General features: G+C 41.9%; 38 protein-coding genes (1 of these 38 cut by a window edge). 10 read left to right on the plus strand and 28 right to left on the minus strand.

What is annotated here, in order from left to right:
* The 8 genes from DW103_RS06470 to DW103_RS06515 all read right to left on the minus strand — a co-directional run.
* Window positions 1-196: the beginning of a hypothetical protein gene (locus DW103_RS06470; protein ID WP_147381184.1), read on the minus strand. Its footprint begins 416 nt before the window's first position; only the first 196 of its 612 coding nucleotides appear in the window; the start codon lies at window positions 194-196; its stop codon lies beyond the left edge, outside the window.
* Window positions 197-224: 28 nt separating this feature from the next.
* Window positions 225-572, minus strand: coding sequence for a hypothetical protein (locus tag DW103_RS18410; protein ID WP_147381185.1), 348 nt, complete (start codon window positions 570-572; stop codon window positions 225-227).
* Window positions 573-1,181: 609 nt separating this feature from the next.
* The gene (locus DW103_RS06485) at window positions 1,182-1,433 is read right to left on the minus strand and encodes a hypothetical protein (RefSeq protein ID WP_147381186.1); all 252 of its coding nucleotides are present in this window, start codon (window positions 1,431-1,433) and stop codon (window positions 1,182-1,184) included.
* Between the two features lie 2 nt (window positions 1,434-1,435).
* A complete protein-coding gene (locus tag DW103_RS06490) occupies window positions 1,436-2,578 on the minus strand; it encodes an RHS repeat-associated core domain-containing protein (RefSeq protein ID WP_122274854.1) in 1,143 nt (380 codons plus the stop codon).
* 380 nt (window positions 2,579-2,958) lie between these two features.
* Window positions 2,959-6,285: an RHS repeat domain-containing protein gene (locus DW103_RS06500; RefSeq protein WP_122274856.1), complete on the minus strand. Its 3,327-nt coding sequence runs from the start codon at window positions 6,283-6,285 to the stop codon at window positions 2,959-2,961.
* A gap of 24 nt (window positions 6,286-6,309) precedes the next feature.
* A complete protein-coding gene (locus DW103_RS06505) occupies window positions 6,310-7,467 on the minus strand; it encodes a T9SS type A sorting domain-containing protein (RefSeq protein ID WP_122274857.1) in 1,158 nt (385 codons plus the stop codon).
* A 21-nt stretch (window positions 7,468-7,488) separates the two neighbouring features.
* Complete coding sequence (locus DW103_RS06510) at window positions 7,489-10,695, minus strand: hypothetical protein (protein WP_122274858.1); 3,207 nt, start codon at window positions 10,693-10,695, stop codon at window positions 7,489-7,491.
* A gap of 149 nt (window positions 10,696-10,844) precedes the next feature.
* Complete coding sequence (locus DW103_RS06515) at window positions 10,845-11,444, minus strand: hypothetical protein (protein WP_122274859.1); 600 nt, start codon at window positions 11,442-11,444, stop codon at window positions 10,845-10,847.
* 273 nt (window positions 11,445-11,717) lie between these two features.
* On the opposite strand from DW103_RS06515, the gene metF reads away from it, so the two are divergent.
* The 6 genes from metF (at window position 11,718) to DW103_RS06550 (ending at window position 22,128) form a co-directional block, all read left to right on the plus strand.
* Window positions 11,718-12,668 carry a methylenetetrahydrofolate reductase [NAD(P)H] gene (metF, locus tag DW103_RS06520; protein WP_122274860.1) on the plus strand — a complete coding sequence of 317 codons (951 nt, stop codon included), beginning with the start codon at window positions 11,718-11,720 and terminating at the stop codon, window positions 12,666-12,668.
* 276 nt (window positions 12,669-12,944) lie between these two features.
* Window positions 12,945-14,069, plus strand: coding sequence for a DNA polymerase III subunit delta (locus DW103_RS06530; protein WP_122274862.1), 1,125 nt, complete (start codon window positions 12,945-12,947; stop codon window positions 14,067-14,069).
* 93 nt (window positions 14,070-14,162) lie between these two features.
* Window positions 14,163-15,161 carry a gliding motility protein GldB gene (locus tag DW103_RS06535; RefSeq protein ID WP_122274863.1) on the plus strand — a complete coding sequence of 333 codons (999 nt, stop codon included), beginning with the start codon at window positions 14,163-14,165 and terminating at the stop codon, window positions 15,159-15,161.
* 447 nt (window positions 15,162-15,608) lie between these two features.
* Entirely contained in the window at window positions 15,609-18,764 is a 3,156-nt protein-coding gene (locus DW103_RS06540; RefSeq protein WP_122274864.1) for a TonB-dependent receptor, read from the plus strand.
* Between the two features lie 31 nt (window positions 18,765-18,795).
* Window positions 18,796-20,772, plus strand: coding sequence for a RagB/SusD family nutrient uptake outer membrane protein (locus DW103_RS06545; protein WP_122274865.1), 1,977 nt, complete (start codon window positions 18,796-18,798; stop codon window positions 20,770-20,772).
* A gap of 18 nt (window positions 20,773-20,790) precedes the next feature.
* Complete coding sequence (locus DW103_RS06550; RefSeq protein ID WP_122274866.1) at window positions 20,791-22,128, plus strand: BT_3987 domain-containing protein; 1,338 nt, start codon at window positions 20,791-20,793, stop codon at window positions 22,126-22,128.
* A gap of 116 nt (window positions 22,129-22,244) precedes the next feature.
* Here the strand turns inward: DW103_RS06550 and DW103_RS06555 are convergent, their stop codons facing one another.
* The 6 genes from DW103_RS06555 to DW103_RS06580 all read right to left on the minus strand — a co-directional run bounded on the left by DW103_RS06555 (window position 22,245) and on the right by DW103_RS06580 (window position 31,888).
* Window positions 22,245-22,823, minus strand: coding sequence for an LUD domain-containing protein (locus tag DW103_RS06555; RefSeq protein ID WP_122274867.1), 579 nt, complete (start codon window positions 22,821-22,823; stop codon window positions 22,245-22,247).
* A 37-nt stretch (window positions 22,824-22,860) separates the two neighbouring features.
* Complete coding sequence (locus DW103_RS06560; RefSeq protein WP_122274868.1) at window positions 22,861-24,228, minus strand: lactate utilization protein B; 1,368 nt, start codon at window positions 24,226-24,228, stop codon at window positions 22,861-22,863.
* Entirely contained in the window at window positions 24,225-24,965 is a 741-nt protein-coding gene (locus tag DW103_RS06565; protein WP_122274869.1) for a (Fe-S)-binding protein, read from the minus strand. Before DW103_RS06565 ends, DW103_RS06560 begins: the two co-directional genes overlap by 4 nt.
* A 537-nt stretch (window positions 24,966-25,502) precedes the next feature.
* On the minus strand, window positions 25,503-28,733 hold the full coding sequence (gene carB, locus DW103_RS06570) for a carbamoyl-phosphate synthase (glutamine-hydrolyzing) large subunit (RefSeq protein ID WP_122274870.1): 3,231 nt from the start codon (window positions 28,731-28,733) through the stop codon (window positions 25,503-25,505).
* A gap of 79 nt (window positions 28,734-28,812) precedes the next feature.
* The gene (gene carA / locus DW103_RS06575) at window positions 28,813-29,898 is read right to left on the minus strand and encodes a glutamine-hydrolyzing carbamoyl-phosphate synthase small subunit (RefSeq protein ID WP_122274871.1); all 1,086 of its coding nucleotides are present in this window, start codon (window positions 29,896-29,898) and stop codon (window positions 28,813-28,815) included.
* Window positions 29,899-30,001: 103 nt separating this feature from the next.
* A complete protein-coding gene (locus tag DW103_RS06580; RefSeq protein WP_122274872.1) occupies window positions 30,002-31,888 on the minus strand; it encodes an amidophosphoribosyltransferase in 1,887 nt (628 codons plus the stop codon).
* 408 nt (window positions 31,889-32,296) lie between these two features.
* On the opposite strand from DW103_RS06580, the gene DW103_RS06585 reads away from it, so the two are divergent.
* Complete coding sequence (locus DW103_RS06585) at window positions 32,297-34,273, plus strand: sensor histidine kinase KdpD (RefSeq protein ID WP_122274873.1); 1,977 nt, start codon at window positions 32,297-32,299, stop codon at window positions 34,271-34,273.
* Window positions 34,274-34,454: 181 nt separating this feature from the next.
* On the opposite strand, the gene DW103_RS06590 is transcribed toward DW103_RS06585, so the two are convergent.
* The 10 genes from DW103_RS06590 to DW103_RS06635 form a co-directional block, all read right to left on the minus strand.
* Window positions 34,455-36,410, minus strand: coding sequence for a RagB/SusD family nutrient uptake outer membrane protein (locus DW103_RS06590; protein WP_122274874.1), 1,956 nt, complete (start codon window positions 36,408-36,410; stop codon window positions 34,455-34,457).
* A gap of 12 nt (window positions 36,411-36,422) precedes the next feature.
* Window positions 36,423-39,728, minus strand: coding sequence for a TonB-dependent receptor (locus DW103_RS06595; protein ID WP_233545627.1), 3,306 nt, complete (start codon window positions 39,726-39,728; stop codon window positions 36,423-36,425).
* A gap of 242 nt (window positions 39,729-39,970) precedes the next feature.
* On the minus strand, window positions 39,971-40,948 hold the full coding sequence (locus DW103_RS06600; protein ID WP_122274875.1) for a FecR family protein: 978 nt from the start codon (window positions 40,946-40,948) through the stop codon (window positions 39,971-39,973).
* Between the two features lie 70 nt (window positions 40,949-41,018).
* Window positions 41,019-41,582 (minus strand): RNA polymerase sigma-70 factor, encoded by a 564-nt coding sequence (locus tag DW103_RS06605; protein WP_122274876.1) that lies wholly within the window; start codon window positions 41,580-41,582, stop codon window positions 41,019-41,021.
* Between the two features lie 148 nt (window positions 41,583-41,730).
* Window positions 41,731-42,987 (minus strand): ABC transporter permease, encoded by a 1,257-nt coding sequence (locus DW103_RS06610; RefSeq protein WP_122274877.1) that lies wholly within the window; start codon window positions 42,985-42,987, stop codon window positions 41,731-41,733.
* An 11-nt stretch (window positions 42,988-42,998) separates the two neighbouring features.
* The gene (locus DW103_RS06615) at window positions 42,999-44,177 is read right to left on the minus strand and encodes an ABC transporter permease (RefSeq protein ID WP_122274878.1); all 1,179 of its coding nucleotides are present in this window, start codon (window positions 44,175-44,177) and stop codon (window positions 42,999-43,001) included.
* Window positions 44,174-45,187, minus strand: coding sequence for an HlyD family secretion protein (locus tag DW103_RS06620; protein ID WP_122274903.1), 1,014 nt, complete (start codon window positions 45,185-45,187; stop codon window positions 44,174-44,176). Before DW103_RS06620 ends, DW103_RS06615 begins: the two co-directional genes overlap by 4 nt.
* A 22-nt stretch (window positions 45,188-45,209) precedes the next feature.
* A complete protein-coding gene (locus DW103_RS06625) occupies window positions 45,210-46,601 on the minus strand; it encodes a TolC family protein (protein ID WP_122274879.1) in 1,392 nt (463 codons plus the stop codon).
* A 128-nt stretch (window positions 46,602-46,729) separates the two neighbouring features.
* Window positions 46,730-47,323 carry a Crp/Fnr family transcriptional regulator gene (locus tag DW103_RS06630; protein WP_122274880.1) on the minus strand — a complete coding sequence of 198 codons (594 nt, stop codon included), beginning with the start codon at window positions 47,321-47,323 and terminating at the stop codon, window positions 46,730-46,732.
* A gap of 1 nt (window position 47,324) precedes the next feature.
* On the minus strand, window positions 47,325-48,230 hold the full coding sequence (locus tag DW103_RS06635; protein ID WP_122274881.1) for a hypothetical protein: 906 nt from the start codon (window positions 48,228-48,230) through the stop codon (window positions 47,325-47,327).
* A 97-nt stretch (window positions 48,231-48,327) separates the two neighbouring features.
* Between DW103_RS06635 and guaA (DW103_RS06640) the strand changes: the two genes are divergently transcribed.
* Window positions 48,328-49,848: a glutamine-hydrolyzing GMP synthase gene (guaA, locus tag DW103_RS06640; protein ID WP_122274882.1), complete on the plus strand. Its 1,521-nt coding sequence runs from the start codon at window positions 48,328-48,330 to the stop codon at window positions 49,846-49,848.
* Window positions 49,849-49,897: 49 nt separating this feature from the next.
* Entirely contained in the window at window positions 49,898-51,205 is a 1,308-nt protein-coding gene (gene guaA / locus DW103_RS06645) for a glutamine-hydrolyzing GMP synthase (protein WP_122274883.1), read from the plus strand.
* A gap of 87 nt (window positions 51,206-51,292) precedes the next feature.
* Here guaA (DW103_RS06645) and DW103_RS06650 read toward each other — a convergent pair whose 3' ends face one another.
* The 4 genes from DW103_RS06650 to DW103_RS06665 all read right to left on the minus strand — a co-directional run bounded on the left by DW103_RS06650 (window position 51,293) and on the right by DW103_RS06665 (window position 55,178).
* The gene (locus tag DW103_RS06650) at window positions 51,293-51,991 is read right to left on the minus strand and encodes a 16S rRNA (uracil(1498)-N(3))-methyltransferase (RefSeq protein ID WP_122274884.1); all 699 of its coding nucleotides are present in this window, start codon (window positions 51,989-51,991) and stop codon (window positions 51,293-51,295) included.
* A 34-nt stretch (window positions 51,992-52,025) separates the two neighbouring features.
* Complete coding sequence (locus DW103_RS06655; RefSeq protein WP_122274885.1) at window positions 52,026-53,342, minus strand: NupC/NupG family nucleoside CNT transporter; 1,317 nt, start codon at window positions 53,340-53,342, stop codon at window positions 52,026-52,028.
* Window positions 53,339-53,971 (minus strand): bifunctional nuclease family protein, encoded by a 633-nt coding sequence (locus tag DW103_RS06660; RefSeq protein WP_122274886.1) that lies wholly within the window; start codon window positions 53,969-53,971, stop codon window positions 53,339-53,341. The genes DW103_RS06655 and DW103_RS06660 overlap by 4 nt, the downstream gene beginning before the upstream one ends.
* A gap of 268 nt (window positions 53,972-54,239) precedes the next feature.
* On the minus strand, window positions 54,240-55,178 hold the full coding sequence (locus DW103_RS06665) for a DUF5106 domain-containing protein (RefSeq protein ID WP_122274887.1): 939 nt from the start codon (window positions 55,176-55,178) through the stop codon (window positions 54,240-54,242).
* A gap of 417 nt (window positions 55,179-55,595) precedes the next feature.
* On the opposite strand from DW103_RS06665, the gene DW103_RS06670 reads away from it, so the two are divergent.
* A partial coding sequence (locus DW103_RS06670) for a hypothetical protein (protein WP_199652983.1) occupies window positions 55,596-56,215 on the plus strand: 620 nt, incomplete at its 3' end.

A 56,215-nucleotide genomic window follows, 5' to 3' on the forward strand; every position in this document is an offset into this window, starting at 1 on the left:
ACACACTATCCTCAAAATTAACACTAAAAACAGAGTCATTTTTAAATAAATTGCAATTTGTTGAAAAATTTTCGACAGCATTATTTATCGCTACTTCTTGCAAATTTGTTCCTATTTCTGTTGTAGATATCTTTATGGAAGAACAACCTAACAACAAAAAAAAGGTTGACAAGGATATTATTATTTTAGTTTTCATATTGAAACCTATCAAACTGTTTTCCAAATTACAAATGTTTTATATTTTTCAAAAACAACTTCGGACCGGACTCTTTCGTTTCATGCGATATAAATGCCCTGAGATAAAAATGGTCCAAACGCACGGGGTCATACGCAAATGCCTCTTTCACATGGAATTGTAAATTCCGTACACTGTCCTGAATGAATAGTGTATCGCATAAGGGTTTATAGACCCACACACTCCGACCCGAAGACAAGGCCTCTCCTATTGAATCACAATGTATATCAAAAGGAGGTGCAACCATGACCGGTACTGTTATCTCACAGGTCCCTAAAAGTATTACTGAAGAGATAAAAAGTATAGACCTTTTCAAATAACGTTTTTTATACTTCATACTTATTTCCGTTTTTTAGTCGCCATGGGAAGAGACCGTAATGCCACTTCATGAAATTCCATAAATAAATATCAGAAAGGCTACAATCCACCAGCTATTTATTCACAAAACAATTATTTTTAATCCGTTCAATATCCGAATTATGATAAATCACAAGGCTAAAACATGACTATAATTGCCTAATATAATAATAATAACACACAGAAAAAATCACCAAAAATATATCAATAGCCCTTAAAAACCAAACAAGAATTACATTTCCTTTCAATCGCGTCAGATGCAAGAATTCCAACACAAGATAAATAATAGACATAAGACACTCAAAGCAAGAGAACAATTGCAAGTTTAACAAACTATCAAATCTCCATTCTCCTAAAAACTCACCAGTATATACTTTTTCATACACCATTGAATATTTTGCCATATTAAACAATTCATAAACACATATAAATAAGAATAATACAGCAATAATAATTCTTATAGCATTATATAAGAAATAGATTATTCGCCTTATTTCTTTCGTCATATTATTAATTATTTATTATAATATATACAACATTAATCTTACTAATGAAGACTTATATTAAGACAAACAAAGAAAGCAGGTTTTCATGTTCTCTTATTAAACATTGAATATCCAAAAAGGACAATACTAACAATTACATAATATAGAAAATATTCTAACCACTTAATTTTGCTTATTAAATAACCAGAAGCAAATTTAATATCAATACAATCCACCTTAGGAGGTCCCTCTATTTCATATTTGTAACTAACTTGTGCATCAATAATTCCTATTATAATAAAGAACAGGAGTATCAATGATGAAAGTATCGCTATTACAAGAATAATCTTTCTCATATTCATTTTGTTTTATATATTAGTCTATTAGTAGTAATAGAAGAAGTATTTAAATAGTTTCTCAAAAAGACTGGAACGACAGGCCTTTCTCTGACTTTAACTTGAAATACATCCCCTGTAGTTCGATTGATAATTTGTCTAGTTGTATTAAAAAGAGTTGTTCCTGCTTCAGTTAATGCATCAACAACTACTGTGGTACAATTATTATTCAAAAGATTATATTCATCAATTACATGTGCTGAAAAATTTCCTTTGTATTTTCTTTCAGTAGGAATGATTGTTGATGAATTAAATTTTTTATCAAATATATCTCCTACATTTTTGTCTGTAACATCCGTGATAACACCATTAGAATCTATAAACCGTACTGGATTATTCATACAATACCCATACGTACTCCAACTATAATACTTCTCCGACAGCGGGTCCATCGTCATAAAACGACCCAATGCAGGGTCATACAGTCGGGCCTGGGAATCATACAGATTCAAACCATGCATGCCGTCGTATTCCTTCCCTACATATTTGTAAGGCTGAATATCACTGCCGGAGGCATCACCGAACTGCATGCCAAAAGGATAATAATTTAGCGATTGCCGGCTCACTCCTGAACTATTCGCCGTTACACGCACACTGCCCAAATGGTCTTTTACATAATAATAATAAGCATTATCCTCGATATAACCGTTCTCGGTCAAAACCCGTTTCAGGCTATTATCCACATATACATAATTTCCGGTATAATCTGTTGTCTCGGAACGACTCAACGAAGAGGACGTGACACCGCTCCCTATCACAGGAGAACTGGAATACGAAGGATTCCAATTGTGAACCACGCGCAGCTTCGCCCCGTCAGTACCATAAACATAGTCGTTACGCGCTTCACCTACAGGGCTTTTTATCTCTAACTGACTCGGTAAATTTAGCAAATTATATGTAACCGATGATATTCCACGGTTCAAATCTTTAGTCATATTTCCGTTTCCATCATAAGTATATTCCGTACTCTGGTTCGTATAATTCTTAAAATCATGAGAAAAGGCATAAGAGACATTCGACGCCGCATCGCTGACGGATATTATCCGGTTTCCATCATAACCGACTGTCAGATTGTCGATTTGACCGTATCCGCTGCTGCTGGTCATCCCGCTGCGCTGGATGACGGTAGGATTGCCATGCTTGTCATAAATCCCCGCAACTATGAAGATTTTACTGATTTGATTTTCATCAATGCATTATCGAAAAAATATGAATCGCAAAAACAATTAACCAAATTACCAATGTAGTAATCAAAAATAATCGAAATCCAATTTTACATTTATATAAAAGCATTGATATGCAAATTCCAATAAATCCAAGCAAAGCTTTTACCAACAGAACCCATTCCGGATACATAAAACAGAACAATATATTTGTAAAATTATAGCAATAAAAGAGATCAAGAGAGTCGAATAACAAGAACATATTCGCACACAAAGCTATAACAATAAAAAAAATATTAAGTTTAGTATTCTTCATAATTTATTTACCAATTATAAGTTTCTTTTCTAAATGCATCTTCATTGTTAAATGTCTTAAAAAAGACATTTCTATTTTCATCCATAGATACTATCATATAACAAGTAGATGTTTCTATTCTAGTCTTATCTGGAGTTTTTATACCAAATAAAGTCTTATAGTTTTCAACTATTTTCGTATTTTTTATATAGCTAAAACCATAACTTGTTTTATCTGAATTATGTCCAATTGTTTTAAAATTTGATATTTTTTCATTTCCAAAAAACTGATGAAAATTCCCCTTTATATTACCATATCGTTCCCTTAATGGTGATAATGAATAAGCTTGTCTCAAATAATTTTCAAAACTCACAGCCCGAGGTTCTACAATATCTGTACTATATTCTGCATTTGCAGAATTAAACATGTAACTACTATGGTCAAAAGCATGAAATGTTTCATGTCCTAATATAATCATAGAGTTTAAAATCCCTCCGTCAACAGGAAATTCTTTATACCAAGGATTTCCGACATAGTTAATATCTAAACTTTTAGGATTGTAAGAACTTCTTATAGTCCAAAATATTGAATTTAAAGTATAAACGTCTTTTTGTTCTATCAAGCGGCTCATAACACGACTACCTAAACTTGTAGCAGCTATTCTTGCTATGTTTTCTATTCCACCAATATAGTTATTGGCTAAACGAATGACTTTCCCATCCGGATCAACAAATTTCATCGGATTATTCATACAATACCCATACGTACTCCAACTATAATACTTCTCCGACAGCGGGTCCATCGTCATAAAACGACCCAATGCAGGGTCATACAACCGAGACTGGGAATCATACAAATTCAAACCATGCATATCATCATATTCTTTTCCGCTATATTTATAAGGTTGAGCATTACTGCCGGTGATATTCCCTAATTGCATGCCATACGGATAATATTGAACAGACTGAATACTTGCACCGGAGTTATTGGCTACAATTCTATTATTTCCTAAATGATCTGTTACATAGAAACAATACACATCCCGTTCACCTAAATATCCACCTTCTAACAGTACACGCTTTAAGGTTCCATCTATATAAATGTAATTACCCACATAATCCGTTGTTTCCATTTGTGTCAAAGCAGAGATATTTACACCACTCCCTATTATTGGCGTATTCGAATATGCCGGATTCCATTTATGAACTACTTGATACTTTGTCCCATCACTGCCATAAACATATTCGTTGCAAGCTTCAGCTACCGGACTTTTTATATTTATTTGGAGAGGTTGATTCATATAATTATATGAAATTAAGGAAATCCCTTTATTCAAATCTTTTGTTATATTTCCATTTTGATCATAGACATATTCTTCCGATTGATTTGCATAGTTCTTAAAATCATGAGAAAAACTATAAGAAACATTTTCTCCTAGATCATTTACCGATGTTATGCGATTCCCATCATAAGTGAAACTTAATTTGTCTATTTGGCCATATCCGCCACTATTCGTCATACCATTACGCTGTATACCTGTTGGATTTCCATGTTTGTCATAGGTATAGGAAGTTGTAAAATTATAACTAAGACCAGAGTAGACAGCATTGTTCAATCTGGATAAACCATCATAAGTATAACTGTATGTATGCCCCATTCCACTCTGCCTCCATTCTTGCTTGCTTATATCTCCTCCATAGGTATAAGTCAGAGTTTGACTAAACAAGTTTCCCGTTTGAGTCACTAAACGACTACGAACATCATATCCGTATGTAGCTTCCAAACTTGATAATCCCCCTTTTTTATCCGTCGAAATCCGGCCGAGCGCATCATAACTCTTCTCGGACAACGTCTTTGCCGTTCCGCCGTTCCAGCTGTGTGTCGTTTTGGTCAGACGGCGAGCCGCATCATACGTATAGACATATTCTTCCGTCTTGGTGCTACCGAAGGCTGTATGCTGGTGGTAACGCTTTTCTGCCAAACCGTCGAACGCATAGGCCACATATTCATGGTCGGTTCCGCCGACATGGTTCGTACGGCGGGTCTGGATCAGGCGGCTGCGGGCATCGTAATAATAGACAGTATAGGTATATTGGCTGTTGCTATCGGTACGGCCCGTGATGCTTCCAGTCGGAAGTCCCTTGGGCGTTGACAGGTTGGAAGAGGCATATCCGCTGCGGCTCTCGAACGTCATCCCGGAAGGAAACAGATTCTCACTCGTGAAACTGTAATCGTCATAATAGGTAACGGACAGAAGGGTCGCCGAAGACAAACTGGTTCCACTCAGGTTATAGCCCTTATAACTACCGCCCGAAGCGCGAACGGCATTCACCAACGTGTTCTTCAAAGGCTCACTGCCATAGCTCAGGCTGTTGGTACAGGTGCCCGTCAGGACCACACGGTCGAACGCATCGGGGATGGTAAAGGTCCACTGGTTCTTACTGCGCTGGACGCCGTCCTGCGTGAAAATCACACGACCGGCCTTGTCGTATATTATATAAATCCATTCGGCACCGGGTAGTTTCTTGGCTATCGGACGAAAATGCTTGTCGTATTTATAAAGGTAAGCATATTTCTTTATTGCATCCGTACTTTCCGTATAAGTACCGTTCGGGGAAAGGGCGTCGGAGGCTAGCGGAGGAAGGACTACGCGCAGGTTGTCGTAGCAGTCGTAGACATAATAGGTATCAAAGGAGGTACTGCCATCCATCTGCCGGGTCAGGACGGTACGGCCGGATTTGTCCTTGAATTCATAACTTATGTGGCCGTCCTCGTCCGTTGTTTTCCTTACTGACAGTTCCCCGGTTGCGTAAGTGCCCGAACGGACCAGGCTGATTGTCTGCAAGTCATTGGATACGGTGTATTTCCCACAGGACAGGCTGCTGCTGTTTACCAGCAGCACGCTTTCCACTGAACGAGAGGCGGAACGCCAGCTGCTACCAGGACCGTAATCCTGACGGACACGTTCAAGAGGGGATGCTTCATAAATCAACTGGCGGTAAGGGTAGCTATCGCCGGCATGCGCCGTTGAGGCGTTGCTGCGAAGCGTGGAAGGGCTGACATACGCCCCGTTATTCCCCGAGACGGGGACAGGCAACCAGAGTTTTTCTTCTCGACCGGCATTATCGTAATCTATCAGGGAGACCAAATCCTGACCGCTTCCTCCCTGCTTGGTTTCCACCGTTTCCGACAGCCGGCCGAGACCGTCCAGATACTCTATATGGTCCAAATAACTACTCGTACTCGTGGTCATCGTACGGGTACGTACAAAATTCTGGCTCGTGGTCTGTCCCGATAGGCCGCTACACGGTAGGACAAACAAGACGACTGACAATATGTGGTAATATGTTTTCATTTTCTAGGCTGTTTAGAGGTTCTGTTATTTCTTTTGGATAATCCGGCTTTCTGTTTCAGTTCCGAAAACAAATTTGCAAACGTAGTTACCGGCCGGAAGCGTGCTGCAATCGATTTCCTCCGTATAATAACCGGAGGATGTTTCAGGCAAGGATATGTTTTTCAATAATTTACCGCTCATATCATGCAAGGATATCCGTACGGGCATGGATGTTTCTGTCTGATAGAGAACGTTCAACATTCGTTCCACCGGATTGGGATAAAAATCACAAGCCCATCCTTCCCCTTGCATGTCCCAACGGGAATACGGCTCTCCTGATATATCCGTACCGGGTAGCCCGTCCTGTTTGTCCAATGTCGCCATGTTGACGACATCTTCTTCCAGATAGGTATGTTCTTGGGGAGGATAGAAAAATGCCGTTTTAAAAACTTCCTCTTGACCCGTTTCATTCAGGTTCAGGTGGTGGAGCGTTTCAAAAACAGGATAACGGTAACCGGCCGCATACCAGCGATAGGACTCCATTCTCATATTCATGGATGATGCCGGTATTGTATCCGGTTGGATAAATGTTTGTACTGTCTTTACACGTGTCACATGGTTCAAGGTATCCCCGTCAGGCAATATCATTAGTCCCGTAGCGTCCGCCCGGACAGCGACACTTCCTCTGGTGGTAAAAGGGATTTTTCCGGAATAGATGCCTTTCATTTCAAAGGTATCCGCATATTCGCAGCCATATTCAAATGGATAGCGCATGGATAATACCGGATGTTGGCAATGTACTTGCGTAACCGGATTCTCGAAACCCGTGATGCACAGGGTGCTATCCGTCGAACGGTAATAATATAAGGTATAGTGTTCCAGGCCGACAATCAGGTCCTGCCTGTTGTATTGTTCCTTTAGAAAGGTATCACGGCCCAATACGTATATACTATCGCCCAGCAGTTCCGGTTCCAGATATTCCAACTCATATTTTTCATTTACCGGCGTCAACGAGCTGAAATCCCATATCATATCCTGACCCGCTTCACCGGGGGAGACATAATTTACCTGCTGTTTGACTATCTTATCTCCCGCACGGACAAGATTATGGAGTTTTGTGACCTGCGCATGCAAAATTGCAGGCCAGAGGCCCACCGACAGCAGGAGGAAAATCCTTATGTTATGTAATGCTATCTTTTTCATATCATTGAGGTATTAGATTCTTTATTTTACTTTATAATTATACAGATATTCTTTTATCGTTTTGTCCGTTCCTCCTTCTTTAATGTATATTTTGGAAAGACGGCCTTGCGAATCGTAGCTGTAATAGGTGGTCAGGCCCGTAGGGTCTGTGGAAGAGGTCATTCCTTTAAGCAACTCGTACGTATAAGTCGTGACTTGTGCATTCTTCAGCTGGCTGTTGGTTCGTAGCGCATTGACAGCCGTCATATTGGGGGACGATTGGGAAGAATAGCTTTCCGGTGTCGTTCCCAAAGCGGACTTTACGGCATCATAGGTTGCATTGCGGATTTCTACTATCGGGTATAGTCCGGTATAACTCCAAATGTAACAAACCGTTTGTCCGCTCTCCGTGTCGGTTATACAAAGAGGATTCCCGTAACTGTCGTACCGGCTGACCGTTGTCTTTGAGCTGTAAAGCGAACTTTTGGAAAAGGCCGTATTGGTCGTCGCATCGGACACATAATTGCCCTGAGGACGGTTGCTCAGCTTGAAACCGGCGTCGGCGGATGTCGCTCCGGCAAGCGTATAAACGGACGCGAGGGTTCCATTGCTGTTGAACAAATTGACTGTTCCCGCTTTGACTTGACCGTTTCTGCGGAAAACATGTTCGATGGGATAATCCACGATGTTCTTGGATACCAATGAAGAAAGAAAACTGCCTTCGCCGCTGCTCGAGGCATAAGCCGTAGGGTAAATCAAATGTTCGACTTCCTGCGTCCCGTCGCTCTGGCTGCGTTCCACCCGGGATGGTTTTACATCTTTTTGACTATCATAATAATAACGGGTCACTTTCTTTATTATATTCCCGTTATCATCCTGTTCGGATTCATCCACTCCGGTCAGTTGCACGATACCCGTACGGATTCCCCGCTTATTCAAATAATAAACGGCATTGTTTTCCACCAATTCTTCACGCGACATACTACCCTGGCTTCCACCCACTATCAAGACTTCCGTAGCGGTCCAGCAACGTGCCCTGAATATCTGGACGGGATCGAAATATTTATTATATTGGTTTTCCGTTTTCTTCGTCCATACATATTGCCCGTTCTTGTATTTATAGTATGTAACGGACTCAGGCATACCTAAATACCATTCATCCTCCCGAAGCGGATAAGGGCTGGTGGGAGAAGCTGTTTCCATAGAATAAGTATGCGTATCGGATGTATAAACAGTTTTTCCGCATAAAGCACCATTCTCTGCCTCATATTCCGCGACCTGGCTGTAATTAACAGCACAACCATTATCAAAAGTCAGGGCCTCGACTGTTTCTCCGCCAAATGTACGCTTGCGGAAAGAATGGATAACACGGGTATCGTAGATGACTTTCGCCGTTTGTTCCGTATAGGTATTCGCCCCATAACCATCTAATACCGGAATAGTATGAGGAATACCTGTTCCATCCTCATCCGGACCGTATTTATATATTCTTTCTTTCACCGGGCTGGTCCCGCCGCTATCGTAATAACGTATTTTTTCTATGCGAAAACCTCCGGAACCTTTAATCGTTTGGTTATCCCGGAAACGGTTTTGCCCGACAATAAATTCCGCACGTCCTCCTGTAGGATAATTAATTGTGAGCAGCGTTCGGTCTGCGGCTATGGAAAAAATATCCTCTCCGCCGATTGTCACTTTATAACTTTGCTTATCGGGGACTTGGCAACCGGGAAAGAAACGAGTTGTCGTCCCGACATTTATATCGATATCCTGTACAGGCAGCGGAACATAAGAACCGGATAAAGCTTGTCCTTTGTACCCCCATATATCGGCCATTACACCACCAAGACGGTTTATTCCATAGGAGAAAGTATATTTTTCATCCCCGACGGTCAACGCATTCAATGTCCGTTGGTATTTATCCGAAGTGGTCGACTGGACCAGTGTTATCGTTTTCACCACATCTCCACTGCTTTTCTTTACCTGAATACTGCTTAAGGCATTATTAGCAGTATAAGCGAATGTTATTTTCCCGCCACGGAATGATATTTCCGTCAAATTGTTGGTATATAAAGTCGATAAATTCCTGGCAGGTACTCCTCCTCCTATATTATACCCGCTGGCAGTCAGAGTTACAAATCCCGGGCCGGTATTTCCATTGGTAAAAAATTGGATTGTGCTACTTGTGCCGTATATTTTCTTTTTCGGTCCGGCAGCTTTCCACCAAGGGCAATAACTTTCCTGAACCGGATTTTGATTCTGGTCGTTACATATCGTATGACAATCATCATAGACACTAAGCGTCTCATTATAATTATCTATTATTTCAATCCGTCCGTTATCCTGCACAACCGAACTATAAGTAAACGGATTTCCGTACGTGAACGTCACTTCGGTCTGTGCCAATTTATTTACTATTTTATCACATTTCCAACTCATCGTCACGGGAGTGACACCCCCTCCCTGAAACTGCGTATAATCCCTGTTGGTTGCCGAAAACACATAACTGGTCCCATCCGTATCCACCAGCGTAAAGACTTGCCCCGTAGGATTAAATGATATTTTCACGCCATTATAAGGGACCGATACCGGCTGGAATTTACCATCCGTCTGCCGCTGAAAATAAAAAGCGCCGCTTTTAGTAGGCAAACGATAGTAAAACTTATCCGGTTCCATATCGATATACCCTTCGGCTATCCGGCGAAGATCCGATTTTGAATAGCTGCTACTCGAACCTTGTGCGGGATAGTTTGCCTCTACCTTTCCGGTATTATAATAGTATCCTATTTTACCTTCCGTATTCTTAAAATCATCGAATCCGTTAACAGAACGCGTAATTTGCAAATCCGAAGTCAACGACCAACCCGCTCCGGCCACACCGGGAAGCTGATTTACACGCAAATAATTATCCGTATGGAAACTCAGTTCCATCGGAATTTCCACATCGCCGGATTTGAGCGTATATAAAGGTATACGAATATCGGGAATACCGGTCAGCTGACTAACCGGATAATTCACATATCGCATCAGCGATGCCGCCTCAGGCGGATAAAAATTCACTTTCGTAAAATCGACCCCGTCCGCACCGGTTGCATTAACCGAATTTGTATTGAAATCAAATTCTTTGTCAATCGTGTCTTTTAATATAGTCAAACTGTCTTCCGCTATAATATTATGAGTTTTCACCTGCCCATATAAAGGGGAAATAGACAAACCGGCTACAAATAGCATAAATAAAAGGTTCTGTTTCATGGTTCAATAGATTTATCATTTAGTATAACAAGCAGGCATTTCCTGTACCCACAAAATTATTAAAATTCTAATACTTATCAAATTATTTCCCATAAAAAAATGAAAAAAATGAAACACTCCCCTTTTCTTATAAAAAACAGACAAACCGTTTACCGATAAGCTCGTATATACATGAGCATTCTTCCACGTCCTATCTGCAATAAATCACCGGCATTCATCATTTCTTTTAAATCACTGAGGGCAACCCGTTTTGTACAATTATTTATCAACATACAATCGGAAGAGTTGATGCTATTGTTTTTAATCAAATAATCGATAATCCGTTTTTTCCGTTCTTCCGAAGTAAACATTTCTTTTTGCACGCGCTTGATACGTTTCAATTCGAACTTTTTAGCAGCCCCTTTTAAATCGGGAGACGGGAGAAAATTAAAACCGTCAATGCACGTGGTTAATCCGTAACCCTGCCCGTCCTCCACATTCTCACTTTTCAAGGCGAGGGATAAGATGCCGATGCCTTCCAGATTGACATTATACCCTTCACTCATCCAGATTGTTATCCACTGGTTTAATGCATCCATAACACCCTTCACCTCGCCCGGATTAAATGTCGTACAAGAGGATACCATTTTACAAATGTCTTTCAGGTTTTTAGTACCGGAAGGCTTCACACGGGCAGACCAATACTGACGTTTTTCACTTTCTTTGCCGCGAGGGGTAGGTACTGGATAAAGAGAATAATTAATGCTCATCACAATTTGTTTTAATGGATAATTAATATTGCAGACTTGCTCCCTTTCGTTCAGCGTTCGTTGAACGGAAAAAATCCGAACGTACTTTTTGCGTTTCACGTTCGTATTTTTTGCGTTTCACGTTCGTAAAACGAAAGCGTCATACTGTACAAACATACAACAGGCGGATACCCTTTTCCAAATTTTTAGGAAGAAATCTTTTTTTACAAAGAATGTTCCGAATTGCAAAAGCTGGTAAGATTTATTACTTTTGCCTCCAAATTAAGAAACAACATGAAAGTCATCGATTTGATACGCGGCAGCAAAAGCACTGCTTTTTCATTTGAAATACTTCCTCCTCTGAAAGGGAACAGCATACAGAAAGTTTATAATGTTATCGATAAACTGAAAGAGTTCGACCCTAAATACATTAATATAACATCGCATCACAGCGAATATATCTATAAAACATTGCCTGACGGCAGTTTTCAGAAAATCAATATCCGCAAACGTCCGGGTTCGGTCGCAATTGCTTCCGCTATCCAGAACAAATATGGCATCACCGCTGTCCCTCATATTATATGTAAGGGATTCACGAAAGACGAAACAGAATATGCGTTGATTGACCTGAACTTTCTCGGTGTGTACGATTTATTATTGTTGCGCGGTGATGTAAAAACGTTGGAGGCAGGACAAAACACGAATTTATATCACGAACACGCCACGGACTTGCAACAGCAGGTAAACAATTTTAATAATGGGATTGCAGTCGACGGTTCCGTTTTCGACGCGAACGAAACATCTTTCTCTTACGGGATGGCCTGCTACCCGGAAAAGCACGAAGAAGCCCCCAACATGGAATCGGATATTTACTACCTGAAAGAGAAAGTCAAGAATGGTGCCGACTACCTGGTGACACAAATGTTTTTCGATAATGAAAAATACTACTCATTCGTGGACCGCTGCCGGGCGGAAGGAATCACAGTCCCCATCATTCCGGGTATCAAACCGATAGTTTTCAAAAATCAACTGACAGTCTTGCCGAAAATTTTCCGTTCGGATATTCCCGAACCGTTTGCCACGGAACTCCGTAAATGTAAAACGGACGAAGAAGCAAAAGCAGTCGGCGTAGAATGGTGTATTCAACAATGCAAGGATTTGATTGCGCACAACGTACCAAGCCTGCATTTCTATACGATGATGGCATCGGACAGTGTCTACAAGGTAGCAAAAGAGATATATTAATAATGTATATATCCGGGACACGCAAAAAAAATAAAAAAAAGTTTGTTGCCGGATAGGGGTTTTTCAACACAACCGAGTCTTATTGATAAAATTATAATTTTCAGTAAGATGAAATACATATTATTTATCACGATGGATTTGGTTCTGTATCCTTTCCTGCTTTTGCTTTTTATCGGAAATTGCATTAAAGAGAAAATACAGATGACACGATAGAACACGGTTTCTTATTTCCCCGATTATTCGTACCTTTGCTCTATCAATTCAAGAAGGAGCAACATGTACTTTAAAGACATTATCGGTCAGGCGGATATAAAGCAACGGTTCATACAATCGGCACAAACGGGTGCTGTTCCTCATGCCCAGCTCCTTACGGAGCAAGGAGGAGCCGGTGCTTTTTCGCTGGCATTGGCCTATGCGCGTTATCTGAACTGCACAAACCGGACGGATACGGATTCGTGCGGTCATTGTCCGTCGTGTATGAAGTACAACGAGCTGGCCCATCCGGACCTTCATTTCGTATTCCCGATTGTTTCCAAGAAAGAAAAGAAAAAAGAAGTCTGCGACGATTACCTTACGGAATGGCGAGGCTTCCTGAAAGACCGCCCCTACTTCGATATGGACGGTTGGTTGGATTATATGGATGCCGGTAATTCACAGGCATTGATTTATTCGAAAGAGAGCGATGAAATCATCCGCAAACTCAGCTTGAAAATATATGAGGCGACTTACCGGATACTTATGGTCTGGTTGCCGGAAAAACTACATCCGACCTGTGCCAACAAACTTCTGAAAATCATTGAAGAACCACCCCGGAACACAGTCATATTGATGGTATCCGAACATCCGGACCTGGTGCTGGGCACTATCTTGTCGCGCGCGCAGCGCATCAATGTACAAGGTATCCGTTCCGAAGATATTACCGCAGCCATGATTTCCCAATTCGGATTGGCCCCTGAAGACGCCAAACATGTAGCCCACCTGGCAAACGGGAACTTCCTGAAAGCCGTAGAAGCAATCAGCCTGGGAGAAGAAAACAAATTTTATCTGGAACAGTTTAAAGGGATGATGCGTAATTCCTGGGCGCGAAATGTCAAAGGCATGAAAGAAATGGCAGACGTACTGGCCGGTATCGGACGCGAACGGCAAAAAAACTTCCTGGCTTATTGCCAACATCTGATACGCGAAAATTTCATGTATCGTTTCCAGTCGCCTGAATTGAATTACATGAATTTGGACGAAGCCGGCTTCGCCGTCAAATTCGCTCCTTTTATCAACGAGCGGAATGTGTTTGATATTATGGAAGAATTAGCGAAAGCAGAACGGCACATCGCGCAGAATGTAAATGCGAAGATGGTTTTTTTCGACCTCTCATTGCGGCTGACCGTCCTGATAAAAAGATAAGGACCGGGTGCGGTAAGACAATATTACACGCCGACATTCGTTTCTTTATCAGAAGCTAATCAATCAAATAGAGATATTCAAAAAAAAGAATAGATGAAATCAAAGTTGTTCTTCATACTTATTTTCTCATGCAGCCTGTTCAGTTGTAACGGGCAAAATTCTCATATTCCGGCAGCTGTCACCACGGCATCACCCATACATATCAACCGTTTCGACAAAGAACTTTTCAAACTAATCGATACGAACGACACGACTCTGCAAACGGAAATCGCCGGCCGGTATCCTCAAATGCTCGATGTAATCGGAAAAGGCATTCTGAACATGCAATCGCCGGAAACACCCGGATTTTTCGACAAGCTGGTCAATTACTATTCCGAACCGACATTGAAAGGACTGTATGCCGATGCCATCCGTATTTATGATGATATTTCACAAATCGAACAAATGCTCGGTAACGGTTTTGCCTGGTTAACGGCTTGTTTTCCGGCCATGCAAATTCCGGATGTTTATATGCACATATCCGGCTTCAACCAAAACGTACTGGTTGGCGATAACCTGCTATCCATCTCCATCGATAAATATTTAGGAAACGAATACCCGTTGTACCAGGAATTCTTTTATGACTTCCAACGGCGGAAAATGTCTACGGAATATATTGTACCCGATTATCTGGCCGGTTGGCTGATGTCCGAATACCCGTTTGCCGGCAAGGAAAATGTTTTGCTGGACCGCATGATTTATGAAGGGAAAATAAAGTATCTCATCCATCAGGCTTTCCCGGAACTGACTCCCGAAATGTTAATGGGTTACACGGAAGGCTCTTACAATTGGTGTAAGGAAAATGAAAGTAATCTATGGAAAGCTATCATTGAACGTAAACACTTGTATACTCCCGACCAAATGACAACAAGCAAATATTTTGAAGATATTCCCTGTACATTCCTGGCAAGTGACGCACCGGGGAACATAGGGACCTGGGTAGGATGGCAAATTATCGACAAATATATGAAGGAGACAAATTCGACACCTGAGGCTCTGATGCAAAACAACGATAGCCAAGGAATCCTGACAGCTTCGAAATATAAACCATAAAAAAACCGCCCTATTCTCACGAACAAGACGGATAACCTAATCTAACTTAATTCTAATACCATGAAAAACACTATATCTTTATAACAGCGCTTGAATAAAAAAGTTCTACGGAACGATTTATTTCTGTCTGTTTTACAGTAATTAACAAAACCAAACATTCTTATTCAATTGAAACCAAAAAGGAGAGAGATTCTTAATTGTTAAATTTAAGCGTGTTTTTGTACGCAGTCCTTGGAGAACTATGGCGATAGGGAAGTTGTATTGAATGTTTATTAAGAAAAATTCACCATTATACGCCCCTTAAATACGCAAAATTTGTTAAATTGATGGTTAAATTTTATATTAGATAGCATTTGGTTGAAAATTATTTCACAAATTTGCACCTGTCTTAACTTAGTTCTCCAAGAACTTAATAAAACACATTATTTAACTTTAAATTATCCGAATATGGATTTAATATCATTGAAAAAAAGACGGAAATTGATCATGATCCTACCGCTTTGCGTAGGTTTCATTGGCAGCTACCCGCTTGACGTCATTGCTAGTCCGGATGACACTCCAGTACTGGAGGTTACTCAAGCAAAACGAACAGTGCAGGGTAGTGTGGTTGATGCCTCTACAGGCGAGGAATTAATTGGTGTAAATATCCGTATCAAAGGGACCGACCAAGGGACTGTTACGGATGCCGACGGTAAGTTCACCCTCGATGTTTCCAAAAACGCGGAATTGCAATTTACCTATATCGGGTATAAAGAGCAAACCATAGAAGTGGGAGACTTGGGTGTTATCCATGTAAAAATGCAAGCCGACAATGAAATGTTGGACGAAGTAGTAGTTGTCGGTGCCGGTACACAGAAAAAGGTATCCATTACAGGAGCTATCGCGACTGTAGAAGGTGTCACCTTGAAAACCCCGACTTCTTCACTAACCAATTCACTGGCCGGTAAGCTGGCCGGTATCATCTCGACTACCAGCAGTGGTGAGCCGGGTTCTACTTCAAGTTTCTACATCCGCGGTATCAATACCTTCGGTGGTGTAGCGACTCCTTTGATTTTGCTTGACGGAGTGGAAATTTCCAGCGGTGACTTGAACCGTATTCCGGCAGAATCTATCGAAAGTTTCTCCTTATTGAAGGATGCTTCGGCAACAGCTATCTATGGTAACCGTGGTGCAAACGGTGTAATGTTGGTTACAACCAAGAGTGGAGCCGAAAATACAAGAACGACGGTTAACGTCTCATTGGAAACTTCCTATTTCCAACCGATGAACAAAATTGAATTTGCCGACGGTGCCACGTTCATGCGGACATTCAATGAAGCAGAACAAGCCCGTAGCCGTACGCCGATTACCACTCCGAGATACTCGGAAGAGCAGATTCTGAATACGATGAACGGTGTCAATCCTTATGTTTACCCGGATGTAGACTGGTATGACCTGCTTTTCAAAAGCGGTAACATGAACCAGCGTGCCAATGTCAACGTACAGGGTGGTGGTTCCCGCGTAACCTACTACATGAGTTTACAGGCCAACCACGATACCGGTTTGCTGGATGCGCCGAAAGATTATTATTATAATCCCAATATCAACAACTGGGAATACAATTTCCAGAACAACCTGTCTTATAAGCTGACCAGTACTACTACCATCGACATGAGAATGATAGCACAGATTGGTAATAAGAAAGGGCCGAACTACTCCACTGCCGATTTATATAAAAGCGTGATGACTGCCAACCCGGTAAGTTTCCCCGCTTTCTTCCCGGCAGAAGATGATGACAGACACATCCGCTTCGGTAACAAACAAATAAAAGCCGGTATGTTTGGAGTGAACCCGTATGAATATATGATGAGTTCGTTTAAGGAAAACAATTACAACACCTTGAACACTTCAATCTCCATCAATCAGGATTTCGGTTTCATTACAAAAGGATTGACAGCAAAAGTCTTGGTTAACTTCAAGAACTGGTCATCTTCGGAATATAACCGTACTCTGACTTCTTATTTCTACGAAGTACAGCCGGATTCATACAATCCGGAAACAGGTGAATACGCACTGAATACATTACGTACCGGTACGGATTTTATTAACCAGTCCGATATCAGTAAAGCTGCAGACCAGACATTCTATCTGGATGCGCGTGCAGACTGGAAACGCAGTTTCGGTCCTCATAATATGACAGCGATGTTCATGTACATGATGCGTGAATATCGTAACGGCGCACTTCCCAACCGTAACCAAGGATATTCCGGCCGTCTTACTTATGATTATTCCAACAAGTATTTGGCAGAATTCAACTTCGGTTACAATGGTTCCGAACGTTTGGCTGCAGAAGACCGTTTTGAATTTTTCCCTGCAGCTTCTATCGGTTGGGTAGTCAGCAGTGAAAGTTTCTGGGAACCCATTTCCAAATATGTCAGCCACTTTAAAGTCAGAGGTTCTTACGGTTTGGTTGGTAGCGATGCTTTCGACAGCGGTGCTCAACACTTCCTGTATCAAAACCAGGTAGGTATCGGTGGCGGAGCCGGTTATACCACAGGTATTCCGGGAGGCTCGTCAATAAGCCGTAACGGTCATGCTTTCAATATCCTTGCCGTACAAGGTGCCGGTTGGGAACATGTAAAGAAATTAGATATCGGTGCTGACGTTTCGCTCTTCAACCAGGTTAACATTACATTCGATTACTTCCGCGACCATCGTGACCGGATTTTGATGAGACGTGCCTCTTTCCCTAAAATATTAGGATATTGGGGATCAACACCTTGGAGTAATATCGGAGAAGTAATGAACCGAGGTGTCGAACTGAGTGTAAACTGGAGCAAACAAATCGGCAAAGACTGGATTGTGGATTTCCGTGGAAACTTCACATACAACCAGAATGAATACAAATATGTGGACGAACCGGACTATCCTTACGTATGGCAGACCAATACAGGAAAGCCTCTAAACACCTTGAAAGGTTATATAGCTGAAGGTTTGTTTAGCAGCCAGGAAGAAATTGACAACTGGGCAGACCAGTCGCAATTAGGAGCCAACATCATGCCGGGTGATATCAAATATCGCGACGTCAACGGTGACGGACAAATCACTTCGGAAGACCAAGTTATGCTCTCTACCTATAATAATGTTCCCCGTATTCAATACGGTTTAGGATTGAACCTTCGATACAAGAAATTTGATTTCGGTGTATTCTTCAACGGTTCGGCAAAACGTAAAATCATGATTAACTCAGGTTATGCTCCCTTCCTTTCCAGTGGTGGTGACGGCAATAACTCAGAAACTTTGCCTCGTAACTTGATGCAGTGGATTGTTGATGAACATTGGTCGGTTGACAATCCGAATCCGAATGCTTCATATCCTCGCTTGGGAGCTACCGATGCCGATATATCCAATAATACACAAGCCAGTTCTTATTGGGTACGCAACGGAAACTTCTTACGCTTCAAAACATTGGAATTCGGCTACTCTTTCCCGCATTGCCGCCTTTATTTCAGTGGAGACAACTTGGCTGTATTCAGCCCGTTCAAATTGTGGGATCCGGAACTTGCTTGGAACGCTTATCCGTTGCAACGCACCTTTAACTTAGGAGTTCAGGTTACTTTCTAAATTTGTAATACATAAATAAAGATATAAATATATGAAAATCATAAAGAAAACAAATCGCTTCATAAAGACTGTGCTACCCGCATGCCTATTGGGTTTATCTGCGTGCGGTTATCTGGATGTCATTCCGCCTGCCCAGGCAGACTACGAGGACACGATGAAAGATGAGGCTACCACGTTGGGCTTCTTATTCACAGCCTACTCTTATATTCCCGGAGTAAATCCTTTCATCTACCAGCACATGGAAAACTCAGCAGATGAGATGGTTCATCCTAAAGACTGGGGTGTAGAGGAACAACAAATGCTGTTCGGAACCATATCCGCTTCAGGTGACCCCGGCAAATGGGAAAATGTTTACAATTATATCGGCTATGTTCATTACTTCATGGAACAATTAGACCGGTTGAATCCCGTCGGTGTAACAGAAGAGGGGAAAGAACAACTCAGGGCTGAAGCTTATTTCTTGGAAGCCTACTATCATTTCCGTGCATTGGAAATGTTCGGACCTTGCCCGATTATTCCGGGAAAAATGGATCAAAACATCTCGAAAGCCGATATTCCGGGACGTTCGCACTTCGACTATTGTGTGGATTATATCGTAGATAAATTAGACCAAGCGGCAGCCATACTTCCTCCTAAACGTGAAACAGCGGATTTGGGACGTGCCGATGCCACAATCTGTAAATGTCTGAAAGCACGCGTATTACTGTATGCTGCTTCTCCATTATGGAACGGTTCATTCTATACTCGCAACTGGCGCAATACAAATTACGAGACTCCGGGATACGGAACGGAATTGGTTAGCTCTACTTACGATGCCGGTAAATGGGAACGTGCTTTGACAGCAAACCAGGAAGCTTTGGCAGCAGCAAAAGCTGCAGGTTACGAACTATTCGACATCGAAACAGCTAATACCATAGCCGCAAGTGACAGAGTACCACTACCTTTCATCCCCGGAAGAGAGACAGATACGGATGAAAACAAAGCATTCAAAGAACGTGTCCGCATGTTCCAATATTTGTCTACTGCCCATGAAGCCGATAACAATAAAGAAATTATCTGGGGACAGATAGTATCGAGCAGTGAAGTGGGTGGTGTAAACCCCAATATCAGCCGTCTGCCTAACAACCTGATTAAAAAGACTGATAATTCTTGGTGGGGAGGTTATGCCGGTTGGGCTCCTACCTTAAATGCGGTAAAACGCTTTTATACGGAAAATGGAGAGTTGCCGGAAAACGACAAAGAGTTCTATCCGGAAAGCGAATGGTACACCCGTCACGACATGAATGCATCCAGCCCCGCATATACAGAAAATGATGGAGAAGATACCAAAAACGATATCATTAAGTTCAATGCTAAACGTGAAGCTCGCTATTACGCATGGATTGCATTCGATGGTTGTCAATATTCTCCAATCATTAAAAATAACGCACCGCTTTGGCTGAACTTGAAGAATTCCCTGACACACGGATATACAGCAGGATTACGTAATGCGGCAGGTACGGGTTTCTTAACAAAGAAATTCATTACTCCGGATCTCGTTGTCAGTTCTACCGGTAATGTTACGGGAAGCAGAATCAGAGCACCATTCTTCCGCTTGGCTGAATTGTATTTGAACTTGGCAGAATGTTATGCTGCTTTGGACAGAACTCCGGAAGCTCTTGAACAATTGAATGTCATCCGTAAACGTGCCGGCATCAAAGATGTGACAAGTGCAGATTTGTCTACCATGAGCCTGACAGAATGGATTCGCAACGAACGCTTCGTTGAATTGTATCAGGAAGGTCATCGTTACTACGATATACGCCGTTGGGGTATTGCTCCCGAAGTGCTGAGTGCCGGTGTTCGTTATGGATTGAACGGTATGGTAGAAAAGCCTACTTTTGAAGAGTTTAACACTCCGACTTTGATAAACCAGCCGATTAAATGGGATAACAGACAATATCTCGCTCCTATTCTGAACAGCGAAATATACAGTAATCCACAATTAGTACAGGCACCTGGTTATTAATCTATAAAAACAATTTGTATGAAAACAAAACTTATATTGGCAGCAGGTGCTTTGATTATGTTGGGGGCCTGTGATGAATCAGAATATGAATTGGAAAACTTGGTCCCGGAAGGTTACCACAAAGTAATGTATATAAACAATTCCGGAGAACAGGATTTGACCCTATATAATACAGGAGAAGATAATATATACAAACTCTCCGTATTTAAGGGCGGAAGCGAACCCGGATTGACCGCAAATGCAAAAATGGGCGTGTTGTCGCAGGAAACTGTCGACATCGACTACAGCGGACCGGAAGGGATAAACTATAAGGTATTAGGTCCGGAATGTTACTCTTTGGACATGACAGACTTAAACTTTGACTCCAATGAACGTTACAAGATTGTGAACGTATCTATCAAAGTACCAAATGTTGAAAAGGCAATGGAGAATAATCCTGATGCAACATGCGTATTGCCTTTGTATCTCTATAGTGAAACAGACTCTGTTAACGCGTATAAAAACACGACGTTCATCAAGATTGCAGAGGTACTTACACCAACTGTAGGCTTTACGACGACTGATGCTGTATACCTTCCGTTTACATATGGTTTTACTGACGGAAGTGCATCCATCAATTTCGGACTTGACACAGACAACAATTGGGATATAGATTGCCAGTTTGAAGTTGACCCGGATTATCTGGCTGACTTCAATGCGAAAAATGGAACATCCATTTTAGCTCTGCCCGCAGCAAATTATTCATTCGAGCCGACAATGGTACTTCCAACCGGGACAACATCTATAGATTTGCCCGTCACACTCAATAGTGAAGGATTGCAACCGGGTGACTATATGCTACCTATTCGCTTGAAAGATATTTCTCTCTTCGAGGTTTCCAGTAAGGCTGTGTATCCGTTAATCATCCGCGTTACAGGTATCCAAATGGAACGTTCAAGCTGGACAGTTAAAGCCAACACGGAAGAAAAAACAGGTGAAGGTGCCGGAAACGGTGTAGCTACTTGTCTTTTGGATGGTGATATAACCTCGTTCTGGCATTCACAATGGAGTGGTGGTTCACTTGCTTTGCCTCACGAAATAGTAGTCGATACCAAGAAAGAAACGACCTTTACCAACTTCGGGTTGATGCAGAGACAGCATAGCGACTATAGAGATGTGCGTGCCGGTGAATTCTACGTTAGCTCTGACAATTCCACATGGACTAAAGTCGGTGAGTTTACAATGGAAAAAATACTTCCGGTTCAGATATTCCCTGTAACTCCGACTAAAGGACGTTACTTCAAGGTTGTCATTACGGCAAGTAATCGAAGCGGTAATTCATCTTTGGCAGAACTATATGCTTACAGCATAAATTAGTTATAATAGTCTGAGAAAATGACAAAACCAAAAAGGCTGTCTAACCATAAAAAGTTAGCCAGCCTTTTTCTTTATTCATAAACTCGTCCAAACAAAAATGAAACGAGCTGATTATTCTATTTCAGTATGACCAGTACACCCACCGGTCCGTGAGCTCCGAACACAAGAGCCTGCTCTATATCGGCTGTTTTGGAAGGTCCGGAGATAAAAGCACCGAAATCATAAACCATATTTTCCGTCTGTTTATAGGCTTCGTGCATATTGTTTACCAGGGCTTCTTTGTCAACCAACAAGACCAAGCTGTCGGAAATAAAATACAGCGCCTTATGTCTTACCTGGCGGGTAATCCAGACTGCTCCATTTTCGGCTACCCCGAAATGACCTTCAACAATGGAAAGGTCCGTATTGTCCAGCTCACGGGAATCGGCAAGTTCATCCGGATTGAAAGTGGCACAAGTGATGCCGGATAAGTTGGATGCAATACGAGTAGCATCCGGAAAATGCCGGCGGATAACATCATTCACATCCTCCCCTGCTTGCAGGACTACTGCTTTTCCCCCTGCCGCTTCCAAAGCTTCGGAGAATTGGGCTATTTTATCGTCATACGTAATAGCATCCAATGTCAGTTCGGGCATATTATACCGTTTGCCGGTATGACTGCGGATAGCGGATAATATATCATTCTTAGTACTCATCATTGTATTGTTTTGTAGGTGAAAGCTTAACCTTACGTTATTTTATCTTGTTGTTTTTCCACATTTCATTGAATGACTCTTTGGCAAATACGGGCAATTCACGTCCTTTTCCCCAAGCATTCAGGCCATTATAGACCATAAAACGAGGCATCTTATTGACCAGCGGGGCAAACTTCAAAGCAGTATTGAACAGTTTCGGACGCTCCATCAGGAACTTCATGCCACCGGACATCAATTTCTTTTCCGAACTTGCCCTCCCTATCTTATCCAAATCCTGACGCCAACGGTAAATCTGTTCGCCAAGATCCACCTTTACCGGACAAACATTGGAGCAAGAGAGACACAATGAGCAAGCTGACACATTATCCGAATATTTCACAGGGTCTTTCAACATTCCCAGATTGATACCAATCGGGCCGGGAATAAAATAAGTATAAGAATATCCCCCCGTCCGGCGATAAACCGGACAAGTATTCATACATTCGCCACAACGGATACAGTTTAGCGTACGAATATGGTCAGGACGTGCCAGAATATCACTACGTCCATTATCCACAATGATGATATGAAATTCTCCCCCTTCTTTCGGATTACAGTAATGAGAGGTGTAGGAAGTAATAGGCTGCCCCGTACCGGAACGTGCCAGCAAACGGGTAAATACACCCAATGACTCCCGGTTCGGAACAATCTTTTCCATCCCGAATGTAGCAATATGTACAGGAGGAAAAGAGGTTCCCATATCGGCATTTCCTTCATTGGTACAAACCACAATCTCACCGGTCGAGGCCACAGCAAAATTAGCACCTGTCATCGCCACATCGGCAGTCAGGAACTTTTCACGCATATCCTTACGTACGGCATGTGTCAGATAAGTAGGGTCAGCATTCCCCTTTTCCGTTCCCAGCACCCGTTCCATCATCTCACCTACTTCCTGTCGTTTAATGTGGATGGCAGGCATTACGATATGGCTGGGATGAAGGTCCATCCACTGAAGAATACGTTCGCCGAGGTCGCTTTCAATGATATCATACCCCTTTTCCTGCAAAAATTCGTTCATTCCACATTCTTCGGTCAGCATAGACTTACTCTTTATCAAGGTATGTGCCTTATGTTGCTGAAGAATATTCAATACGATTGCATTATGTTCGGCTGCATCTTTTGCCCAATGGACAATTGCTCCGTTGGCAAGGGCATTCTTTTCGAATTCTTCCAACAAAGTATCCAGATGACTGTTGGTATACAGTTTAATATCGCAGGCCAATTCGCGCAAACGTTCCCATTCTGGGAGTGAATGACTCATTTTATCCCGTTTGGCACGTACCATCCATAAGGTTTCATCATGCCAGGCTTCCTGTTTGCGGTTCGCGATGAAGCGAGCGGCTGCTTTCGAATGTTTTGTACTCATAATCCGGAGGCTAATATTTCAACAATATGGATAGTTTTTATAGGAAGGTTATCACGTTTGATTACCCCTTCCATGTGCATCAGGCAAGAGCTGTCGGCGCCGGTAATATATTCGGCTCCCGTGCTTATATGGTCTTTCACTTTATCCTGTCCCATACAAACGGAAACTTCAGGTTCTTCGACGGCAAACATGCCTCCGAAACCACAGCATTCGTCTATACGCTTAGGCTCGAATATCTCAATACCCTTTACCAATGAAAGCAGGTCGCGCAGCTTGGAATAATAAGGGATATTCATCTCACTGGGAGAAGAAAGATGAAGTTCACGTACCCCGTGACAACTGTTGTGGATACTTACTTTATGAGGAAATTCGGCTTTCAGTTCTTTCACCTTCACAATATCGTGCAGAAACTCGCAAATATCATAAATCTTCTTGCTGTTCATACAGACATGTCCGGCTTTCTCCAGTATGCCGGGATGATTTTCCTTGACAAAAGCGACACAACTGGCCGAAGGACCTACAACATAATCATATTGTTGGAACTGCTCTTCCATGCGAAATGCCAGTTTCTGCGCTTCTTGCTCAAAACCGGCATTTGCCATCGGCTGCCCACAACAAGTCTGGTCCAACGGATAATCTACATCCAGCCCGATACTTTTCAGAAGTTTATAAGAAGCAACACCAACTTCCGGGTACACCGCATTGATATAACAGGGGATAAATAATCCTATCTTCATATTGGTTTATTTTATGATAGTACAAATATAGTGATGTTACTTTTCTCTTGAAAGAAAAGTAACCAAAAGTTCAAGGCTTAAACTGCTTCGCTACTCCGTTCCCTCCGTTCGCTGTCGCGTCTGAAACTCGCTTCGCTCAAACAGCAGACGCTCCGGGCGCTCACTGCGGTCTCTGCGCTTAACGCTCACCAGTTTAGGCCGGAAAAAGGGAGCTCCGCTCCCTCTTGGGATTGCCAACACTGCCTGCTTCTTTGCAATCCCGCATCGAGTGCGGGAACGGGGGAACCATGCTTGTCCCCGTGCTTGACACGGGGCCGCAAAGGGACAGGTGGTGTCGGCAATCCCAAAAGAAAGCGGAGCTTTCTCGGAAAGGCCTAAGCGGGCGGGCGTTAAGCGGAGGGTAAAGGCGAAGCGACAGGAGCCTGCGCTGTCTGAGCGAAGCGAGTTTCGCAGGCGACAGCGTAGCCTTTGCCCGGAGTAGCCCGAACGGTTAAGCCTTGATCTTTTGGTTACTTTTGGATCAAGCCAAAAGTAACGTTATTTATATTCCTGCCAGCTCTTTATTTGAATATCATCCAAGCTCAGTGTGCAGAACGCTTCGATAAAGGCGCTTGCCAGACGGGCATTGGTGATAAGCGGGATATTCAGGTCGATGGCTGCACGGCGTATCTTGTAGCCATTATTCAGTTCTCCGGCCGAAAGGTCACGCGGAATGTTCACCACCATGTCAATCTTCTTTTCATGAAGCATGGTGAGTGCCTGAGGCTCTTTACCCGTTTCGCTCGGCCAGTAGACCAATGTGCTGGGAATACCGTTTTCTTCAAGGAAGCGGTGCGTTCCGCCTGTGGCAAAGAGGCTGTAGCCTTTCTCATCCAACATCCGGGCGGCATCGAGGATGGCTACTTTCTGTTTCGGTGAACCGGTAGAGAGCAGGACACTCTTTTCCGGAATACGGAGGCCGACAGAAAGCATGCTTTTCAAGACCGCTTCGGAAAGGTCGTCACCGATACAGCCCACCTCACCTGTCGAAGCCATGTCGACACCCAAGACAGGGTCGGCTTTCTGCAAACGGTTGAAGGAGAACTGGGAGGCTTTGATGCCTACATAATCCAGGTCGAATTCATTCTTATTCGGCTTTTCGACGGGTAAGCCCAGCATGATACGGGTAGCCAGTTCGATAAAGTTAATCTTCAGCACTTTACTGACAAAGGGGAACGAACGGCTGGCACGGAGATTACATTCTATCACCTTTATTTCGTTGCCCTTAGCCAGATATTGGATATTGAAAGGACCGGAAATATTCAGTTCCTTGGCAATCTGCTTGCTGATGCGTTTGATGCGGCGAACTGTTTCGACATATAGCTTCTGTGCAGGGAACTGGATAGTCGCGTCACCGGAATGTACTCCAGCGAACTCGATATGTTCGGAGATGGCATACATCACAATTTCCCCCTTATCGGCAACGGCATCCATTTCCACTTCCTTGGCATGTTCGATAAACTGGCTGACTACCACCGGATGCTTCTGTGACACATTGGCAGCCAGTTGCAGGAAGCGTTCCAGTTCTTCCTGGTTGGAGCAGACATTCATCGCTGCACCACTCAATACGTAGCTGGGGCGAACCAGTACGGGGAAACCCACTTCGGCGACAAAATCGTTGATATCATCCATCGAAGAAAGCTCTTTCCAACGTGGCTGGTCTACACCGATACGGTCCAGCATGGCAGAGAATTTCTCGCGGTCCTCGGCATTATCGATGCTCTTGGCCGATGTCCCGAGGATATTGACATGCTGTTCGTCCAGACGCATCGCCAAGTTGTTCGGGATTTGCCCACCGGTGGAGACAATCACACCGTGCGGATTCTCAAGTTCGAGGATATCCATGACACGTTCGAAGGTTAGTTCGTCAAAATAAAGACGGTCGCACATATCGTAGTCGGTCGAAACCGTTTCGGGATTATAGTTAATCATCACCGAGCGCCAACCTTCCTTGCGAATTGTATTCAGCGCCTGTACACCGCACCAGTCGAACTCTACCGAGCTACCGATACGATAAGCCCCCGACCCCAGCACAACAATAGAGCGATGGTCGCCTACATATTCCACATCATTTTCCGTGCCGCTATAAGTCAGATACAGATAATTGGTCTGTGCCGGATATTCGGCAGCCAAGGTATCAATTTGTTTTACTACCGGAACAATATCATGTTCTTTACGGAACTGGCGAACTTGCATCATTCCTTTTTCAATGTCTCCCTCAAGACCAAGGGCACGGGCTATCTGGAAGTCGGAAAAACCTTGCTTTTTCGCTTTACGGACAAGTTCCGGATTCAGGCGCCAATGCCGGACACCTTTCATATCGAAAGCACGCAACTCCTTATCGGTCTGCATGATACCGTACAATTTTTGCAGGAACCAGCGGTCTATCTTGGTCAATTCGTGTATTTGGTCGACTGTATATCCAGCCCGGAATGCTTTGGAGATAACGAAGATACGTCGGTCGGTCGGTTCGTGTAGTGCCTTGTCGATGTCAGAAATCACCAGTTCCTTGTTTTCCACGAAACCGTGCATCCCCTGTCCTATCATACGAAGTCCTTTCTGGATAGCCTCCTCGAAAGTACGTCCGATGGCCATTACTTCGCCAACCGATTTCATGCTTGAACCCAGCTCGCGGGCTACCCCGTGGAATTTACCTAAATCCCAACGCGGTATCTTACAAACCACATAATCGAGAGCCGGTTCAAAGAAAGCACTCGTAGTCTTCGTCACCGAGTTTTTCAAGTCGAAAAGACCATAACCCAGTCCCAACTTGGCAGCCACAAAGGCCAGCGGATAGCCGGTTGCTTTCGAAGCCAGCGCAGACGAACGGCTCAGACGGGCATTCACCTCAATCACCCGGTAATCCTCACTTTCCGGGTCGAAAGCATATTGTACATTACATTCGCCCACGATACCGATATGGCGGATAATGCGGATGGCCAGTTCGCGCAGTTTATGATATTCACTGTTTGTCAAGGTTTGCGACGGAGCTATAACAATACTTTCGCCGGTGTGGATACCCAGCGGGTCGAAGTTTTCCATGTTACAAACCGTGATACAGTTATCGAAACGGTCGCGCACCACTTCGTATTCCACCTCTTTCCATCCTTTCAGGCTCTTTTCCACCAATACCTGGGGAGAGAAAGAGAAGGCTTTTTCGACCAACACATCCAGTTCCGCCTCATTATCGCAGAAACCGGAGCCCAGTCCCCCCAGCGCGTATGCAGCGCGGACAATCACCGGATAGCCTAATTCGGCTGCAGCGCGACGGGCATCGGCAGCTGTTTCCACAGCTTCGCTCTTGATGGTTTTCACCCCGATTTCATCGAGCTTACGGACAAATAATTCCCGGTCTTCCGTATCCATAATAGCCTGTACCGGAGTACCCAGTACGCGGACGTTATATTTTTCGAGTATACCGCTTTGGAAAAGGGCTACGCCGCAGTTCAGCGCCGTCTGTCCGCCAAAGGCCAGCAAGATGCCTTCGGGACGTTCTTTGGCAATCACCTTCTCTACAAAGAAAGGAGTGACAGGCAGGAAGTAAACCGTATCGGCAACACCTTCCGAAGTCTGCACCGTAGCGATATTCGGATTGATAAGCACTGTTTCGATACCTTCTTCCTTGATGGCTTTCAAAGCTTGGCTGCCTGAATAATCGAATTCTCCGGCCTCCCCTATCTTAAGAGCGCCGCTTCCGAGTATCAGGACTTTCTTTATATCTTCTTTCATTATTATTCGTAATTAATTTGACTCTACTTTTTTCTGTTGCTTTGCCACACCCTACTGCAGCACATCACCTATCCCCATGTCACAACAATTCCACGAATTTGTCGAAGATAAACTCCGTATCCGTAGGACCGCTACAGGCTTCGGGATGGAACTGGGAAGAAAAGAATGGTTTCGTTTTATGCTTGATACCTTCATTCGTCCCGTCATTCATATTGATAAAGAGTGGCTCCCAGTCTGTACCCAATGTATCATTATCCACTGCGTAACCGTGATTCTGAGAAGTAACAAAACACTTCTCCGTCCCCACCATACGCACCGGTTGGTTGTGGCTGCGATGGCCATATTTCAGTTTAAAGATAGATGCGCCTCCGGCTTTGGCAAGCAACTGATTTCCCATGCAAATACCGCAGATAGGTTTGTCTCCGGCAAGTGCCTTACGAATATTCTGTACGGCAGCATCGCAAGTATCCGGGTCGCCGGGACCGTTACTGATGAAAAGACCATCGTAGTCCAATTGATTGAAATCATAGTTCCAAGGGACGCGGACAACCGTGACTTCCCTTTTCAGCAGACAGCGGATAATGTTATGCTTCACACCACAGTCCACCAATACGACCCGCTTCCTGCCTGCACCTTCGCCATATGTGATAACCTCCTTGCAAGATACTTTGTCAACATAATTCACGTCTCCATACTGACCGAAATCCATCACATCCGTATCACCTTCGCCGATAATGATTTTCCCCATCATTACTCCGTGCTCACGCAGCTTTTTCGTCAACGCACGAGTATCGATACCGTAGATACCGGGGATACCTTCGTTTTTCAGCCAGTCGCCAAGGCTTTCCGTCGCGTTCCAATGGCTATACTCATGGCTATAGTCGCTCACGATAATCGCATCCGCATGTATCTTTTCGCTTTCCATGAAGGTAGCTATTCCCTCGGCATCGAATGTGCGGGGAGGCACGCCGTAGTTGCCTACCAACGGATAGGTCAGAACCATCAACTGGCCGGCATAGGAAGGGTCGGTCAGGCTTTCCGGATAGCCGGTCATGGCTGTATTGAACACTACTTCACCGGTTACATCCCTCTCGCAGCCGAAAGAAAGGCCGCGGAAGACTGTTCCGTCATCTAAGACTAATGTTGCTGTCTTTTCTGTTTGCATATTTATTTTAGTAGTTGGTAGTTGGTAGTTGGTAGCCAGTAGCCGGAGGTGACAATCGGATATATCGCTTGCCGCCAACTAACTACTTGCTACTAATTTCCAACTACTTATTCATAAATTCTTCTTCTACATAATGGATGAATGCCTCGTTTACCATCCGTGCCCCACCCGGTGTCGGATAATCGCCGGAGAAGTACCAGTCGCCCGGATGATTCGGACAAGAGGCATGCAAGCCCTCAAGCGTCTGATAAACAATTTCCACCTTGGCACGTGTACCAACCGGCGTAAGCAATTCCGCCATTTTGTCTGAGATTTCCTCATCCGTGAAGGGAGCATAAATCTCCTTTACGTAATTGACTATTTCCTCGCTTTTCTTGGCTTGTTGTTTCTTTGCTTTGCGATAAGCATCCAGCAGGATATCTTCTCTCCCCCTGTCTTTCAGTAAAGCGACAGCAGCCTTAAAGGCAATAAATTCATTCATTCGCGACATATCGATACCGTAATAATCCGGATAACGTACTTGCGGAGAAGATGAAACGATTACTATCTTCTTCGGATGCAGGCGGTCCAGAATACCGATGATACTTTGCCGGAGCGTCGTACCCCTCACAATACTGTCGTCTATCACCACCAGATTGTCCGCATCAGGCACGATACTGCCATAAGTAATATCGTACACGTGGGCGGCCAAGTCGTTACGGCTATTTCCTTCGGCGATAAAGGTACGCAATTTTATATCTTTTATGGCAACTTTCTCACAACGAACACGCATGGAAAGTATTTGTTCCAACTCGTCTTCCTGAAGCAGATGATTGCGGTCGGCAATCCACTCCTTTTTAAGCTTATTCAAATATTCGTTCAATCCCTCCTGCATACCGAAATAAGCAACCTCCGCTGTGTTGGGAATGAAAGAGAAAACGGTGTGATTCAAATCGTTTTCCACAGCTTTCAGTATGGCTGGAACCAAATTTTTGCCGAGACGCTTCCGTTCCTTATAAATATCGATATCGCTACCTCGGGAAAAATAAATACGTTCGAACGAGCAGGCTTTATTCTCTTTCGGCTCTATAATTTGCGAAGCACGGAATTCGCCTGCCTTACTGATGAAAATGGCCTGCCCGGGGTCCAGTTCCCGGATGTCTTCGGCCTGCACATTCATAGCTGTCTGGATGACAGGACGCTCGGAAGCCAAGATAAGGATTTCATCGTCGACATAATAGAATGCCGGCCGAATTCCCCATGGGTCACGAACGCTGAACGACTCTCCGCTTCCGGTCAATCCGCAAATCACATACCCCCCATCCCATGAGGGAGCACAACGTTTCAGGACATTCGATAAATCCACGTTCGCTTCGATTGCGTGCGTGATGTCCATCCCCCTCAGTCCTTCTCCTTCGAATTTCTGATAGAGGCGTTCCACTTCACGGTCCAGGCGATGTCCCATCTGTTCGAGCATGATATACGTATCGGCATACTTACGCGGATGTTGACCGATTGTCGTTATTTCTTCGAAAATATCATTTACATTAGTGAGGTTGAAATTACCGCAAAGAGCGAGGTTCTTTGCTCTCCAGTTGTTGCGGCGTAAAAAAGGATGGATATAGGAAATACCGGATTTTCCGGTCGTACTGTAACGCAGGTGGCCCATATAAAGCTCTCCGGCAAAAGGAAGATTTGTTTTAGCAAATAACGGATTGTTTAATTTTCCGGGTGGCAAATCTTTGTAATGTTGATGAACGGCATCGAATATTTCGGTAATAGCTCCTGTTCCCATGGCTCGCTCCCGAAACATGTATTCTTCGCCGGGGTTGGCTTCTAACTTTACGCAGGCTAAACCAGCTCCTTCCTGTCCACGGTTATGCTGCTTTTCCATCAACAAATAGAGCTTATTGAGGCCATACATCCAGGTACCATACTTCTGATGATAATATTCCAAAGGTTTTAGTAACCGGACCATGGCGACTCCACACTCGTGTTTAAGTACTTCCATTTGGTTCTATCTTGTTTATTTCGCCTGCAAAGATACTTAGATTATATTACATATTGTTCAAACAAACGCAATATATTTGACATATTAATAGAAATAATGATTTTATCTGGCATTTAGTTAAAATAATTTATAAAACCATATTGTTTCGACAACCTTGTCAATTAAGAGGAAAACTCCTCCAATTACATAAAAATCATAAGCTAAAGACACCTCAAAGTACGAATATTTAAAGATTATTATTAACTTGCACCGCAAAACACATAAAAATTTGACACGTTGAGCTTTGGATGAAAAAGAGTGAACTTGGACTGGTTGGTTGCCATAGACAGGATGAACAAATTGGGGGTAAATCCGTGTCATTTTAAAGTAGGAGGCCATACTACTCTCCTACTAAAATAAGTTTAAATTATGAAACGCTCTATTTTTATATTTTGCTGGTCATTTATATTGGCCCTTTTTCCCTTCAAAAAGGGAGAATCTGCATCTTTTGTGGATAGTTTACGGATGGAAATCAAAAACTTACCGGATAGCAGCAAATTAATCCGACTGAATGAACTACTCCATAATAATGTCAGCAACAACACATACAAAATATATGCGGATTTATTATTGGAAGAAGCGGAAAAGCAAAAAAACGACCACTACAAAGGAAATGCTTACTTTTCCCTTATGCGTTATTATTATGCTAAGAATCCAGATAGCTTACGGTTTTATCTGAAACTAGCCGAACCGATATATCTCGCAGAAAAGCGTATAGAAGAGCTATGTAGAGTTAAAGGATGGAATATTTATTCTTTGGTAAACGAAGGAACCCATGACCAAGTTATTGCAGAAATAGAAAGTTTGAAAGAATTAGCTATGCGTTTTAATTACCCAGAAGGTGTCGACATGGCTAACCAGACTTTAGCCAACTTTTATTTTAATATAGGTTTAAAAAATGAAGGCATAAATATATGCCGCGAAATTTTACAAGGGATGGAAGAACGGGGAGCATCCCGTATACGTAGGGTTTACCTGCTAAAATTACTGTTGAACAAAGATTTAAAACCGGAATACCTAACCAAGCTAGACACTTGCATAAACAACTGCGAAAAAGAAGGTATCACTCATTTAGGTGCAGAAAATCCTCTGTTTATGCTAAAATATTATCTTCATCACTACTCCGCACAATATTATATTGATAAAAGAGATCTCTCACTTGCATATTCCCATTTACAAAAACTTGACGAATTGAAGAAATTATATCATATAAACCTAGAACAAGACATAACGGCATTCCTCTGGATGAATTATTATGTTTTGGATGGGAAATATGAAAAAGCGCTTAATATCGCGAATGACCTGGAACAAAAGCTACTGGACAAAAAACGTTATAAAGATTGGATTTCCGTAAAGGACATCAAAGCCGACATCTACTACAAAATAGGGAAAGGAATGGATGCCGCCAAGATTTACAGAGAAGTCGGGGCTATACGCGATTCAATTACTCAAGCCCAATATTACGAGGATTTAGCCAAACTTAGAATGCAACGAGAAGTAGACAAACTAGAGCTACAAAGTAAAAAGCTGGAATTAAAAGCTGAAAAATCAGGCATTAGGGCATTGATTTTCGGCGGAGGCGCCTTTGTGCTACTATTACTCTGTGGAGCTTTGGGACTGTTCGCATATTCCCGTCACCGTTATGGAGTACGTTTGAAAATCGCAAAAGAGAAGGCAGAAGATGCAGACCGGTTAAAATCCGCGTTTCTGGCTAATATGAACCATGAAATTCGTACGCCATTAAATGCTATAGTCGGTTTTTCCCAAGTTATTGCCGAGGAAGAAGATATAAATGCCCGTCGGGAATTTGCCAAGATTATACACAACAACAACAATTTGTTACAACGCCTAATAGAAGATGTATTGGACATCTCTAAAATAGAATCGAATACACTTACATTTGTATTTGACGATTTGGACCTACAAACATTAATGAATAATATTTACAGTACAATGTTATTACGAATGCCAGAAAACGTAGAGCTACGATTGGATGATTGTCCCCGCTATACATTCCATACAGACCGAAACCGATTGACACAAGTACTGACAAACCTACTGACAAATGCCATCAAACATACCAATGAAGGTTCTATTTGTTTTGGTTATCGAATAAACACCCATGAAATCTGTTTTTATGTAACAGATACCGGCGAAGGCATAGCGGAGGACCAAATGGAACGTGTATTCGACCGTTTTGTCAAGTTAACAGAATGGACTACAGGGGTCGGTTTGGGGTTAGCAATCTCTAAAGCTTTAGTATCCAAACTTGGAGGTCGTATAGAATTATTTTCCAAATTAGGGAAAGGTTCCACTTTTAATGTGATTTTTCCTATATCAAAATAATGAAATACGAACAAGATTGAAACTGAGATTAAAAGAAATGAGCCCGGTATTCCACCGAGCTCATTATAAAAATAGATAACATCTAATTTAATATCCAACTATATGAGGGAATAGTTCAGAAAAAATACATACCCTCAACAATCTTCCATTAAAAAATTAAACAATCTGTGATTATACATCCTTATTCTTCATCCCAGAAAGGAGCCTGAACCAAAGTAGGATCTGTATCCACCTGTCCTTGATGAATAGGCATCCAGTAATTTCTTCTGACATAGACACGATCCAAATATTTTGTCCGCTTAAAGAACGCGTTTTGATTATTCGGGTCACAACTATATTCAGTACCATAGAAATTCATACCATAATCCGGACCATTCAAGTCCTTATCAGCCTGCAACCAACGGCGAAGGTCGTTATAACGAATACCTTCCGTACATAATTCCAGACGACGTTCTTTATGAATCAATTCACGCATTTCACTCTGAGAAGTCGGAGCTGGCAGTCTCTGGAAACCATTACCATCCACTCCTGTTCCAAATTCAGGAATACCTGCTCTGTAACGAATCTTATTCAAGTTTTCAAGGATTGCCTTATTTCCCGGATCATATTCGTTCAACGCTTCCGCATAACTCAAATAAGCTTCTGCCATACGGAAAAGAATACCCGGACGATACGGATGGACACCTGTACGAGGTTCATAATCTAAAGAGATACGCTTACGGTTCAAATAACCATTCTGCGGAGCATCATGTCCGGGACCGCCATCAGGATGACCATACATGAAATCGGTATTGGAAGTATGTGTTTTGAACCATTGTCCATTCCAACATACAGTCAGGTAGAAACGAGGTTCACGATTACAATACATCAAATACGTATTCGGCTGGGTAATCATCCATTTACCCTCGGATTTCAACTCTGCATCCGGAAAACCGCTCATCAAATACCAACTGGTTTTACGATATTCAGCCTCTGTAGAGAAGCCATCTTCGCGATAACCGGATTCCGGATTGATAATCGGACTTCCATCAGAATTATATCCCAATATCGGAGCTTTACCATTTGCCATATAAAATGCATCAACCAAATCCTGAGTTACCCCGAAACCTCCATTACCGTTCTTTCCGTGCGGAGTTGCATGTTGTTCATATTCTCCATAATTACAGTTACCAGAACGTAACCACAGCACTTCAACATTCCCTTCGTTTACTTTCTGCATCGTTGCACCATAGCATGACATGAACGGGTCGAGAGAACCATCTGAATTATACTTATAATATAATCCATGACCAGCAGCCTCAGCGGCATCAATCAACTCTTTGAAAGCATCAGCGGCTCGTTTCCATTTTGATTCGTCATAAGTCGGATTAAAGCGCAACTGACCGTCATTATTCTTATAATTGGCATACCAAGTATTCCCATTTACCAATGGACTGGCCGCGAACAATAACATACGGGCACGTAAAGCTAACGCAGCAATAGAAGTTGCACGTCCCACATAAGTATTTTCCCATTTGGCTGGAAGAGTTTTTGACAACTGAGTGAATTGTTCGTTGCACCAATCAACCATAAATTCGAAAGTTGGTTGTCCTACCTGAGTTTCAGACAACGGAGCATTCGGATCCAGTGCCTGATCATAGAAAGGAACGGCACCATAAGTTTCCGTCATCAACCAATAAAAGTATGCAATCAAGAAACGACACTCGTCTTTCATTGTTTCAACCTGCGCCTCTGTAACTCCTTGACTCGGTAAAGGATGCACATTGTTAATGAATAAGAAAGCTGAACGAATTCTCTGAGAAAGCGTCCAATAGCTACCATTCCAACTGGAATTAGTAAACCATTGTCCTATTCGCCATTGCAGAGGCGTACCACCCCACCAAGGCGCCCATCCTTGAGAAGGAGTCATATCCTTTGCCAATATTTCCCAACCAATATCACGAGTTAGGCCCCAATACGGATCAGGAATACCATTGTAAACACCCTGCAACCAGTCTTCCGTACGAGTCTTATCATTGAAAACCATCTCCATTGTCAGGATATCATCCGGAGCATTGTCCACAAAATCCGCACATCCATTCAACGCCAAGCACAAGGCTGACAAACCAATATATTTATATAAATTTACTTTTTTCATATATTCCTATTTTTAGAAGTTAATATCCAAACCGACAGAGAAAGATTTCATAATTGGATATTTCGTACCTGTACCAGTATCGATTTCAGGATCCCATAATTTCCAACCGGAGAAAGTCAGCAAGTTGCTGCCTTTTGCATACAAACGGAAATTTGAGAGACCGATTCGTTGCACCCATTCTTTCGGGAAAGAATAACCGACTTCCACATCTTTCATACGAACCATACTCATATTGCGCAACCACCAAGTTGAATTACGCACGTTATTTTCGCTTTTTCCATATGTCAAACGTGGATAAAAAACATCCTGACTGGGATTTTCCGGAGTCCAACGATCATTATAGTTAGTCAAAATATTACCCATAGCTCCCATTGTTTCACCCGGAGTAAAGTTGTTATAACAACCACCCACAAAACGGAATGTTCGACCATTTCCCTGGAAGAATACATTAAAGTCTACATTTTTATATCTTAAGTTTCCACCGAAACCATATACAATCTGCGGATCGTATGTACCTCCGATAGCAGCCTCATCCATCGTATTCACAACACCATCGCCATTTACATCCTTGTACCTGATATCACCAGGACGAACAGGACCGAATGCATGAGCTGGAATATCATCATTCAACACCATACGACCATCTTCCACTAAGAATTCACCATTGGCATCCTTCTTAAAATCAGCTTCTGTAAACAATCCTTCATCAACCAAACCAAACAACTGGCTAACCGAATGTCCTGTCCGTTGACGGTTCGTACCCATTACACCAGGAGCTTCATCCTGTTCGATAATCTTGTTTACTGCATAAGTAAACGTACCACGGAAACCAGCATACCAATCTTTATTAATCTGTTTATTGTACACTAAAGACAAGTCAATACCTTGGTTGTCCACCTTTCCGAAGTTAGCCCATGGGGTAGAGCGGAAACCGGCAGAAGATGGTATTGTATTACGTTGCATAAAGATATCATAACGATGTTCAAAGAAATAATCGATTTGGAAATCCAATGCATTCCATAAACCCAATTCAAGACCGACATTGGTTTTAGATACCGTTTCCCAAGTCAGGTTAGGAATACCGAAATCACCTTCCCAACGACCTGCACGGCCATAGTTGTTACCATCTGCCCCCCAGCAATATCCATCTCCCTGGTTAATCGTTGTCTGAAAAGCAAAGCGACGACCACTCAATTGGTCATTACCAACCAAACCGAACGAACCACGGACTTTAATCTTAGAGAACGTTTTTTTATACGGTTCCATAAACTTTTCTTCCGACAACAAATAACCGACAGCTATTGAAGGGAAGAAACCGAAACGATACCCCTTTGCAAAGTTCTCAGAGCCATTATAACCAAAGTTAAATTCACCAATATAACGACCGTCAAATGTATAAGAAGCACGACCGGCAATACCCATACGGCGGAAAGGAACAATAGAACCATCCTGATAATCACGCTGATTATACAAGAACAAACCTTCCACATGATGTTTGCCGAATGTACGGTCATAGGAGATATTACCTTCCAGATAAGTTGCTTTGTTACCCCATTCTGTCTTACTTGATGTATCCAAAAAGTCTTGTCCGTCGTTTGCTACTGTCAAAATCAGATTACCATCATCATCTCTGGCAGTTGCCGGATTGTACAAAGTCGGAGTTCGCGACCTGACTATACCTGATCTTGAATAACGGTCAAAAGAGAAAATACCTTTGACTTTCAACCCCGGAGTTAAGAATTTCAAATCTTGCTCCAAAGCAAACATAGATTCTATTTTACTGCTGGAATAAGTAGAATACCCTTTTTCCGCAACCTGTACCCAAGGATTCACACGTTGGCGAACTACCGGATATTCACCGGTTGAATATACAGCCGGATGCACGAATGGAGGAGTTTCAAAAGCTGCACTAAACGCGTCGTCCGATGAAACGGTCATTCCATTTGTTTCCTGCAGATATCCACCGACACTAATAGTTGCTACCGTTGTCGGTGTTATGTTAATATCGACATTCGAACGCAAGTTGAATTTATTCAGTCTTGTACTGGAATCCCAGCTATTACTCTTATCTCGTTCAAAAATACCCCGTTCACCATAATATGAACCGACTAATGCATAACGCAAAATATTCGAACCACCATTGATAGTTATATCCGCACGTTGATTAGTTGAATAATCTTTTGTAATCAAATCCATCCAATCTATATTCGGATATAAATCCGGATCTGTTCCTTTAATATAATTATCAATTGTTTCCTGCGAATAAGGAGAATTATCACTTAACTCATTCAACAAAGTCAAATATTCTCCTGAACCGATGTATTTAGGTAGTTTTGTCGGTTGCGTGAAGCTTTGTTCGTAATGAACATTCACGTTTGGCTTACCCAATTGACCACGTTTTGTTTTAATCAAGATAACACCGTTAGCACCACGTACACCATACACGGCAGAAGCGGAAGCATCCTTCAAAACAGAGAAAGACTCGATTTCTGCCGGGTTCAGGTCATCTAACGTACGTTCAATGCCATCAACCAACACTAATGGACTTATTCCTGCACCCGTAAATGAAGAAATACCACGAATCCAGAAGTTCGAACCATCCGCTCCCGGTTCACCAGAACGCTGTACGGCAAGAATACCGGCAACTTGTCCTGCCAGATTATTACTAATGGCACGGGTTGTTCCCTGTTTCAAAACACTTGGTTCAATAGTTGTGATAGAACCAACGATAGAAGCTCTCTTTTGTGAGCCATAACCCACAACAACAACTTCGTTAAGACCGGTTGAAATTTCAGCCAAGTTAACATTGATATTAATCATGTTACCGACTCTTACCTCTTGGCTTTCAAAACCGATATAAGAAAATACCAATATCGAAGATCTTGAAGGTACATCCAAAAAGTAATTACCATCAGCATCCGTTGTCGTACCTTGCTGCAAACCTTTAACCACTACGTTAACGCCGGGAAGTGGGCTTCCCTGCTGATCCAACACTGTACCATTAATACGTATAGACTTGCTATCCTGTGTTTTTTCAGATTTGGACAAAATGATGTGATTGCCTTCCAATTCAACACTTATGCCCATACTTTCAAACACGCGAGACAGCAAAACCTCCACGTCTTTTTTACCTTTATCCAAAGTTACAACTTTAGACAAATCAACATCTTCACTGCTGAACAATACCAGATATCCTGTCTGCTTTTTAACAGCATTCAATAACTCAGATACCGTCATTTGTTTAGAAGAAATCTCCACTACTTTATTCTGTACATTCGCTTCTGATGCTAACAATGAAGTTGTACTTACGAACACCATACATAGCAATAGACTCAAATAACAGAAAAAACGTTTATAATTATTCTTCGAAAAAAACACAACATTGTTAAATAATAAACTGTTTCTCATGTTTCATAAATTAAATAAATTAATAGTATTAATTCGCTAACATCCTGACAATTATCAGATATTTAATAATACACTCTGTTAAAAACTTGCTGAATGGACCAGCTTTATTAAAAAACATCTCACAATACATAGCATTTGATTTAAATTAATAATTATAGTAATATAAACTCATCCGTATTTTCTTTTTTTATTTGAAACTTATATACCTTCTGGAGTACTTTCAGAGTTTCTTCTATATCCTCTGCTCTATTTAATTCTCCTGTATATCGTTTCACTTTCAACTTTGGATTTTCTATCTGTATCTGAGTCCCACTATAAATGGAAAGACGCCTGACAATATTCTCCAAACTCTCATTTTCAAAGCTGTAAATACCATACTGCCAACTATCGCTATCAAGTTGCACGGTCCTAACATCCGATTTACCATCTTCATAATGCAACTCTTGTTGAGGTTCCAGTATAATTGCATTCTCTTCCAGAGTCGGCTCATATACTTTAACCATCCCTTCTTTCAAATAAACTGTTGTATATTGATTTTGAGAATATGACATAACATTAAACTCCGTACCAAGAGCCATGACATCAACACCATAAGAAGACACGACGAAAGGTCTGGCAGCATCTTTAGCCACCTTAAAAAAAGCTTCGCCATTCAAGAACAAACGACGTTCTTTACCTTTAAATACTTTAGGATATTGTAATTCTGAATTTGAATTGAGTTGTACTGCCGTACCGTCAGGAAGAGTCAGACTCATACGCTGTCCGGCCGGAACAAAAACCCGCTCCATAGAAGAATCCGACTGTGAGGAATCATGTAAGGACGTAACCAACCAGCCACCAAGGAGTATTAAAACTACAGCCGCAGTAGATAAAATAGTATATAATGTTCGTCGGAAAGAATTTTTCCGACGAACTTGATGCATCAAGTTGATTAAATAGAATTCACCCTGTTTACGATCATTCGGCTGTTTCTGTAAACACAGCAAAGCATCCAAATTTTGATATTTGATGAATTCAGCCTTCAAAGACTTATCTTGCATAACCTTTTTCAAGAACGCGATACGTTCTTGTTGAGGTATTTTCTTATCTCTATAGTTTAAATATTCACTCAGCATATCTTCCGCCTCCATTTGTTATAAAACAAATGAGCTTTAAAAATCCGCTAAATGAAAAAAAACTTTTTTAATAAAAATTTTCGGATTAATGTTTCCAAATATGCATAAGAAACAGCAACAGAGGAAAATAGTCTTTCAGTTCCTCTCGGATTTTTTTATAAGCAATCCCCATTTGGGTTTCAATCGTATTTTGACTGATACCCATTTCCAAGGCCACGTCTTTTTGTTTACGCCCTTCCAATTTGCACTTAATAAAAATTTCCCGACATCGCTCCGGTAAAGAGTCTATGGTTTTATGCAAGAGTTGTTCCAAAGACTCATCGTCCGCAAACTTAACATCCAAGACCTCTAAGGAGTCGTGTTTTAATTGAAGTGATAAAAAATATTCTTCCTGAATAGCATTTTCGACTTTCTTCATAGTTAATTCGCGAGAGAGGAAATTCAGGCTTCTATTTTTTACTGAGGTAAATAGAAATGCCACCAAATTTATATTATCAGAAAATCCGTCCTTCCTTTTCCAAATCTCCTCAAAAACATCTTGTACAATATTCTCAGCATCTTCTCCTGAAATAACATATTCCCGGACAAAACGGACTAATCTGGGGAAATAATCCACATACAAGTTTTCAAAATCAGAATACTTATCCATTATACATCAGTTTTAGTTTTGCAAAAGTATTCTTTTATAAACAAAATATAAAACAAAAAATATATAAAACAACCACAATATGCCACACCTATCAATAAATCTATCTCCAAAATGAGAGACTCGAAAATTTCAGAGAACACAAAAAACATTATTTACCTTTGCGTAGTGCCCGCTGCATCTTCATATACCGATACTGCTTAATAATCAATTTACGACTGCGCATAATCTGGAAACGATAAATCATGCAAGCTGTAATAAAATAGATACCGGCCTGTACCCAAAGCGTACGATATTCATGCGCCACCTCATTCAAGGTTGCCCCACTGGTATTGATACGGATAAAACCTTGAATTCCGGGAGTAGACGGAAATACATATCCAATCACTTTCCAGAACGGAGGTATCGCTTCTTTCGGCCAAGAAACGCCGGAAATAAAAATCAACACGACTGATGTAAAGACAAATACCAACATCGGAGCTTCACGGCTTCGCATAAATCCGGACAAAGTCATTGCAAAAAATATGCAGGCAAACAAATATGGAAGAATAAAGAACATAATTGTCCAAGACTCGCCAACTTGAGGAAGCCCGAATAGTTTTGGAACAATAGCCAAAACCCAAATACAAACAACAACATACAGCAATAAATAAGTCAACGACTTACCGAATACAATACGTAGAGTCCCGTTAAAATGGCGACAGACAGGTACTAATGTATGAAAACGATTCTTCTCACGTGCTGTTCCACCTAACATGCCAATCCCCAACACCAATGTTTGTTGCAATACTAATATCAGGATAGCCGGTACTAAAAAACTGGCAAAACCATTCTGTGAGTTAAAAATAGCGACTGATTCATAAGGAATAGGCTCCACCATAATTTCTTCCATCTTCCCGGAAGATGCAGGGGAATTATGTGCCCGCAGCTCCTTTCCCATATCTAACGATACTTCCATCGAAGCCAACAAAAAAGCTTTGTAAAACAGCAAACTACTCATATCGCAATACAAAGACAAAGTCGTTTGCTTCCCCTTATGCAGATCTTTGCTAAACTCCGAAGGAAAATACAAAATTCCATATGCTTTCTTCTCATCCAGCATCTTTTTTGCTTCCGCCATATCGGAACAGACAGCAACCACCTCCACGTCTGCCGTAGCATTAACCCGACGGGTAAACTCACGGCTCAGAAAAGAATCCGATTGATCCACAACGACCATTTTTGCCTCGCGCACCACTTCATTATTATAGATAAAGGCATATAATATAGGATAAATAAACGGAACAAGAAAGAAAAATATCACAACACCTGAATCCTTGAACACGTTCTTCAGTTCATCCTTCCAGATATAAAATGTATCCAGAAAACCCTCCTTTATTATATATTGTAAACGATTCTCTCTCTTCATAACTTATGGTTTTACGGAATATATTTAAAGTATAGCAACGCCCCTTTCAAATTTCGTCCAATCAGGAACGGTAATATCAGGAAACCAGTAAGCCAGGCATACTCAGTCCACGAATAAAACAAATCGCGTCCGTTTAATGCTTGATCCACATAAATCAAAAAATAATGGCGAAGTGGAAACAAATCGCTTAAAGCTTGCAAAGTTGGGTCCATTCCAAGTACAGGGAAAGAGAAACCTACTATCGAAAAGGCTAACATGCCGAATAAACTGGCAAAACTTAGTCCCAAACGTAAAGTAGGTAACAAACCGATCATAAAGACTCCGACTGCCTGCGACGAAATGACCAACAGAAACAAAGCCAATAGCATAGGTCCCCAACCGCTATTCAATGGAAAAGAGTTGAATCCGTAAAGTGCGGCACAATACAAAAAGGCTACAACAGTAAATACGACTGTCTGCGGCAATAATTTTCCCAGCAAACTGACAGTCATCGAATTGCCTCCGGATTCCAACCATTCACGAGAAGTCGAATGTTTAATTTCAGAGCCTATGCTAAAGACTGTCACCAGAAAAATCATCAATTGTAACACACCCGGCAACAAGGTATTATTCAGATAAACCGAATAATTCAACCAAGGATTACCCAACGCATGTGTATCGATAACAATCGGTTGAAGTTGTGCCATAATCTGGTCTTCAGTATAGCCTTTAGCTAATCCGGTCTGCAAACCGACAGATGCTCCCGCCAGTACCGACATCGTTTTCATATCCCGAAACAACAAAGAGGCTGCTATCAGATAAGTACCATTCGTATAAAAAGATAATCGAGGTTGCCGACCGGAAGCAGCATCCACACCAAAATCTTCCGGTATGTAAAAAACACCATACACATTGCCTTTCTGCATCTCCCGGCGAGCCTCATCGAATGAAGTTGTCCGAACCACTACTTTCGTCTGTTCGAACGCATCCAATTGACGGACCAAATTGCGCGAAGTAGCCGACCCATCCAAGTCGACAACGGCAATCGGCATATCTGTCGGTAATCCATCCTTCATCAAGGACAAAAAGAAAATGACACAGATAGTAGGAGCAACCAACATACAAAAGAAGTAAATCGGACTTTTCCCCCATCGGTGTATTTCCCGATTGGCAACTGTTCGGATTTTATGTAAACTCTCTTCAAACGTCATAATACCTCATTTCCCTTTTTCTTCATAACAACTGACATACCGGGACGCAAACCTGCAATTTTCTCAGCCGGACGAGCTCGTACCTCAAAAGTCTTAGAATCGTATTGTCCGTTTGTCTTTGTTGCTTTCCAAGCAGCATACGTTCCCATATCTTTCAAATAATAAACCTTCAGTTTAACTGATTTATTATCCAAAGCCGGAATAAAAGCATTCAGTTCAGAACCGATTTGGATATCTTTCAACAAATCTTCACGAACGCTAAAAGTCACCCACATATCATCCAAATCAGAAATATCCATAATCGGAGCACCAGTACCTACCAGTTCTCCCACTTCCGGATAACGCTCGGAAATCTCTCCGTCAATCGGAGAAACCAAAGCCGACTCATTCAAATAGGATTCCACTTCTGCTACTGCACCACCAGCTTGCTGAACGAGTGCAGCCGCAGCAGCCTTATCTTCCGTGCGAGCTCCGTCCATAGCCATGTCATATTGAGATTTGGCAGCCTTTTCAGTTGCAACCATTGCTTTATAATTCGCTTCAGCTTCATCGCGCTTCTGAGCAGACACGACACCTTTATCATATAAGTTCTGGAGCCGCGTATAAGATTTCTTTGCAATCTCCAACCCCGCCAGTGCTTTTTGCCACATTTCATGCGCCGCTGCAATTTCTTGAACACGAGCACCCTTTATAGCTTTTGCATTCTGAGCCTCAGCCGCTTTACGAACAGCCTCAGCCTGTTGCAATTTAGCCAAAACCTCCGGTGTATCCAGAAAGACCAACGTATCCCCAGCTTTCACCCTATCTCCTTCACCAAATCGATAAGCTTCTATTCGTCCCGGCACTTTTCCAGAGATACGCACCTGAGTTGCTTCTGCTTGCCCCATAATAATATCATCCGGTGGTGTCAGCAAAAAGAAACCGGTTAATGCAACTAATCCAATCACGACCAAAACCGTGATAAATGCAAGAAGCATATTACTGATCGAAAACTTCTTATTCCCGTTCATCTTATCTATAGTTTTATTGTTATTATTTTTGTTCATTTACGGAAAGTTTACCCATAGCTTTAGTCAGATAGACCTCTGTCAGTTTCACCTCTATCTGGGCATCAATGAGACTGGAACGCGCCGAAACCCAGGCGGTTTGTGCTTCCATCAGGTTCAATGCCGGTATCACCCCTTCTTCAAATCCGAAATTAGCATGACGCAAATTTTCTTCGGCATTCTCCATATTCCGGGAAGATGCTATCAGTTTCTTATTCGCTTCATTTACCTTATAAACCGACTGATTAACCTCAAGCTCCACTTTTTCGCGGGCATCCATCAGTTCCAATGTTTTAATATGAGTCTCGGCACGAGCGGCATTGCGTTTAAATGTTCCCTCCCACCAACCGGATAAAGGAACTTTCACCATCACTCCTACATTAAACATCCCTGAAAAATCATTTTTAAAGCCATTATGCGCATTCGGATTTGTCACCAAATAATTAGCCATCAAAGCGACATTGGGCAACATCTCGGAAAGGACGATACGCTCTTTCCTTTTATATATTTTTGTAGCCAAATCCAAACTCTTCAGCTCATTACGATTCATAAACGCTTCGTTCACATCTACAGTTATGCCGGATTCTTTTGAGGGAAAACTCTCCACGTTCTCATCTGCCAATACCATCGGTTCATCCAAAGGCAACCCGCATATCTGTGCCAACAGCATACGTGATAAAGCTAAGCCGTTATCTACTTTCGTCTGTGCCATTTCCGCCTCGTTCAACTTTACTTTAACGGAAAGACCATCCGCTTCAGTCGCCACGCCTTCTGCTATCATTGCTGTGATATCGTGGTCTGTTTTACGAAGCAAGTCCACATAAGCATCAGCCAATTTCTTTTTATTAATAAGAGAAATCACTTGCCAATAGGTTTCATCCGTTTTATAAATGACATCCTGCAATTGCAAGTCATTCAGCGATTCGGCTAATTGTTTGGCATATTGGGTTATCTGATTATAGGAAATAATCTTTCCTCCCATAAATACGGGCTGAACCAACGAAACGCTTCCGACCCATATATTTTGAATATCCAGATGCTGCATATCATTTACACCTTCCATCAGTTGTCCAAAAACAGGGAGTTGTGCCAATGGTCCCAATGCCGAACCGAGAGAGGTACTCAGTGCCCCCATATCAAGCAAATTGATATCTTTCTGATTCCACATATATGCACCGGTAGCCGACAATTGTGGAAAATATTTAGTAAGAGCTGCGTTTTTTTCTTCTCCGGCCATTTTTACTTTTTCGCCCGAAATCTGCAACTCCTTATTGTTCTGAATAGCTAAATTCCGGCATTCCTCTAAAGTCAATGTCTGTTGCGAGCTCGCATAGCCCGACAAAATCAGCAAAGCTACTAATACGACAATTCGTTTCATCTCTATTTGTTTTTATTCGGAAACATAAACTTTTTTTCTCCAACCTCAAATACTTATACCTAACGGACAAATGTAAGAAATCCCGCTGCAAATGTACAGGTTCAAATTAAATATAAAATTGAACTAATTCAATTAAAGATACGCTTTTTCAATTTACAATACCAAGCATTGCTTATACCCATATAATGAGCGATGTATTTATCGGGGACACGGTTTATAATCCACATATAATGGTTGTAGAGATATTGAATAAATTCTTCCGCTGTTGAAGACTGGCGGATAGCAAACATAGTATACAGTTTGGAAATAATAGTCAGCATGATATTCTGATAGTAAGAGGCAAACAAAGGATATTTCAGAGAAAGGGTCTCTATATGGATACGGGAAAAACAAAGCAGTTCACCTGCTTCAATCGCTTTTATCTCAAAGTCGGAAGGTTGTTGTGTAAAATAACCGATTGCAGAAAGAAATGGATATTGATTGTCAGAGGCGAAACCTGTCACACATTCATTCCCCTTCTCATTTATATATAAATTAATGAATAGTCCTTTATTAATAAAATAAGCATCTTGGCATAATTGTCCCGAACGGAGCAAATAGTCTCCTTTTTTCACATACACAACTTTCGCATGACTTTCCAATTCACTCAAAAAGACCTCATCACGAGCAAGTGCTTCCGGTATATCAGCTAAAAGTCTTGCAAAGTGAGGATCTGTTTCCATCTTATTTCTCCAATGTGAAGTTCTGACGGCCAATCTGATTACCATCCACAAAAATGTCTACCCTGTAAGTCCCCGGAGACAAAAATTCCTCAATATTCCAATACATGGTAACAGGTAGCTCCTCTCCATCGTATTCGATGAGTTTCTTCATCGAATAATTGATTTCTTTTCCTTCGAAAGTAAAAACGTCTGCACGGCTCTTTACCAAAATGTCATCATCCGGTTTCATTATACGGACATATACCATCTTTTCGCCTACCGGAGCGGTAATATTTTTAGCAATACGGAAATCAACAACAAACTGTTCCATCTTTTTGATAACTTTTGCTGGTTTTCCACGCGAGTTTACGGGAGTCACAGTAATCCCTGTCGCATCCAGACGGCTTGCCAATGTGACACGTTCGGTCAGCTTTTCTTTTTCTTTTTTTAATGTGGATGCCGTAGACGATGCTTGTTGGTATTTTTTTACAGCTTCATTTTTCTCCTTTGTCAATTGTTCGTTTACCTGGTACAGCGAATCGATTTGCTCCACATAATTACGCATAATCTTACGCAATGTCTGCAATTCCTTTTTCAAACGGGAAATTTCCTGGGTGTTGGTTGCCTTCACAGTCCGCAACTCTTCCTGAAGACGCTGTACTTTTGCTTCCTCTGTTGTCAAAAGGGATAACAGAGAATCGTTGCTTACTTTAAACTTAGCCCCCTCATACTTAAGAGAAATCTCATTCAAATCATCTTCCATTGTTTCTTTGTCCAGCACATACATCTGCTCCAGCTCATCCATCTTTTGCCGTTGATGGAAGATATAATAAACAGTACCGCCAATCAGCACTAACAGCACAATCACAACCATAATCAGGAGTGAAAGTTTATTTATTTCTTTTGTTTCTTTCTTTTCCGTATCCATAGTTCATAGTAAAATGAGCATGCAAAGGTAAAAAAAATGATTTAAAATCCGAATATTATTTCTACCTTTGTGCCACTCAATTAAAATAATAATTTGCATGCACGAGAAACTTATTATTCTTGATTTCGGCTCGCAAACAACTCAACTGATAGGGCGTAGAGTCCGTGAGTTGAATATGTATTGCGAGATTGTCCCTTACAACAAATTTCCGCACGATGCCACAGATGTCAAAGGAGTCATTCTTTCCGGAAGTCCTTACTCAGTGTACGACACCAATGCTTTTAAAGCAGATTTAAGCGAAATTCGAGGAAAATATCCAGTCTTGGGTATCTGTTACGGAGCACAATTCATGGCATATACATCCGGAGGAAATGTGGAACCAGCCAATTCCCGCGAATATGGACGTGCCAACCTCACACAGGTTAACAGTGAAGATGCTTTATTAAAAGACATCAATATCGGTTCTCAAATCTGGATGTCACACGGAGACACAATAACCGTTCTTCCCGAAAATTTCAAAATTATCGCCAGCACAGACGATGTAAAAGCCGCCGCTTATCATGTCGAAGGCGAACAAACTTGGGGAGTGCAATTCCATCCGGAAGTTTTCCATACCGTCGACGGAACTAAATTATTAGACAATTTCCTGAATATTTGTGGATGCGCAAAAGACTGGACACCCGCATCTTTCATCGAATCGACAGTAGCCGAACTGAAAGAAAAATTGGGAGATGATAAAGTAATCCTTGCTCTTTCGGGAGGGGTAGATTCTTCCGTAACTGCCGTTCTGCTGAATAAAGCAATCGGTAAAAACCTGACTTGTATTTTCGTCGACCACGGATTGTTGCGTAAGAATGAATTCGAAAACGTAATGAAGGATTACGAGCACTTGGGTCTGAACGTTATCGGTGTCAATGCGAAAGACAAATTCTATAAAGAATTGGCAGGAGTAACCGAACCGGAAAAGAAACGGAAAATTATCGGCAAAGGTTTCATCGAAGTATTCGACCAGGAAGCCCACAAGCTGAAAGATATAAAATGGCTGGGACAAGGCACTATTTATCCTGATGTGATTGAATCCCTGTCTATTACAGGCACTGTCATCAAAAGTCATCATAACGTAGGCGGTCTGCCGAAGGAAATGAACCTGAAATTGGTAGAACCGCTTCGCCTTCTTTTCAAGGATGAAGTCCGTCGCGTAGGCATGGAACTGGGTATGCAACCGCATTTGATTAAACGTCATCCGTTCCCGGGTCCGGGTCTGGGTATCCGTATCTTAGGTGATATCACTCCTGAAAAAGTCCGTATCTTGCAAGACGCCGATGATATTTATATGTCGTTGATGCGTGAATGGGGATTGTATGACAAGATTTGGCAAGCCGGAGTTATCCTGCTTCCTATCCAATCTGTCGGCGTAATGGGTGATGAACGGACTTACGAAAACACCGTTGCTCTGCGTGCCGTAACATCGACCGATGCCATGACTGCTGATTGGGCACAACTACCTTACGAATTTCTGGCGAAAGTCTCCAACGAAATCATTAATAAGGTAAAAGGCGTAAACCGCGTTGTGTACGATATCAGCTCCAAACCCCCGGCAACAATCGAGTGGGAATAAGAACACAACAAATTAATCTAACAACAACATAAATTCAGGAAAAAATACGATGAAACAGGATATGATCGTAATTTTAGATTTAGGCAGCCATGAAAACACGACACTGGCTAGAGCTATTCGTGCACTCGGTGTCTACAGTGAAATTTATCCGCATGATATTACCGTTAAGGAATTGCATGCGCTGCCGAATGTAAAAGGCATTATTATCAACGGTGGTCCGAACAATGTAATCGACGGTATTGCCATTGATGTGGACCCGGCTATTTATTCCGCAGGTATTCCTGTTATAGCAGCCGGTCACGATAAAGCTAGATGCGAAGTCAAACTCGCAGCATTTTCCGATGATGTAGAGGCTATCAAAGAAAACGTAAAATCGTTTGTTTTTGATACTTGCAAAGCTGAAGCAAACTGGAATATGACGAATTTCGTTAACGACCAGATAGAACTCATCCGTCGTCAGGTAGGCGACAAAAAAGTTTTGTTGGCCCTATCCGGAGGTGTAGATAGTTCGGTTGTTGCCGCGTTACTTTTCAAAGCTATCGGCGACAAATTGGTATGCGTGCATGTCAATCACGGTTTGATGCGCAAAGGCGAATCAGAAGCTGTTATCGAAATATTCAAGAATAAGCTAAACGTAAATCTGGTGTATGTAGATGCGACCGACCGTTTCCTGAATAAGCTGGCAAATGTAGCCGATCCTGAACAAAAACGTAAAATCATCGGTGGTGAGTTCATCCGTGTATTCGAAGAAGAAGCCCGCAAGCTCGATGGTATCGATTTTTTGGGACAAGGAACCATCTATCCTGACATTGTAGAAAGTGGGACAAAGACTGCAAAAATGGTCAAATCACACCATAATGTAGGTGGTCTGCCTGATGATTTGCAATTCCAATTAGTGGAACCCTTGCGTCAGTTATTCAAGGACGAAGTACGTGCCTGCGGTGTAGAACTGGGCTTACCTTACGAGATGGTTTACCGCCAGCCGTTCCCCGGTCCCGGATTGGGTGTACGCTGCTTGGGCGCTATCACGCGCGACCGTCTGGAGGCCGTACGTGAAGCTGATGCAATCCTTCAAGAAGAATTCCGGAATGCCGGATTAGACAAAAAAGTATGGCAATATTTTACTGTCGTTCCTGACTTCAAATCGGTAGGTGTCAGAGACAATGCCCGTTCATTCGAATGGCCTGTTATCATCCGTGCCGTCAATACGGTGGATGCCATGACTGCGACTATCGAACCGATTGACTGGCCCATCTTGATGAAAATCACGGACCGTATCCTGAAAGAGGTGAAAAACGTAAACCGCGTTTGCTACGACATGTCTCCCAAACCGAATGCAACAATCGAGTGGGAATAAAAATCATAAAAACAGAAAAAAGTGTATCCGAAATAATTTCAGATACACTTTTTTTGTTTTTTCTTCTTCTCAATCGCTTAAACTATTTCATTGATTCAACACATGTATGGTATGACAAGCAACCAAAGCCGCAGTCTCGGTACGCAATCTGCTTTCACCCAACGAGATCGGTTCAAAACCGTTTTTCAAAGCCAAATCAATTTCTTCCGGACTAAAATCTCCCTCCGGACCAATCAGAATCAAGGCATTTTCACAGGGATGATAAATTTGCTTTAGCAACTTCTTATCCGTTTCCTCACAATGCGCTATAAATTTACGTCCGTCGAAAGGCCGATTGACAAAGGTACGGAAATCCGTCATCCCGTTCAGTTCCGGTAAAGTCGCTTTTTGCGACTGTTTCATAGCACTCACCAGAATCTTCTCCAAACGGGCAGGTTTAATCTCTTTGCGCTCGGAAAAGCGACAATTCAAACAAGTAATAGCATCAATACCTATTTCAGTTGCCTTTTCGGCAAACCATTCCATACGATCCATATTCTTAGTCGGTGCCACAGCTATATGCAAAAAGAAATTCCACAAAGGAGGCTGTTGCCAACTTTCCAAAATCGTTACTTCACAATGTTTCGGATGCGCCCGGCTGATAGCAGCCTTATAAAAAGAACCTTTGCCATCCGTCAATAAAATTTCATTCCCCTCCGTCAAGCGGAGAACACGGATACAATGCCCGGCTTCCTCCTCCGGAAGCTCCGGACGAATCAGAATATCCGGTGTATAAAATATCTGCACAGCTAATACTTAATTTTCAATTCTTAATTCTCTATCATCCGAGTATCATACCTATAATCGTTGCCGACAAAACAGAGACCAATGCCCCGCCAATCATGGCAGGCACCCCAAACCGAGTTATCAGCTCTCTCTTTTCAGGAGCCAAAACCCCCATTCCTCCCAGTAAAATACCAATGGAAGAGATATTCGCAAAACCACATAATATATACGTAGACATCAACACGGATTTCTGGTACATAAACAAACCGGCATCCTTCCACTCCTGCAATTGAAAATAAGCTACAAATTCATTCAGGATAGTTTTCTGCCCCAATAAAGAACCGACCAACATGATATCTTGATACGGAACTCCTATCAACCACATAAATGGCGACAAAATCACGCCCAGGATAAACTGAAAAGTCAAGCCTTCCGCCTTGCCGCCCGTAATAGAGCTAATCCATTCATTCAAACCGGTATAACGGCCAATTACCCCTTCCAAGAGATAATTAGCCAAAGCGACCAACGCAATAAAGACCAACAACATAGCCGCAATATTCACCATCAGCCTTACCCCAGTTGCCGTTCCGGCAGCCAGCGCGTCAAGCATTGTCGACTGTTTGCCGATTTTCTCCATCTTAACCAACCGGTCATCAGCCGGTTCTGTCTGCGGACATAATATTTTAGCCATCACAATAGACCCTGGAGCAGCCATCAACGAAGCTGAAAGCAAATGTTTGGCAAACAACACTTTTGCGATAGGGTCACCTCCGGCCAGCATGCCGATATAAGTTCCCATCACTGTTCCGGCAATCGTTCCCATACCGGAAACCATTACCAAAAATATTTCAGAACGGTTCATAGCCGGAAGATAATTCTTAATTAGAACCGGCGACTCCGTCATTCCCATAAACACATTTCCGGAAGTAACCAAGCCCTCAGCTCCGGATATGTTCATAAAACGGCGTAACACCCACGAAAAAGCACCGACTACCCGCTGAATAATTCCCCAGTGATAAAAAAGGGAAACCAATGCAGAAAAGAATATTACCACAGGTAAGGAATTCAGTAGAAAAATAAATCCTTGACTATTTGTCACCAACGGACCTAATAGGAAAGCTACTCCAGCTTGCGTAAAATCCATCAGTTTGATAAAAGCTTTTCCTATCCACTCTAAAGCCGTTCCAACAAAAGGCACGTATAGAACAGCCAAAGCGAAAATAAGCTGCATAAACAAACCTCCGGCCACCAATTTCCAGTCCACCCGTTTCCGGTCGTAACTCAAACACCAAGCCACTCCAATAATCGTAGCGATTCCCAATACCCCCCGTAATAAAGATTCGAGGCTAAAACCCAATTGTTCTTCTATCATGTAGTTTTATCCTCCTCTTCCCTACGGCGTATTTCATCCTTATACATTTTGGCAAATTCATAATTCTCGTCCGATATAGCATCTTCAAGACGTTCCGACAATTCTTCCTCATCCAGCAAGGACAACCACTTTTTCAACTGAACCTCATCCTTTATATCTTCAGGCTCCAAGTCCAAAATAAACTCATCGTCATCTTTTTCCTCTATTGCCATAGCCTCTTCCAGCACGACACCACATTCCGCTACTATATCGGGAGTTGTATAAATATCACATTTTACTCGCAGAGCAATGGCTATCGCATCCGAAGTTCGCGAATCCAACCGTATCTGACTGCTTCCATCGTCAAAAAGCAATTCCGAATAAAATACCCCATCCTCAAATTTATAAATAAAGACCTCTCGCAACCGGACACCGAATGCCTGTGCAAAAGATGCAAATAAATCATGGGTCAAAGGACGGGGAGGCGTAATATGCTCCAACGCAATTGCAATAGACTGGGCCTCCGAAGTCCCAACAATAATAGGTATGCGACGAGTTCCCTGTTCTTCAGCTAAAATCAGGGCATAAGCTCCGGACTGTATCTGACTATTCGTCAATCCTTGTACTCGTAGTTTTATTCTTGTATCCACAACAAATCATTTTATTTAGTCAATATACAAAAGTAATATTATTTCAGGATTTATGATACAAAAAAGAGAGGAAGGTCTATAAAAAAAGGCTATCCGTCACGGACAGCCAATCTTCATTGCTAACCTTAAATCTAATACCATGAAAAACACAGTGCAAATATAGCCATTTTATGTTATATAGCATAGTTTTACGGCATAAACATTCAAGATTTAGTATTATTTCAATAAAGTAATCGCTTGTTTAATAGCCATTAACAAATCATTGGGTTCAGGATGGCTGGAGAATTTGATTTTTTAAATAATCTTCTACCTGGTTAAATGTCACATCCTTCAAGAGTACTTTTTTATCCTTATCCAACAAATAAAGCGTCGGTATCGCCTTCAAATCGTACACCTCATCATTTCTGAGACTGATTGTTTCATCATACGAATTTATCCAACTTGCAGGCATATAGGAGATATGATTTTTCCAAGCCGTCAAATCCTCGTCCGGATAAACAGCCAATATTTTCAGTTCCTTATTTTTAATTTTCCCATTTATAAATTCCGAAGCAGCCAGCCGGTCTGTAATTTCCTTACAGGCAGGACAATCCGGATTATAAAAGAATAAAATCAAATAAGGAGCTTTGACTCCATACAAAGTACCTTTTCTTCCATTGGCTAATGTATAAGTAAAATCGGAAGCCAACTCCCCCGGTCTGTTTTTTAAAGCCAGTTCGAGCAAACTCGCAGGACGAATTTTACTGACCTCATCCAAAACGCCGGCATCAAGTGTAGCTTGTAATACAGAGATATATAAAGTTTCATTGCGCATCGGAGAGTTCGGTTCGTACAAATACTTTTCATACATCCCGGTAAAATAAGCAAACATACTACTATCAGCCTGTGCTTTATTCAACATATTTTTTATAGACGAAGCCGCTACTTCGGGTGAAGCATATCGCATAATGTCAATATAATTGGCAAGAGCTTGTTCGGTCACCTCCGGCAAATGTATATACGCTGTATCGGTAAAATCAAATTTATCCCAATAATGCATCACCAAGTATTCAGCACGCTTATCCGGTTCTGTTATCACGCTCGGAACAGCAACCATTTCAAAAGTACGTTCCTTCGCACTTTCCTGCGTTTTTTGAGGTTTCTGCTGGCCACTACAGGCATTAAACATCAAAGAGAATGTAAGTAAAATAAATAATCTGACTATCATAGTATTATACTTTTGTAGTGCAAATATATAATATTCTTCCTGATAATATTCCCAAGGGCCTGTATTTTAAAAACTGCTTATCCGGACAATCTATAAATCCATTCATTTTTTAACTGATTGTTTTTCTGATTTTAAAGTAGTGTTACGGGAAGTGTGTAAACACATTTTATAAAATCAGCACTATCGATAAAAAACAGAAAATAACTTGAATATCAAAAAAATTATGATTTACTTTGTAAATAAGTCCTTTTGAAAGAGCTGTATTTGTAGAGATTAGAAAGAATGCGTTGATAAAACATTTTAAAGGAGATGTATTTGTAGGTTAACCGATGAGTTTATGATGAGAGCCGAAGATAAACCGGCAAACGAAGCAGCTTATATTGCAAAAGCCATGTATTAACTTAATTACAAAACAAGATGAAAAAACTATTTCTTGTATTATTTACGATAAATATATTTATTGTAAACTGTTTTGCACAGACCAGACTGGAGTCGGCTGCAAAGATATTGGATATGGAGGTAAATTTGCCATCTTCCTATTCGGCTTCTCAAAATAAGGAGGGGATTTATGTTACCCCGGTATCGGATGAATCACCTTATCCGACTATCAAGCAAGACTACAGAAATGAACCATTTCATGGGCCAACAGCTTTTAAGGTCTTTTTCGGAATGGTTGCTAGCATTCTACGCCATCAGGATACCGAATGTGTAGTTTTTATCTTTATGGGAGATGTTGCAATAAGTACCAAGGGCCTAATGTCTAAGAGACCTGATTTGTTTTCGTATGAAAGCTTAACTTTCAACAGAATAAAATGGGATTTTCAATATGGTAACAAATACAAAGGGGCCAGTAAAAACGATATAAAAGACTTGAATGAAATGATAACCCATTATTCAAAGCATAAGGCTAAGAAAATGTTCAATACCAATTGGGCAGTCGAATATCCTTTCAATCTCTCTGGTGAGGTATATGAGAACAAATACAATATCTGCAAAGCCGTCGTTGCTAAAAAGGGGGAAAGAGATATGTTCCTGTA

The organism is Parabacteroides sp. AM08-6 (assembly GCF_003473295.1).
Classification (GTDB): Bacteria; Bacteroidota; Bacteroidia; order Bacteroidales; family Tannerellaceae; genus Parabacteroides.

Coding starts and splice junctions, on each gene's coding strand:
- DW103_RS18410 (WP_147381185.1), bottom strand. CDS start 572: ATGAAGTATAAAAAACGTTATTTGAAAAGGTCTATACTTTTTATCTCT.
- DW103_RS06485 (WP_147381186.1), bottom strand. CDS start 1,433: ATGAGAAAGATTATTCTTGTAATAGCGATACTTTCATCATTGATACTC.
- DW103_RS06490 (WP_122274854.1), bottom strand. CDS start 2,578: ATGACCAGCAGCAGCGGATACGGTCAAATCGACAATCTGACAGTCGGT.
- DW103_RS06500 (WP_122274856.1), bottom strand. CDS start 6,285: ATGAAAACATATTACCACATATTGTCAGTCGTCTTGTTTGTCCTACCG.
- DW103_RS06505 (WP_122274857.1), bottom strand. CDS start 7,467: ATGAAAAAGATAGCATTACATAACATAAGGATTTTCCTCCTGCTGTCG.
- DW103_RS06510 (WP_122274858.1), bottom strand. CDS start 10,695: ATGAAACAGAACCTTTTATTTATGCTATTTGTAGCCGGTTTGTCTATT.
- DW103_RS06515 (WP_122274859.1), bottom strand. CDS start 11,444: ATGAGCATTAATTATTCTCTTTATCCAGTACCTACCCCTCGCGGCAAA.
- metF (WP_122274860.1), top strand. CDS start 11,718: ATGAAAGTCATCGATTTGATACGCGGCAGCAAAAGCACTGCTTTTTCA.
- DW103_RS06530 (WP_122274862.1), top strand. CDS start 12,945: ATGTACTTTAAAGACATTATCGGTCAGGCGGATATAAAGCAACGGTTC.
- DW103_RS06535 (WP_122274863.1), top strand. CDS start 14,163: ATGAAATCAAAGTTGTTCTTCATACTTATTTTCTCATGCAGCCTGTTC.
- DW103_RS06540 (WP_122274864.1), top strand. CDS start 15,609: ATGGATTTAATATCATTGAAAAAAAGACGGAAATTGATCATGATCCTA.
- DW103_RS06545 (WP_122274865.1), top strand. CDS start 18,796: ATGAAAATCATAAAGAAAACAAATCGCTTCATAAAGACTGTGCTACCC.
- DW103_RS06550 (WP_122274866.1), top strand. CDS start 20,791: ATGAAAACAAAACTTATATTGGCAGCAGGTGCTTTGATTATGTTGGGG.
- DW103_RS06555 (WP_122274867.1), bottom strand. CDS start 22,823: ATGAGTACTAAGAATGATATATTATCCGCTATCCGCAGTCATACCGGC.
- DW103_RS06560 (WP_122274868.1), bottom strand. CDS start 24,228: ATGAGTACAAAACATTCGAAAGCAGCCGCTCGCTTCATCGCGAACCGC.
- DW103_RS06565 (WP_122274869.1), bottom strand. CDS start 24,965: ATGAAGATAGGATTATTTATCCCCTGTTATATCAATGCGGTGTACCCG.
- carB (WP_122274870.1), bottom strand. CDS start 28,733: ATGAAAGAAGATATAAAGAAAGTCCTGATACTCGGAAGCGGCGCTCTT.
- carA (WP_122274871.1), bottom strand. CDS start 29,898: ATGCAAACAGAAAAGACAGCAACATTAGTCTTAGATGACGGAACAGTC.
- DW103_RS06580 (WP_122274872.1), bottom strand. CDS start 31,888: ATGGAAGTACTTAAACACGAGTGTGGAGTCGCCATGGTCCGGTTACTA.
- DW103_RS06585 (WP_122274873.1), top strand. CDS start 32,297: ATGAAACGCTCTATTTTTATATTTTGCTGGTCATTTATATTGGCCCTT.
- DW103_RS06590 (WP_122274874.1), bottom strand. CDS start 36,410: ATGAAAAAAGTAAATTTATATAAATATATTGGTTTGTCAGCCTTGTGC.
- DW103_RS06595 (WP_233545627.1), bottom strand. CDS start 39,728: ATGGTGTTCGTAAGTACAACTTCATTGTTAGCATCAGAAGCGAATGTA.
- DW103_RS06600 (WP_122274875.1), bottom strand. CDS start 40,948: ATGGAGGCGGAAGATATGCTGAGTGAATATTTAAACTATAGAGATAAG.
- DW103_RS06605 (WP_122274876.1), bottom strand. CDS start 41,582: ATGGATAAGTATTCTGATTTTGAAAACTTGTATGTGGATTATTTCCCC.
- DW103_RS06610 (WP_122274877.1), bottom strand. CDS start 42,987: ATGAAGAGAGAGAATCGTTTACAATATATAATAAAGGAGGGTTTTCTG.
- DW103_RS06615 (WP_122274878.1), bottom strand. CDS start 44,177: ATGACGTTTGAAGAGAGTTTACATAAAATCCGAACAGTTGCCAATCGG.
- DW103_RS06620 (WP_122274903.1), bottom strand. CDS start 45,187: ATGAACGGGAATAAGAAGTTTTCGATCAGTAATATGCTTCTTGCATTT.
- DW103_RS06625 (WP_122274879.1), bottom strand. CDS start 46,601: ATGAAACGAATTGTCGTATTAGTAGCTTTGCTGATTTTGTCGGGCTAT.
- DW103_RS06630 (WP_122274880.1), bottom strand. CDS start 47,323: ATGGAAACAGATCCTCACTTTGCAAGACTTTTAGCTGATATACCGGAA.
- DW103_RS06635 (WP_122274881.1), bottom strand. CDS start 48,230: ATGGATACGGAAAAGAAAGAAACAAAAGAAATAAATAAACTTTCACTC.
- guaA (WP_122274882.1), top strand. CDS start 48,328: ATGCACGAGAAACTTATTATTCTTGATTTCGGCTCGCAAACAACTCAA.
- guaA (WP_122274883.1), top strand. CDS start 49,898: ATGAAACAGGATATGATCGTAATTTTAGATTTAGGCAGCCATGAAAAC.
- DW103_RS06655 (WP_122274885.1), bottom strand. CDS start 53,342: ATGATAGAAGAACAATTGGGTTTTAGCCTCGAATCTTTATTACGGGGG.
- DW103_RS06665 (WP_122274887.1), bottom strand. CDS start 55,178: ATGATAGTCAGATTATTTATTTTACTTACATTCTCTTTGATGTTTAAT.